This window comes from Peribacillus sp. CSMR9 (assembly GCF_033141925.1).
GTDB classification, from domain to species: domain Bacteria; phylum Bacillota; class Bacilli; order Bacillales; family DSM-1321; genus Peribacillus; species Peribacillus simplex_A.
Genome location: NZ_JAOPHO010000012.1, coordinates 1 through 57,671, shown reverse-complemented (window position 1 = coordinate 57,671; position 57,671 = coordinate 1). Strand labels below are relative to the sequence as shown.

Below are 57,671 nucleotides of genomic sequence, written 5' to 3'. Positions count from 1 at the left end.
GATGTGCTGACAGTCACTGATTTCACTTGGAGTGACAGGCTGACTGACTGTTATATATTCAAGAATGTGATATTGTACCGGCGTGATGGAATCGGATTTGGCGTTTTGGGTCAATTCGTGTGTCACTTGATGTACGGAAGTTGTAAATGTGACCATTTTTTCAAAAAGAGCTTTTTTGTCCATAACTTTCACCTCTTACTGAGAAGATATCAAAAATGTTATCAAAATACAATTATCATTTGACAAAAAAAAAGGCGTTGTTATATTATTGTTATCAAATGATAAGTAAATAGGGGGGGACGTCATGAACATGCTGGTCATTTACACATATCCAAATCATGAAAGTTTAAGCTATGCCTTTTTACAAAAAGTCATCAAGGGAAGTAAGGAGAACACCCACATAAAGGGGCTGCAGGTCTTGGATTTATATGAAGAGGGCTTTAATCCGCTCTTGGAGTTCAATGAGCATAAACGAAGGCGTGATATGCATCGTGATCCTCAGCTTGAAAAATATAGAAATCAAATTACTTGGGCCGATAAGATTGTCTTTGTTTATCCAATCTGGTGGGGGAGGCCTCCCGCAATGCTGATGGGATACATTGATCAATTATTTTCTTCGAATTTCGCCTACAGGGATAAAAAGGGATTGTTCCCAGAAGGCCTTCTTAAAGGAAAGTCGGTCGTATGTGTATCAACGATGAAGGGACCTGCAAAGTATCCGCTTCTCTGGTTGAATGATGCGCATAAAATATTGATGAAAAGAGCGTTATTCAATTTTGTCGGAATCAAAAAAGTGAAGTTTTTCGAATTCGGTAATATGGAAAGCCCAAAGGGGAAACAAACCCAAAAGCTAGAAAAGGTTTATCGGTATTTCAGAAAGGTGGCAAGCTAAGTTATTGCGTGATTGATAGAGGCACTTGATTTGGATATTTTGCGATGAACCTTGATTTAAAGGGCAAGAGTCTTGATTGATTAAGATTAAAACTCCATAAAAACTAGATGATAATTGATTTTGCTTTCTTGATTTCCACTCCAGGCACTCGCTTTCCGCGGGCGGTCCGCCCTCGGCTTCTTGCGCCTGCGGGGTCTCCCTTGGACGCGCTTTTCTAAGCAGAAGTCCCGCACCTTCCGTTCAATTAACTTTGCTTTGAAATATAGATAAAATTTCTGGTTTGAATAAGGTTAGTTTCTCGAAAAGGTAGTTCCTATGCGAAATGCTTCATCTGTTTTTTAAACTTTGGGTTGCCGACATATGTCGGCAACTTTTCTTTTTTTATCGCTTTACATGTAACAGATTACATAGTTTGTTATGTAACCACTTAGCTGTGCAGCTTCGTAATCATTCCCGTTTTGTTTTCACTAACCTCCATTTGTTCTTGATGAAGGTAAGGATCATACAAATCACTATGATCGTCAATGAAGCTAATCCACTTAACCATATGCTTTGGAATTCACTTACATAAGGCTTGATGATGTATGAGGCAACGATGGCCAGGACCGCGCTTATCGGTATGAAATCAGCGACTTTCCCTTTGCTGAATACGATAGCAAGGATTGGAGCCAGCAATGCTGAATATACATTACCTGAATAAAATAAAAGCTCTAAAAGGTTTGGGGAATAGAAGAGCGTAGCTACGAAAACCAATCCTCCAATACAGGTTGCAAGAAGGCAGGCCATCCTTATTTTTTGCTGGTCGCTTTTTTTCGTTTGAAAGGGTACAAGAATATTGGCTACGATCAGGCTTATCAATGAATGCAGGCAGGCACCGAATGTTGAGGTGATTGCACTGAAGGCACAGAGCACAAAAAGGATGAAAAAGAATGGTGTTGTTATCTTGTTTGCCAATCCAGCCAAAATCGAGTGTATGTCAGTGAAACCGCCCGTAAAGATAACCATGATGAACAGAGATGAAAAGGAGAGCGGGAATATAATCCATATAAGGCCAGATAAAGAGAATGTTAAGGGGACTTTTTTCAACTCTATCATAAATAATCGCTGCCATGATGTTAGGTCAAAGAAAAACTGGCCGAACCCAACAAGAAGTCCTGCAAAAAGAAAACTCCATAGATCATACTTATTGATTACGAGCATGTATGGATGGTATAAACGAATCCCATCATAAACAGGCTGAATCCCTTCTTTGACGAAAAAGTATAAAGGAATTAAGATAACGGCGGCAAACATGAAGACGACTTGAAAAGCTGCGAATCCATGAATGAGCTTTAACCCGCCGAAGCCAGCAAAAAGAACACAAAAACCGAAAAAAAAGAACAACCCGACATATAGCGGCGTATCGAAAAGAAACTGGCATAGGGTGGACGCTGCCATTCCCTGGATGAATAAAGTATATAAGCTGGTCATGACCAGGATCACGATCAATATCCAATATCCCAAAGGATGAAGCCTGGTTTTTAAATAGTCCCCGATGGTCAACCCCATTGGAAAATCCTGCCGGACCCTCTTCCCGATGAAGCTGAACATGAACAGGGCGATCGCTCCCATAAGAGCATAGCCGATCCCTCCGAAAACTCCATACTTCACCATCGATTCAGGGGAGGATAATATCGTGGTTCCTGTGACCCAGCGTGCCAGGAGGGAGATGATCCCTAAGCCCATCCCAATTTGAATGGGGCCTTGTACGTATTCTTGAAATGTACGTTGTCGCAATGTTCATTTTCCTTTCTCGCGGAACTCTTTGGGCGTGATTCCCTCTATCTTCCGGAATAAAGTGCTGAAATAATGCTGGCTATTGAAACCTGAGTTCTCAGCGACATCTGATATGCTCCAGCTGGTGTTATTGGTTAAGGCCCTTTTAGCCGCTTTTATTCTATATTGCATTATATATTCCGAAAAGGAAGTGCCGACTTCTTCATGAAATTTCCTGCTTAAATAAGTCGGGTTGGTATGCACTTCACGAGCGATATCCGAAAGGGAGAGTTTTTCAGCATAATTTTCATGTATGAATGAAAGAGAATGGTGAATCAGGGTTGAATAGTTATGGGAAGACTCCCTTTTATCATACCTGGATAGCACTTTCTGCAAATCGCTTTCTATTACAGGCTTCGTTAAATAATCAACCACGCCTATCCTTATGGATTGCTGGGCATAATCGAAACTTTGATGCGCGGTCACCATTATGATTTCCACTTCTTTGTTCAGTGCCCTTAGGTCTTCACCAAATTCAAGACCCGATCGCCCCGGGAGATTAATATCCAGGAAAGCGAGATTAATTTTATAATTTTGGTTGAAGGTCAGTGCCTGACAGGCATCAGCAGCTTTATGAAACTTCCAAAAAGGATAAATGGACTGAATCATATATTCCATTTGTTCAAGGACCAATGGTTCGTCATCAACTAATAACACATTCATTCCGGGGCCGCCTCCTCCATTTTCTTATCATAAACAAGTGGCCATGATACCTCTACCTTTGTTCCCGATTCATTAGAAGATATATTCAATTGTGCACGGTCACTGAAATACAGATATAAACGTTTTTGGATATTATCCAGGCCATGGCCGCCTTCGTCAGTAACGGAAGATGCATTTCCCATTAATCCATTATCCGCCACTTCCAGATACACCATCTGCGAATCCCGATAGAACCGGATATGCAGAAGGGCTTCCCCCACTTTTTTTTCCAATCCGTGTTTAAACGAATTTTCCACTAAGGTCTGGAGAATGAAAGGGGGTACCAGTGCGATTGATAATGGGTTTGGGCACTCCATATCAATCTTAAGGCGATCACCAAAACGTAGGGTCTGGATGTCGAGATAATGCTGGGTATACTGAATTTCCTGGGAAAGGGGGATTAATGGTTCTGAAGCTTTATATTTGAATTTCAAGAATTGTGAAAATGCCTCTAAGGCCCGTATCAATTCAGCCGTCCTGTTCAGGCGGGCCAAGCCCAAAATGACATTTAGTGTATTAAATAAAAAGTGGGGCTGGATTTGCTGGTTCAATTTATTATATTGTGCTTCTTGCAGTGCTTGCTCCAGGCGTATCTCTTTGTTTCTATTTTCAAGAAGGTCGATCCTTTTCTCGAATATGAATAAAAATAAAAGAGCGATAGCTCCCATGATGGGAGCTAAAATGAAGAGCATGATAATTAACGTGAATCCCTCGTAACTAAGCATGGAGAACCTCTGCTGGTTATATTTTTAAATTACTTGAATTATTCTGTTTATTAGTATCATACTAAAGACCCCTCCGGAAATCTACAACTTATGACACAATGTGACAGGCCACTTGATGATTTTGTGCTGAGAGCTTTAGCTCGGGTAACTGTGTTTTACAGATGTCCATCGCAAAAGGGCACCGTGTATGGAAGCGGCAGCCGCTAGGAGGATCGATGGGTGAGGGGACATCACCCGTTAATAGGATTCGTTCTCTTTCATGCACCGGATTCGGTACTGGGATGGCAGATAGCAATGCTCTCGTATATGGATGCTGCGGCTGTTCGAAAATGGACTTTTTATCTGCTATTTCGACTATCTTTCCAAGATACATGACCATTACGCGATCCGAGATATGCCTGACCACTCCCAAATCATGTGAGATGAAAAGAAAGGTAAGATCGAACTGTCGCTGTAAGGATTTTAATAGATTCAGTACTTGTGCTTGAATGGAGACATCAAGTGCAGATACAGCTTCGTCACATATGATCAATTTTGGGTCTACTGCAAGAGCCCGTGCAATGCCGACCCGCTGTCTCTGGCCGCCGCTGAATTCGTGCGGGTATCTTTCCATGGACTCCGGTCTGAGCCCCACATGGCCCAATAATTCTTCAATCCTGCTCTTTCGTTTTTCTTTAGGCACTACATTTTGGATGGCTAAAGCTTCTCCGAGGATTTGCCCTATAGTCTGCCTAGGATTAAGAGAGGCAAATGGATCTTGAAAAATAACTTGCAAGTCCTTCCTGGTGCTCCTCATTTCTTTTTTTCCTAAACTGAGTAAATCCTTGTCCTGAAAGTGAATGCTCCCGCTTGTAGGTTCATCCAATCGAAGGATGGCCCTTCCGGTGGTCGATTTTCCGCAGCCTGATTCGCCCACTATGCTTAAGGTTTCACCCTGATAGATATGGAAGCTAATATCATCAACGGCTTTTACATGATTGACGGTTCTTCCGAAAAATCCACCCTTGATCGGAAAATATTGTTTCAATTGATCTACTTTAAGCAAAACCTTTTTCTCTGCAACTGGTACCCCCGTCATAAAACCCCCACCTCCTCTTTAGTGTTATAGTCCTTCTCCCATTGGGGGGTGAACATCCAGCAGCTGACCTGGGTGCTTGGGCCGGTTGCCTGGAGATCCGGTACGGCTTGTTCACAAATGCTCTTCTTATTTGCACAGCGGGGAGCAAAGCTGCAGCCCTTGGGCATGTTGTAAGGACTTGGAACAGTCCCGGGAATTGTAGTCAGTTCTTCCTGGTCCATATCCAATCGTGGAAGGGATTTTAATAAACCGATGGTGTATGGATGTTTTGGGTTTGTGAATATTTCCTTGGCCAACGTATATTCAACTATTTTTCCTGTGTACATGACGGCAACCCGGTCGCAGGTTTCATATACGACACCCAGATCATGAGTGATCAAAATGACAGCCGTCCCGAAATCCTTTTGCAGTGTCTTGATCAGTTCGAGGATTTGGGCTTGGATCGTCACATCCAGTGCCGTTGTAGGTTCATCCGCTATTAAAACCTCAGGGTGGCAGGCAAGTGCCATCGCAATCATGACCCTTTGCCTCATTCCGCCGCTTAGCTCATGCGGCTCCTGTTTTGCCCTTTTTTCAGGTGAGGGGATCCCGACGAGCCGAAGCATGTCGACGGCTTTGTTCCATGCTTCTTTTTTTCCCAGATTTTGATGGAGCCGGATGGCTTCTGCAATTTGCTCACCCGCTGAATATACGGGATTCAATGAGGTCATCGGCTCTTGGAATATCATCGAAATTTCATTACCGCGTATAGATCGCATCTGTTTTTCAGTCTTCGTAAGCAGATCCTCCCCTTTAAAAAGGATGCTGCCCCCAACAATCTTTCCAGGGGGCGATGGAATAAGCCTTAATAATGATAAGGATGTTATACTTTTACCACTTCCAGACTCCCCGACGATTCCGAGGGTTTCCCCTTTATTGAGGGAGAAACTGATTCCGTTGACTGCTTTACTCGTTCCTTCGTCAGTGAAAAAGTGGGTCTGCAGATTTTTTACCTCCAGTATTTTATCATCAACCTGTTTCATCATCCTACCTCCTTAATTCAAGTCTATTCTTTTGTTAAAGTATCGATAGAGGACATCCACTGCCAAATTCATGAATACGAAGATAACGGAAGCAATAAGGACCCCGCCTTGAACCATTGGTAAATCCCTCGTTCTGATTGCATCAACTATCAATCTCCCAAGACCATTGATGGCAAATACGGACTCTGTCAATACGGTACCGCCGAGTAGTGCACCGAACTGGAGGCCCACGACTGTAATGACGGGGATAAGCGCATTTTTCAGGCCATGTTTATAAATGATGACATATTCTTTTAATCCCTTTGCTCTTGCAGTCCGGATGTAGTCCTGGCGAACGACTTCGAGCATGCTCGACCTGGTCATCCTTGCTACAATGGCCGCTCCGCCGGCCCCAAGGGTTATGGCTGGGAGAATCATGTGCCTAATGGTTCCCCAACCTGAAACCGGAAACCAATGAAGGTTTACGGAAAAGAAGTAGATAAGCATCAGACCTAACCAGAAACTAGGTAATGAGATTCCTAATAAAGCAACGATCATGATGGAAATGTCAGATACCGAGTATTGCTTGGTTGCCGAGATGATTCCTGCCAGCATTCCAAGGACAACGGTTATGAAAATGCTTGCAAGTGCCAGTTCAAGGGTGATTGGCAAGCGGACCATGATTTCGTCCAAAACAGGGCGGCTGCTGCGGAGAGATTCTCCAAAGTCACCTTGTACAGCATGAATGATATAGTCTGCATACTGATAGAGGATTGGACGATCAAGGCCAAGATCATGTCGCAGCGATTCAATCGTTTCTTTAGTAGCCCCTTCACCTGCAAGCAGTGTTGCCGGATCTCCAGGGACCATTTGCATGATGAGGAAAACAACAAGACTCACTCCTAGTAAAACCGGTATGGTTTGAAAGACCCGTCGGATTATAAAAACGAACATTTTCTCTCCTCCTTATTTTTTCATTCTTGGATCTAGGGCATCTCTAAGTCCATCCCCGAAGACGTTGAAACCCAGCACCAGTGTTGATATGGCTATTCCGGGAAACAAGGCGATGTGAGGGGCGCTGAACAAATAATCCCGACCGCTGCTCAGCATGGCTCCCCATTCCGGTGAGGGAGGCTGGGCTCCCAATCCAAGGAATGATAATCCGGCTGCCGACAGAATGGCCGTTGCCAGACGTAATGTAGCTTGAACGATGACGGGTGATAGAATATTCGGAAAAATGTGCTTGCGTATGATCGTGAAGTCAGTGGCTCCCAATGCACGAATGGCATCGATATATTCCAGCTTCCTGACTGACAATGTGGAACCGCGTACAATCCGGGCAAACATCGGTATGGAAAAGACACCGACCGCTACCATTACATTGATTAAACTTGGGCCAAGGGCACTAATGATGGCAAGAGCCAGCAATATTCCCGGGAAAGCCAGCAGAACATCGACAATCCTCATAATGACGGTATCGATCCATTTTCCGTAATAACCTGCTGTTAACCCAAGCAGTATGCCGATGAACGCCCCGAAGAATACAGAGACAAACCCAACCGTTAATGAAAGCCTTGTTCCATATAATAATCTGCTTAAAATATCCCTTCCCTTATCATCCGTACCCATCCAATGTTCGGCTGACGGAGGCTGGAGTTTGTGGACTAAATCAATTTCATAGGGATCCTGTGGTGAAATCAAAGGTGCAAACATGGCCAATAAAATATAAAAAAGTACGATGTACCCGCCTATCAATGCCAATTTATTTCTCTTGAATTTTTTATAAAAAGCTTTCCAGTTTCTTAGTTTTGGAGATTTTCTTTCGTTTACCTTCAATTCGGTATTATTCAAGACGACCTCTGGCTTCATTGGATTTCCTCCTTTTCTTTCATTAAATTTATTCAAAATATGTATTGAAGTAAATATGATGCGGAAAAGCAGTAAAGATAATTAAAAAATGAGTAAAGATTCTGAAAATATAAAATTCTTTTTTTTCTTATAATTTGAAGTAAGCCCGATGTACTCATAGCTGAAAGTTACTTGGAGAAACAAAGGCAGGTTGAAAAGGGAGGAAATAGAATGAGAAAAGGTATGATTGGGGTACTATTCGCATCGTTATTAGGCATCTCATCCATTTTATCTGGGTGTGCAACAGATCAAACCGGCAGCAAGGAACCGGAAGGAAAAGCGAAAGAAGGAGGTACACTAATCGTCGCCCGATTATCTGACGCGACCATCCTGGACCCTCACTTCATAACAGACATTCCATCAGCAAACGTCGTTTATGAAAAGGTTTATCAAACATTGGTCGTTCCTGATAAAAACATGGATCCTAAGCCGCTGCTGGCAAAAGAGTGGAAACAACTGGATGATGTCACTTGGGAATTTAAATTGCAAGAGGGTGTCAAGTTCCATGATGGAGCTCCATTCAATGCCGAAGCGGTGAAAACCAATTTCGACAGGATACTGGATCCGGCAACAGCTTCTCCGCAGGCTGGTAAATTGGAAATGATCAAAGAAATTAAAGTGGTTGACGATACTACCGTACAATTCAAACTGAAATATCCTTATGCTCCACTGTTATCTATTTTAGTTAGTAATGAAGGAAGCATCATCAGCCCTAAAGCCATTAAGGAGCATAGTGATAAACTAGGCCAAAACCCCGTTGGGACAGGGCCCTTCATTTTTAAATCGTGGAAGCCCGGTGAAGAGATCGTACTTTCGAAAAACGAGGACTACTGGGGGGATGAACCTAAGATTGATGGGGTAGTATTCAAGGTTGTACCTGAAGATGCTACGAGGATTGCGATGATTGAAACGGGTGAAGCACATGTGACCGATCAAGTGCCAGTGACCGAGATTGAGAGGATCGAAGCATCGGACACGATGGATTTATATCGCACGGAGGGACTTGCAGTTGAATACCTAAGCTTCAATGTTAAGAAAAAACCTTTCGATGATGTACGTGTCCGTAAAGCGGTCGCACATGCCATCGAGGTCGATTCGATTATCAAAGGGGTTTATAACGACGTCGGTACGAGGGCAAATTCAACAATGAGCCCAAAGGTGTTTGGCTATGATCCGGATATAAAAGGCTACGACTATGATATTAATGAATCGAAGAAGCTCTTGACTGAAGCAGGGGTCAAGGATGGCTTGGAGTTTACACTGACAACGAGTGATCGTAAGGAAAGGATCAACATGGCGGAGGTGATTCAATCCCAGTTAAAAGGAATTGGAATTAAGGTCAAGATTCAGGTCCTTGAGTATGGGGCTTACATTGACGCGACCGCTAAGGGCGAGCACCAAGTATCGATAGGCGGCTGGGGCAATGCTACCGGCGATGGAGATTATAATCAATTCAATCTTTTTGATAGCAAATCCCAAGGTGCTGCGGGAAATAGTTCATTCTATAGCAACCCGGAAGTGGATAAATTGATTGAAAATGCACGTCAAGAATCGGATGGCGATAAACGTAAGGAACTATATTCGAAGGCACAAGAAATTGAAAGGGAAGAAGTTCCATATGTTCCTATTCGCAACTATGAGCACTTGGCCGTATATGGAGGGACGGTTAAAGGGCTTTGGCTGAATCCGGCAAATTATTTAATGCTCGATGATGTAACCGTGAAGTAGGGAATTCAGCAAAAAAGGAAGGCAGCATAAGGATGTTATGCTGCCTTCTCAATTAGGAGGGGAAATATGATTGATTTACTGCTAATCCATGGGACCGTGATAACCATGGATCAAAACAGGAGAATTCTGCCGGATGGCGCCATCGCCATAAATCAAGGAAGGATTTTAGCCGTTGATGCAACCGAGAAACTGCAATTGAAGTATGAGGCTGTAAAGGTCATTGATTGCAGCCATCAGTGTATATTGCCCGGATTAATAGACGTTCATGGTCATGGGGGGCATTCCATGTTCAAAACGATAGCGATGGAGAATATTGATTTTTGGATGCCCATCATGACAAATACGTATAAACATTTTGTAACAGATGACTTTTGGTACTACGAAGGAAAGCTCTCCTCTCTTGAGAGATTAAAGGCGGGTGTGACAACAGGTGTGAGCGTTTTAGGGTCCATGCCGCGATCCGATGAACCGATTTTCGCCATCAATCACGCAAAAGCATACGCCGAAGTGGGGATCAGGGAAGTGGTTTGCACCGGGCCATGCAACCCTCCATGGCCACATTCGTTCAGTCGGTGGATTGACGGAAAGAGAATGGTAAAGGAAGTTTCCTATGAAGAAGTATTGAAGGGGGCAGAAGCTGTAATCGAGGCACTGAACCATGCAAATGAAGACCGCACGAGAGCCTTCATTACACCATTTGTCATCGTTACATCCGTTGATCCTTCCAATCCCACATCTCCTGACAGGCTTTATGGGCTGAATGATCATGATCTTTATCAAGCGAAGAAAATAAGAGAGATTGCCAGGAAATATAACACACGGATACACTCTGATGCCTTTGGCGGGATGATTCATTTAGCGATACAGGATAAGGAACATGCCTTGTTGGGTCCAGATGTTCATTTACAGCACTGTCGCGGCATTTCCTTCGATGAGGCAAGAATATTGGCGGAAACAGGTACAAACGTCAGTGCATCACCTGGATTTGGCCAGGTTCATGCACGTACCCCCATAACCGAATTATTGGAGATGGGGGCAACTGTGGCAATCTCCACGGATGGGACTTCCCCTTCCACAAGTTTCGATATGTTCCAGGCAATGAGGAAAACACAGTTTGTTCACCAGGCAGCCCTTAGGGATTACTATTATTTACCCCCAGGCAAGCTGTTGGAAATGATCACGATAGATGCTGCGAAATGCATTGGCTGGGATGATGAAATAGGCTCCCTGGAGATTGGGAAAAAAGCCGATGTCATTACGGTCAATCTGCATCAGCCACATCTGACCCCTGAATTCATGCATGTTCATCGGCTTGTGTTTCAAGCAGTGGCGAATGATGTGGAGCATGTCATCGTGGATGGGAAATTGATCATGGAAGGGAGGAGTGTACGGACTGTTCATGAAAGTACAGTGCTTGATGAAGCGAATGAGGAGGCCTTTTCAACGATAAAGCGTGCCGGGCTCGAAAAGTATATGCAGCCGACGAAATATTTCTGGGGACACGCCAGGGCATATGTAGATGAAAAGCGATATGACGAACGAGAAGACGCTGCCGGCCATGCGGAAAGGGGAATAAGATGAAAACCAAGCTTAAAGGAAGATATGTAATTGGGTATGATGGGTGCGATCATGTCATTTTGGAAAACGCAGAGATCGTTTATGAAAAAGACACGATACTGTATGTAGGGAAAAATTACAATGAAGAAGTGGACGAGGTAATGGATGCCGGTAATGCGATTATCAGTCCCGGGTTCATAGATTTAAATGCATTAGGGGACATTGACCATGATATTTTACATTTTGAAGCCGGTGCCGACAGACAGAAAAACCTTCTTTGGTCGGAGAATTATATAAAAAGCGGGCATCCCGAATTAATGACCGAGGAAGAAGAATCCTTTAAATCTTTATATGCTTATTCACAACTCATTCTTCATGGTGTGACGACGGCCATGCCTATCACTTCCGTTTTTTATAAAAGCTGGGCCGAAACCTATGAAGAATTGGCAGCTGCGGCAAAACATGCAGCTGAATTGGGGTTAAGGATTTACCTGGGCCCGAGTTTCCAAGCAGGAATGAGAGTCGTCCAGCCTAACGGAAATATAAAACTGCATTGGGATGAAAAAGCCGGTGAAGCGGGATTGCAAAAAGCGGTGGAGTTTGTAGAAAAATTCGATGGAGCCCATGGAGGCATGGTCAGAGGGATGCTCGCTCCAGAACGTATAGAGTCCCAAACGGCAGAGCAATTAAAACAGATCAAATATTACAGCGAAAAATTGGATGTCCCGATTAAGCTCCATGCCGCACAAGGAAGTTTTGAATTCAACACCATCTGGGAGGCCCATCATGTTACACCGATCAGATATTTGTACGACCTTGGTTTTCTCGGTCCAAGAACAGGGATCCCGCATGCCCACTTTGTTTCAGGATACAGTGGAGCGAAATATGGACAGGGTGATGACTTGGCGCTGCTAAGAGAAACGAATACAACGGTGATTCATTGCCCCCTGATTATCGGGAGGCATGGGGAGGCGTTAGAATCATTCGCTAAATATAAAAGGGCTGGGATCAATATAGCCCTTGGAACGGACACCTTCCCTCCGGATATGTTCCAGAACGTAAGGATAGGGAGCATGCTCTCACGGATGGTGGAAGGAGAAACGGACGGCTCTGTCTATGCCGATTTCTTTCGGTCAGCCACACTTGATGCGGCTGCTTTTCTTGGCAGGAACGATCTTGGCCGCATTGCAGCAGGGGCAAAGGCAGATATCATTGCGATTGATTTGGACAGATATCATATGGGCGTAATCGATGATCCCATTCGGACCATGTTCGTAAGTGGGTCTGGGAGGGACGTTAAATTATCCATCATAAATGGAAAAGTAGTCATGAAGGATCAAAAAATCCCCAATCTTGATTTAAAAGAAATCAAATATAAGGGGCAAAAGTATTTTGATAAGATGAGAAAAGGATATCTGGAAAGAGATTATCAGAAGCTTCCCGAGAAAGAATTGTTTAAGCCATCATTTAAGATCGTGGAATCGATAAGCGATGCAAAAGCGAGAAAACAATTTAAGAAAACAAGTAAAGAAAATGAAAAACATAGTAAAGATTTTCAAAATAAATAGTCAGAATATTTCCTATAATTAGATAAGTGTTCAAAAAATGAAATCTGGAGGTCGAAGTCCATGGGATTGAAGCGTGGGGCAGGAAAGCTTTTTCTAGTCATGTTCATGGTTATCATCATTACTGGCTGTTCTTCTAACAATGACGTAAGCACAACGGAAAATGAGCAAAACATTGCATCAAAAGAAGGGGGTACACTGGTCATTGCCCGTTTATCCGACGCTGAGAATTTGGATCAGCAGTTCATGTCCACGATTAATGCCGCGAGTGTCACCCACCATAAAATCTATGAAGGTCTTGTCCAGCGAGATGAGAATAGTGAGATACAGCCTATGCTGGCCGAAAAATGGAAGCAAATAAATGACACGACCTGGGAGTTCAAGCTTAGGCATGATGTCACGTTTCATGATGGCACTCCATTTAATGCAGCTGCAGTAAAAAAGACGTTTGATCGACTATTGGATCCGTTGGTCGCTTCTCCTAGAGCGGTAGTATTCGATATGGTAAAAGAAGTGAAACCGGTTGATGAATATACCGTGCAATTCATTCTGAAGGAACCTTTTTCCCCGCTGCTTTCCATCTTGGCGAATCACGAAGGCGGAATCATCAGTCCAAAAACGATTGAAAAGTACGGAAAAAAAATTATCCAAGAACCGAATGGAACAGGTCCTTTCGTTTTTGATTCATGGTCACCAGGCCAAGAAATTACATTGATGAAAAACAAAAATTATTGGGGAGACAAGCCAAAGGTGGACAAAGTTATCTTCAAGGTCGTCCCTGAAGATTCCACGAGGATATCGATGATAGAAACGGGAGAAGCACATATTGCAGAACCTCTTCCTGTAGCTGTCATGGACCAGGTAGAATCCTCAGCGGCTATGGATGTTTACCGCAATGAAGGGTATGGTACCGAATATATAGGATTTAATGTAAATAAAGAACCGTTTAATGATGTCCGTGTTCGTAAAGCCATAGCCCATGCCATTGAAATGGATTCCATTATTAAGGGTGTCTTTAATAATGTAGGTGTAAAGGCAAATTCCTTAATGGGATCTAAGGTATTCGGGTACGACGCTGATCTGAAAACCTATGATTACAATCTTAAAGAAGCAAAGAAATTGATGGCTGAAGCTGGTTATTCTAAAGGTCTTGATGCGACTATTCTAACAATGGATAGTAAAGAAAGAGTTAATTTGGCAGAAGTACTTCAATCACAGTTAAAAGGTATCGGGATCCATTTGAAGGTTCAGGTCATGGAGTACGGTTCGTTCGTTGAACAAGTAAATAAAGGGCAATCGGAAATGTTCATCATCAGTTGGAGAAACGCGACCGGGGATGCCGATTATAATCAATATAATCTATTTCATACGGAATCACAGGGAGCGGCTGGAAATACCTTCTTTTACAGCAATCCAAAGGTTGATCGTTTAATAGATGCCGCCAGGAAGGAAAAAGAAGAAGGGAAACGCAAAGAACTATACGCAGAGGCACAGGAAATCGAAATGGCTGATACCCCATATATTCCTGTAAGGGTCATTGAAAATGTTGCCGCAGTCTCGAAAGGTGTAAAAGGGTTTTCAATCAGTCCTTCAGGCTATCTGGAAATAAATGAAGTAACGATAAAGTGATGGGGAGATAAGAAGAAAGGGTTCATCCATTAGGGTGAGCCTTTTTTCTTTGGGACAATAAGTAAAAATAACATAAAAAAGAGTAAAAATTCTGAAATTATTAGATGACCTTTAGAATTATAATGAAAGGGACGCATGTTCAATCTGGAATGGAAGGGTGAGTTTAATGTCACAATCGTATTGGCTGACGAATGTACGCTTGGAAAATGGTTTTACTTATGATGAAAATGAAACGATTACCGGTACTGAAACGGGAAATTACCACATTAAGATTGAAAATGGAATAATATCATCCATTTTATTAGCGAAGGAATCGATAACAGATCAGGACCCACAGCATGATGTTCACGGTCTCCTGATGGTCCCTTCATTTAAAGAAATGCATATTCACATTGATAAAACGTACTATGGCGGACCTTGGAAGGCTTGCATGCCTGCCATTAATGGCGTGAAAACCCGGATAGAGGAAGAGCAGGCCTTACTGCCCGAGTTATTGCCTACCGCTAAAGTAAGAGCAGAAAAAATGCTGGATTTATTATTGGACTTCGGATCTACCCATATACGCACCCATTGTAACATTGACCCCGTGATAGGTCTGAAAAATTTAGAGGCCACCATTCAAGCGTTAGAAGGGTATAAGGATAAATTGACGTATGAAATCGTCGCATTCCCACAGCATGGACTATTACGCTCAAATTCCGCAGGATTACTACGGGAGGCCATGAAGTATGGGGCGAATCTTGTAGGAGGCGTGGATCCCGCCACAATTGATGAAAATATAGAGCGGTCCCTTGAAACGATCATGGATATCGCGGTTGAATCGAATTCCGATATCGATGTCCATTTACATGACCCGGATCAGCTTGGACTCTTTACGATGCAACGTCTCGCTTCCATGACGGAAGACGCAGGATGGCAAGGAAGGGTAACGGTTAGCCACGCCAGCGGTTTGGCAGATCTTTCAGTTCCAGAAGCAACGAGTATAGCCGAAAGGTTTTCGGAAACAGGAATATCCATTACATCCACAGTGCCTATCTTCAGGACGATCCCCATCCCCCTGCTCCATGAAAAAGGGGTGAAAGTCGAACTGGGTAATGACAGCATCACTGACCATTGGACACCCTTTGGCATTGGGGACAATCTGGAAAAGGTCGGCCGCCTTGCCGAGAGGTTTCGCATGATTGACGAACGCTCATTAGCTAAAAGCCTGCAATTCATAACGGGAGGGACTACCCCATTAAACCAAGACGGGATCAAGGCATGGCCTAATGTCGGGGATGTGGCGAATATCGTTTTGCTTGAAGCAAGCTGTTCAGCGGAAGCGGTGGCCCGAAGATCAAAGCGTGCCGCTGTCATCTTCAGGGGCAATGTTGTTAGCGGATCTATTTCATCTTTCGAGACGACAGGTGTTTAATCTTCTATTAAAGAGAGTGAAGTTTGATGAATAAAGCATACTGGCTTACAAACGTTACACTTGATAGTGGATTTGTTTTTGAGAATGAAAGAATTGTTCGAACAAAGACAGCTCCATACAACATGTATATAAAAGATGGGATCATAGAGGAATTGCAATTGGCTTCAAGTATGCCTTTGAAAACGGATATGCCCGTTCAAGACGCGAAAAAGCTGCTTGCACTTCCTCCTTTTAAAGAGATGCATAACCATCTGGACAAGACCTATTTAGGACTGCCCTGGAAATCATGCACTCCGGTTCCGAATTTAATGGAACGCTTAAAACTAGAAGCGGAAGAGCTTGCTGAACTTGCTGAAACTGGGCGACTCCGGGCTGAACGGATGCTTGAACTATTGTTAAGAGGCGGTGCGACGCATATAAGGACGCATGTTAACATTGACCCATACATCGGTATGAAAAACTTGGAAGAAATTCAAAAGGGGCTAAGTAGTTTCAAAGGAAAAATGACATATGAGATCGTGGCTTTCCCCCAGCATGGACTGCTAAGGACGAATTCAAAAGGGTTAATGAGACAAGCCATGAAAGAAGGGGCGGCTTTGGTGGGAGGCTTGGATCCTGGTGGAGTGGATAATAATATTGAAGCTTCCCTATATGAAATGGTGGATCTAGCCGTTGAGTTTGATGCAGATATTGATATCCATATACATGATCCAGGTCATCTTGGATTTTATACGATCAAAAAACTGGCTTCTTTAATCGAGGAAGCTGGATGGAAAAATAGAGCGGCTGTCAGTCATGCCTTTGCACTTGGGGATGTCCCTATTGAAGAATCACATGAACTGGCCAGTATTTTATCAAACCTAGGAATAGCCATCATGTCTACTGTTCCGATAAACCGGGTAATTCCCCCCATTGATTTACTTCATGAAAAGGGTGTCCAGGTTGCTCTCGGATGTGATGGTTTTTATGACTCCTGGTCTCCATTCGGTACAGGAGATATGCTGGAAAAGGCAGGAAGATTGGCTGAGAGGTACAACTGGAAGGACGAGTATGGATTGTCTCAATCGCTCCAATTCATTACGGGCGGGATCAAGACACTGGACCCTGAAGGAAATCGTTTATGGCCGAATGTGGGAAATGACGCAAGTATGGTATTTGTGGGTGCATCAAGTGCTGCCGAGGCAGTTGCCAGGAGATCGACGCGCGCTGCAGTCATGGTCAATGGAAATCTTGTTTACGGTGGACTCGACTGCGAATCTGCCTTGAAGGCGAATTGAATGTCTATTTCAAGAAGGGATGAAGGGCATGAATACAATCTATTGGTTAAAGAATGTTCGTTTGGAATGTGGTTACCGGAAAGAGAATGAAAGAGTTACAGGAACGATAACCGGGCTATTTCATCTGTTGGTGAAGGATGGAAAAATCACGAAGATTATCAATGATGGGGAAGCCATACCTAATGATTCACCAGTGGAAGATGCAAAAGGATTGCTGGCATTACCCTCCTTCATTGAAAAGCATGTCCATCTTGATAAAACACTGATGGGGGATGCTTGGAGAGCATGCACTCCTTCTTCGAGTGTCATTGAACGCTTTGAAAATGAGAAAAAGGTTTTGCCTTCCATTGCAACTAGCACATGTAAACGTGCAGAGTCTTTACTGGAAATCCTTTTAGCTTCTGGCTCCACACATGTACGGACTCATGTTGATATCTACCCGGAGGTGAGATTGCAAAACTTAGAGCAAGTACAACAGGCGCTTGCCGGCTATTCTAGTAGACTCAGTTCAGAAATCGTCGCATTTGCCCAGCACGGATTGTTGCGGTCGGGTTCTGCCAAGCTTGTCAGGGAGGCATTGCGAAACGGAGCAGGAATCGTCGGGGCAGTCGATCCAGCATCAGTCGATAACAATATTGAAGCTTCGCTTGTGCAATTGATGGATCTAGCAGTGGAAGCGGACGCTGATGTGGACTTGCATTTACATGATCCCGGGCACCTGGGCACGTTCACCATGAAACGTTTGGCAGCTCTGACCAAGCAAGCAGGCTGGGAAGGCAGGGTAGCATTAAGCCATGCGTTCGGTATAGGGGACGTATCCAAGGAAGAAGCCTATGAGCTGGCTGACATTCTTAGGGATGCGGGGATTTCCATCGTCACCAGCGTCCCCATTAACAGACAGATGCCCCCTGTCGATTTATTACATGAAAGAGGGGTTGAAGTATCAGTAGGTAATGATAATATCTTTGATGTATGGTCACCTCTAGGGAATGGCGACATCTTAGAGAGAGCCGGCAGGCTGGCGGAACGCTTCAAATGGATTGATGAAGTCTCCCTATCTCGAACACTTGGGCATATAACGGGCGGAAAAACTCCATTAGATGAAAATGGTAACCGAATATGGCCGAAAGCTGGGGATGCTGCAAGCTTAGTATTGATTGACGCGAGCTGTTCTGCAGAAGCAGTTGCGAGGCGTTCTGAACGTAAAGCGGTCATTTACAAGGGGAATTTAGTTTCCGGTTCACTGTATAAACAAAAGCAGTCAATAGAGTTGTAAGGCTAACCTAAGGATCTCTGGATACTTCCGGATTTCCTTTTTCGTTTTTGGCGGCTTCCGTGTACTTTTATTTACATATGTTATATGCTGTGGACGTGATTTTTTTTGGCTATATGAATTAGCACTCCCAGTCTTTATCAATATTATATTTTAAAACGCTCTGTTTGCCTGCCTTGCATCCTTTATCCAAGCAAACAAATTAGCAGGGAGCCGCAGTCTTTGTTACTATTATTGGGAACGTTATCATTTCTCATGCATCTGCAAAGGTCATATGACATAAATCATGTGACCAGCAATGCAGCAGCGGACCATCCGGGACCGCGTCTATTAGCATGGTGCTGTCCTTTCGCCATTTTCAAGGGAAGGACAAGTGAAATTTACCATGAGTTTGAAAAGTATCATGTTCAAAGGAGATGGAATCTATGAAAAGTTGGAGATCTTCTGTGACTCTATTTTCTTCTTTTCAATGGTTGTTTTTTATTTTTGCAAATACGGTAGTAGTGCCAATATCGATTGGCGCAGCTTTTGATCTTCCTCCAAATGTTACGGAAATGACCATGAGAAGCTCGCTCATTTTCACCGGGATCGCTTGCGTGATTCAGGGGTGGAAGGGACATAAGTATCCAATTATGGAAGGGCACTCCGGACTACTGTGGGGAGTGATGTTGAATTTAGGGTTATCTGCACCATCCATAGGGCTCGGTTATGCTGAAATAGGAGGGGGAATAGCGACTGGCCTCATTGCAGCTGGTGTAGTGACCATCATTATTTCTGCCTTCAACCTGATTTCTTATGTCCAGAAGATTTTCACTCCCATGGTCATGACCGTTTACTTATTCCTTCTGACGTTCCAGCTCATTTTTGTCTTTTTTAAGGGGATGCTCGGGATCACGGAGGATGGGGGAATTAACATCCCGGTCAGTATCCTGTCATTGGGGATTGTCTTTTTAGTAAGTATATTAAAGATAAAAGGACCAAGGACCATTAGCAATTTCTCCATTTTGATCGGGATAATAGTGGGGTGGATTTTTTACTCGCTGCTATTTCCAGAGGCTGGGGGAGAAATGGGGTCGGCGAGTGCCTCTTTTTCATTTTTCCCATTAGGTGTTCCAAACCTGGAATTCGGGATAATAGCGATTTCTTTTTTTGCAGGATTACTGAATTTGTGTAATACGTTCGCTTCCATTCAAGCTGCATCCGAGTTAATGGGGGATGAAGCTGACCACAAGCAGTATCGAAATTCTTTATTCATGACTGGCGGTTTTACCATTTTCGCTCCTGTGCTTGGCCTTGTTCCGTATACACCTTTTACTTCATCCATTGGATTTTTGCAAAGTACTCAAATCTATGAGCGGAGGCCGTTCTTATTTGGAGGCATGCTGTTGACCATAATCGGACTCATTCCTCCTTTTATCTCTTTCCTGGCCACCATGCCCATAACAGTCGGGAATGCTGTATTGTTCGTCGCTTACCTTCAACTGTTTGGCACGGCTTTCAACAGCGTCAAGGGTCAGCATTTTACTTCAGACACGATATTCAGGCTTGCCGTACCAGTATTGGTCGGAGTGAGTTTGATGAATATCTTGCCTAATGCATTTTCGGGCGTTCCCACGCTTTTACAGCCCTTTTTGACTAATGGGCTCATAATGGGTGTATTGATATCTATCGTGCTGGAGAAATCAGTAAACTGGAAGCGTTATGAACAACTGCAGAATTAAGGTGACTTTCCATTTAAGCATATCCTGACGACCGATCGATATGGCTATACATAAATGATCCTCCATTGAAATAAGGAAGAGGAAAAGGCAAGTGACTTGTAAGAACCTTAATTTAAAGAGGTGTGCATGAAAGCCGGAAGGATGTAACCTTCTGGTTTTCTGTTTTTTTTTATTTGTATTTTAATGGTAATCAGGCATTCGTCGTGAATGGGTATTTGGTGAAAATAGGCTTTTTCTTCAGTAGCAATACCCACTCCCCTTACATATTTTGTTGAAGGGAGTACTTGATGTGGTGTGGGTTCCCAGATTATCTTGAGCCTATTTCCTTTTCTGTAATAAGTATTCCCTCAATGAATATATGGAGGTTATATAAATGTATGAGTTTCAAAATCAACTTCAAATGTTGAATGTAGACGATTTTCAGGTAAGCCAGCCAGTTCTTTGGGATCAATATCAGCAACCAATGGAAGATTCTCGTCAGTTTGGTTTAGGTTTCGGTTTTGGTTGTTTTGGTTGCCTTGGTTGCTTTATTGGGGGCTGTGGGTTCGGTCGTTGCGGGGGTTGTGGGGGTTGTGGGTTCCGTTGCGGAGGTTGTGGTCGCTGCGGCGGTTGCGGCGGTCGTTGCGGACGTTGCGGCGGTTAAGTATCCAGGTTTTCTAAAGGAAGTCCCTGCATGTGCAGGGACTTTTCTTTATAGCATTAGACATAAGGGACAAATTGTTGTACATAGGATTAAAGTGAAGTGCTGTGCTAATAGCAGTACTTAAAATGCATCGGGTTAGGAGGAGCGGAATGGTGAATTTGACCCCTTCTATGCGTTTGAAAGTGAAGAGAGATACGTTTTTTCTTCCGGAACCGAATAGAGGTGTGTATTTCAGGAATAACATAAGTTCGTTCCGTATGGAGGGCGGCTCGATCGTCCAGTGGATTGAAAAGCTATTACCGATGTTCAACGGAAACCATACATTGAGCGAGTTGACGGATGGATTGCCTGGCCCATACCGGAACAGGGTGATGGAAATTGCCGAGGTTTTGTACGGCAATGGGTTTGTACGGGATGTAAGTCAGGACAGTCCCCATCAATTGAGGAATCAAGTACTTGAAAGGTATGCTTCACAAATCGAGTTCCTGGAAAGCTGCGGCGATTCCGGGGCTTACCGTTTTGAAACTTATCGAAAGAAAAAGGCGTTGGCCATAGGCTCTGGCCCATTGTTCCTTTCATTGGTGTCCTCGCTGTTGGAATCCGGATTGCCCGCATTCCAAATCTTCATTACGGACACGGTACCGACCAATAGAAAAAGATTGAATGAAATCGTGGCGCATGCGCGTAAGACGGACGACGAGGTTTCCATAGGGGAGGTCGTGCTTGAAAAGGGAGAAGAGATTGAATGGCAGGAAATCGTGCAGCCTTTTGACACGATTTTATATGTGTCACAAGAGGGTGATATAGAGGAGTTAAGAGGACTTCATTCGGTTTGCAGGCAAGGGAAAAAGATCCTGTTTCCTGCATTGATCATCAATCAAGCTGGCATGGCTGGTCCGCTTGTCCATCCTGATTCCAAGGGGTGTTGGGAGTCAGCGTGGCATCGTTTACATCAAACTGTGCTGGAAAAGAATCAGGCGTCTGCTTCTTTTTCCTCCACAGCCGGAGCGATGTTAGCCAATATAATGGTATTCGAGTGGTTTAAAGAGGCTACAGGTGTTACTACAGCAGAACAAGCCAATCAATTCTATCTGTTGGATATGGAAACATTGGAGGGGAAATGGCATCCATTCATTCCACATCCGGGGGTGACGGGAAAAGGGGCCGCTAAATGGATTGAAGATTTTGATCAGCGGCTCGAACAGAAATCGGAACCGAGTAAGCCGGGGAAGGTGTTTATGTATTTCAGCCGGTTGACATCGGCGGAATCCGGAATCTTTCATAGTTGGGAGGAGGGAGATTTAAAACAGCTGCCGTTGGCTCAATGCCGCGTTCAGGTTGTTGATCCGTTGTCGTCCGGCCCGGCCGAACTTCTGCCAGATATTATCCGTTCAGATCTGACGCATGAGGAAGCGAGGAGGGAAACCGGCCTGGCGGGGGTTGAAGCATATGTATCCCGAACACTCAGCCAGCTCGTACCGACTCTATCTCCGCTTAAAGGAGCAGGCGAAATAAAGGAATCCATCGGTGTCGGAGCAGGGGAAACATTTGCTGAATGTGCTTGCCGTGGGTTGCAAAGCAGTTTGGATACAGAGTTTGGAAATAAGGAGTTCAACCAGGAGAATCTTGTGGCAGTGCAGTTGGCAGAGGTGGATGATGAACGCTGCCGGTATTATTTACAAGCGTTGACCCGGCTGCAAGGAGATCCGATCATCGCGTTGGGTGAGGAAGTGTCTGGTTTCCCTGTAGTTTGGGCAGGAACGAGCGATGGCTGGTCAGGCGCTGTCGGTTTGAATGTAACGATCGCATTACGGAACGCGTTGCAAAAGGCGGTTATGAAAGTCCAAAATCAGACCGTTTGCCTCACAGCTCCAGATTTAGTGGCATCGCCTGTTCTTAAGGAAGAAATGCCCTTGAATCTTGTGATTCCTTCGTGCGGGGTGACGGGGGATTCCGAGATATTAAAGTCCGCCATTCAAGTCTTGAAGAAGAATAAGAAGCGAATCTTCGTTTTCGAATTAGAACTGGAAACTTTCTTGAAGGAAGAAATGGCAGGAGTGTTTGGGGTGCTTTTGCGAGAGGAGGAATCAGGGTGAAAACTGACGTATTGGTTGTCGGGGAAGGAGTGCTGGCCGACTATGTTCATGGGGACCTGTCCGGCCAATATCAGGTGAATCGCCAAACCGATTTCGAGGCAGGAATACCGCAAACGACGGCTATGGTCCTTGTGCTGCAAGATGCCTGGAATCCAGCTGTCCATTTAAAGGCGGAAGAGGTGATAAGGCAAGCGGGCATTCCATGGCTGCGGGGGTTCGTTTCATTTGGAGAGGGAGTGATAGGTCCGTTGGTGCACCCGGATGTTCCTGGCTGCTCACAATGTGCGGACCAAAGGCATCTCATGGCTGGGCGTGATCGAAAAGAAATGTGGGAAATCCGCAAACAGCTGGAGGAAAATGGGGGGATGGATCGTGATGCGGCTGCATCACGCACAGGCCTTTTGCAGATGGCACACCTGATTGGGGCAGAGGTAAGGAAGGCGATGAAAGGAGAACGCGCCTGTTCGGAAGGGCGTGTATCAATCATCAACTTGAAAACGCTGAATGGCTCGTGGCACTCATTTTTACCAGACCCATTGTGTCTGGTTTGCTCAACATTACCTGATGACTCGAAGGAGCGTGCCAGGATTACGTTACAGCCAAGCCCGAAAATCAGTCCCGACAGTTACCGTACCCGTTCAATGGAAGAACTGAATGAAGTTCTGGCCAAGGATTACTTGGACCATCGCACAGGTTTCTTGAATAATAAAATGATCGACCTTGTGCCGCCATTTGCCGATGTAAGTGTTAATTTGCCTTTATTCATAGGAGATGAGGGGGCGGCAGGCCGTACTCTCTCATATGCGGCCAGTGAGATGACGGCCATATTGGAGGGATTGGAAAGGTATTGCGGTATGGAGCCCCGCGGCAAACGGACAGTCATACATGACAGTTACAACAACCTTAAGGAATTTGCGCTCGATCCGATCAGGATAGGGGTACACTCTAAGGAAAATTATGCACAGCGGGATTTCCCGTTTCAACCGTTTAATCCTGACCGCTCGATAGATTGGGTATGGGGCCACTCATTTTTGCAAGAGCGGCCGATCTTGGTCCCGGAATTGCTTTCCTATTACAGCTTGGGCTGCGGTCATGGGTTTGTCTATGAAACTTCCAATGGCTGTGCTTTAGGGGGGAGTTTGGAGGAGGCCATTTTCTACGGCATCATGGAAGTGGTCGAACGTGATTCGTTTCTTCTGACCTGGTATGCGCAGCTGCCTCTCACACGTCTTGACCCTTATTCTGCAAATGATAAAGAACTGGAATTGATGATTGACAGGGCGAGGGCGGCAGCAGGGTATGATATCCATTTGTTTAATTCGACCATGGAACATGGTATCCCGAGCGTATGGGCGTTGGCTAAAAACAGGAAACAAAAAGGATTGAATATCATATGTGCGGCAGGGGCCCATCTGGACCCGATCCGGGCCGTGAAAAGCGCGGTCTTCGAGTTGGCTGGCATGATGCTGACACTTGACGTTAATTTGGAAGAGAATCTGGATGAGGTTGAGAAAATGCTGCATGATTCTTCACTGGTACGGAAAATGGATGATCATGGCATGCTGTACGGTTTGCCGGAAGCGGAAGAGCGACTGCAGTTTCTGCTGGATGATGACCGTCCAATGCGGACGTTTGATGAAGAATTCAAGCAAATGCCAAAGCATGCGGACTTGACCGATGATCTGCAGGACATTCTTCAGGAGTTTCGCCGATTGCAACTCGAGGTGATTGTGGTGGATCAGACGACACCGGAAATTGCACGAAATGGATTACATTGCGTGAAAGTGCTGATACCGGGGATGCTGCCGATGACATTCGGCCATCATCTTACCCGCATAACGGGGCTTGAGAGAATACTGAGGGTTCCGATGGAACTTGGATATGCTGAACGGCGGCTTGAATTCGAACAGCTCAATCCGCATCCGCATCCTTTTCCATAAGCGGTGATTTAGGAGGTTGGAGGATGAGTCTAGAAGCATTTTTGCACAATTTGCATTTTGATATCGAAAAGGCAAGTCCGCCGGATTGGGAAGTGGATTGGGATGATGCACCGCTGACGTATAAGCTTTACCGTGACTTGCCTGTTTTTCCGCTATCACTGGAGGTGCCGCTGACGCTGGAGGGTTGCAGCGGGCCTTCAAAACAGGACCTTAAAGGAATCGGTCATTTCCTCTGGTATGCATATGGCCTGACCCAAGTTAGTCAGGTATCGAGCTCCTCGGAATCTGAGGACCTCATGCAGTCATTCCGGCGTTTTCCGCCATCAGGGGGAGCTTTGTATCCAAGCGAATTGTACGTGTACTTGAAGATGGAGGGATTACCTGCTGGCATATACCATTATGATGTGGCACACCACCGGTTGGTATTGTTGCGGGAAGGGGATTTTGATTCATATTTAACAAAGGCTCTTGGTGAAAAATTTGATATGTCTGCAAGTTTTGGAACGGTTTTTGTATCGACGATGTTTTGGAAAAACTTCTACAAATATAATAATTTTTCATACCGTCTGCAAGGGCTGGATGCAGGCGTGCTTCTTGGACAGTTGCTCGAAGTGGCGAAACGGTTTGGAATCGCCGCTGGGGTGTGCTTCCAATTCCTTGATCGGGCTATCAATCACCTTCTTGGGCTTTCGGATGAGGAAGAGAGCACATATGCGGTGATCCCCTTATCGGCAGACACCAAATTTTGGTGTGCTGATGAAAGTAATGGTAACGGACCTGTCACTTCGACAGAATTATTGCCGGAATTGACGGGCATTCAGCCTGAACACTATGTTCGGTCGCAAAGAATCAGGGAATTTCCGATGCTGACTAAACTGAATGCAGCATCCCTGATCGAATCCACCCAATCATTCAGGCGGATCAGTCCGAAGAATGGGACTAAATCCGAAGGACATATTGTAGCCCTTCCTATCGTGAAGCGGCTGTCCTATGACTTGGCATCAGTTTGCCGGAAGCGGTTTTCACCTGAAATGGACTTCGCACTCGGGAAAGTCAGTCAATGGCAGCTGGCTTCTCTCCTGCAGGAGGCAACCGCTTCGTTCTCCTATCGTAATGACTTGGATGGAAAAAACGGGAACGATGAACATCGCGTTTCATTATATGCTTGTTTGTATAATGTGGAAGACATACAAGATGGTGCATACCATTACGACAGCACGACACATACATTGCAACAGATACAATCGGGAGATCAGCGGCTCCGATTGCAATACGGAATGTCCCTCGATATCATGAATTTTCAGCAAGTGCCAATCTGCATACATGTAGTTGGCGATCGGGACCATTCCAGAATGCAACTTGGATATAGAGGATACCGGATCCAGCAAATGGAGGCGGGGATGCTCGTTCAGAAATTACTAATAGCGTCGTCAGCCCTCGGAATGAACGGGCACCCGCTGCTCGGCTTTGATGTGAATATGTGTGATGAACTTTACAAGATCGGTGGTGGTCCTCAAGGAAAAACGAGCCTGATCCAAATCCCGATCGGCCATCATCGAAATCGTCCCTGGCTGAAGGGAAGTTTGCATAGTTAAAAATGTAACGATAGCCTTCATTCCTTTTAAAGAATGAAGGTCGTTTCTATTCAATGCGGAAAATCCAATTATTAATAAAGGCTCTTTTCGTAAAGATTGTTGTTTTTAAAACGAAACTATTTAAGGTTGATTGGAGCGCAAGTACGAGACTCCTGCGGGAGCACCGCCCGCCCCGCGGAAAGCGAGCATCTGAAGGGGAAATCAACCACACCACATTACTTGGAAAATGGCAACAAAGTATGCGAAAACAGCCTTAATAAAAAACTGGAACTTGAAAAATGGTATAGCTTCCAACCTAAGAGTGCAATAATCCCGGCCGAGGATTATACTGATATAAAAGGTTTTACCATTTAGGGGAATGAATAAGTAGATAAAAAAGCCAATAATTTGGAACTCTTTTAACAAAACCAATTTAAAGGATGTAGCTTATGGAATGGAGAACGGATAGAAAATCCAAGGAGCCTTTATATAAACAAATAGCTGGTTATATTGAGAGTGGTATTGCTGATGGAACATTTTTACTAGATAAGCCGTTACCTTCTGAGCGCTTCTTGGCACATGAACTGGGGGTTAACAGAAGTACAGTTGTAGCAGCTTATGATGAATTGGAAGCAAATGGGTTAGTTGAACGAAAAAAAGGAAGCGGAACGATGATCAGCAAGGATATATGGGGAATCAACAGAAAACGTATGCCTAGTTGGAATAGATATATCGAAGCTGGTTCATTTTTACCCAATTTGCCGGTAACCCAAAGAATACGTAAAGAAACTGAAGGAAATAATCTAATAAACTTAGCTAGTGGGGAGGTATCAGAGGACTTATTTCCGGTCCAATCCTTACGTGAAATCATTTCGAACAGGTCCTTTATTGGAAGTTTAGGTTATGATCACCCCCAGGGCAATGCTGTTTTAAGGGGCACAATTACTAGTCATGTAAAACAGTATAGAAAAATTGATACTCATCCATCTTCCATACTCATTACCTCTGGTGCACAGCAAGCCATACATCTCGTTGTCCAATGCTTGCTAAAGCCAGGCGATGCCGTTGCATTGGAAGATCCATCATACAGTTACAACCTTCCCATTTTTCAATCCGCAGGACTAAGAACTTTTCTTTTACCAGTTGATAAGGATGGCATCAACCCAGAGGATTTACTAGCACTACATAAAAAACATCGAATCAGGATGATATTTTTGAACCCTGTTTTTCAAAACCCAACAGGAACTGTACTTCATATCAACCGACGTAAAAGGATTCTAGAGCTTTCATCCGAATATGGAATACCGGTTGTAGAAGACGATCCTTATAGTTTAACTTCCTTTTCTGGGGAAAAAATCTCTACTCTTAAATCGATGGACAACAACGGAAATGTTTTATATATAAGCTCTTTGTCAAAAATTGTTGCTTCTGGCTTAAGAATTGGCTGGATAATAGGACCGAAACCAGTTATAGAGAGACTGTCTGATGCTAAGCAGCAGGTTGACTTCGGCCATGGCTCCTTTACTCAATGGATAGCAAATGATTTTTTGGATTCAGAGTATTTTCCTGCCCATATTACTTATTTAAGAGAGCAGCTAGAAAAAAGAAGGGATGCAATAGTTTCGAGTCTTAACGAATTCCTGCATAAAGAAGTTGAGTATTTTTCGCCAAATGGTGGAATTCATTTGTGGTGTAAGCTGAAGGTGCCTTTGAACGAAATAAAGTTACTGGAGGAATCTATCAAAAGAGGAGTTATATACGTTCCTGGTTCAACATTAGGTACAAATAAGGAATATGTACGCTTTACTTTTGCAAGGGAAAATGAGGCTTCCATTCATGAAGGCATCAAAAGGTTTGCAGAGGCTGTAAAAAGTTTATAAGGATCTTCTCGGACTGTAGACAAACTCGATTTCAATGAGTTTGTCTACAGTCTTTTTATGGCTTGTACAACTTAGATGTTGATTTCCGCTCCAGGCACTCGCTTTCCGCGGGCGGTCCGGGAGCCTCCTCGACGCTTCGCGCCTGCGGGGTCTCCCCTGGCCACGCTTTCCCGCAGGAGTCTCGCGCCTTTCGTTCCAATCCACTTTGTTTTACCTTTTAGATCGAACCCTTTTGCCTAAAGTCTTGGAATAGAATCATGTTTAGAAAGCATCCTCATCTCTAAAACAATAGTCTTTGCACCTTTCTATGTATATGAACGGAAGAATTCAGCAAGTGGATGGTGGAAATTTCACTTAATTGGATGGTCCTAAAATTGGTTGTTCTTTTATTATAGAGAAGTAGGGTTTTCTAATATATTTACGATGAGCGATCGACCTGCCAATCAGGAACGATTTTTTGTGTAGTTTCACTATGATATACGATGAGAATCGGAATAATTTGAAATGGCTCAAGGAAATGGATAATAATATTGGGAGGCGTTGAATCATGACGATAAGTGTAATATTAGTAGTAGCCATTAGTTTAGTTGCTCTGGTGGGAACCCTTTCGTTAACGGGGAAGAGTGATAGTGATTATTCTGCAGCAACGAGAGGGAATTTGTTGAACCTTAGTTATATATATATTGGTCTTGCCCTAGTATTAACTGTAGGCATCATCTACTTCGTAATAAAATTAGCCTAAGATACCACGTGAATGATTATTATAATAGTATATCAAAATGCATGGAAATGTAGGCTTAATTGTATAAAGGTCATGTTGTGTACGAGTGATTTACAAAACATATCTCTATTTGTGGGAAATTGTGAATTTGTTCACATATGTGGCGGAAATGTGAACGAAAGAATCTGATTAATACGTGAAAAAATCACCTTTGCAAGCTGGGTGAACAAGAAACACGGTAATAGAACGGTCACTTCAAAGAAAAACTGACCGCCTCTTTCAATTAAACTTTAAATTAGGCTCTTTTCGTTAAGATTGTTGTTTTTAAACCGAGACTATTTAAGGTTGATTGGAGTGGAAGTGCGAGACTCCTGCGGGAGCAGCGGGACAGGTGAGACCCCACAGGCGTTTACGCCGAGGAGGCTCACCGCCCGCCCCGCGGAAAGCGAGCATCTGAAGGGGAAATCAACCACACCACATTACTTGGTAAATAGCAGCAAAGTATGCGAAAACAGCCTTAAATTATAACGTAGCGGAGATGATGAAAATGACAGTGCCTGTATTGATTTTGACAATTATCTTAAGTTTGCTTAAATTATTAGTTACCTGCCTTCCAACCGATGCAGTGAATTGGATTCTGAGTAAATTCAAAATACATTCAGAAATTAGTGGCGCGGATGCAATCGTAACCTTTGATGGAAAAAGTTTGGAAGGTGAAGACAAAATTCAAGTAATTAATTATTTTAACGAAGCTAAGTTCTTGAAAAAAAATCATATATTCCCAGGGAACGAGCAATTGTTTTTACATCCAGAGAACAGTGGGATTCCAATAATGATTGATACTAAAAGAGGAAAAAATGATGTTAGATTATTTGTGTACATTTACAATGACCACGTGGATGTAGTCAAACAGTACAAGAATAAAGTAGTTGCGTATAGTCTTCTTTCCGAGAGCCTCCAAGAACGTTCCATGCCAATGCCAGTAATAAAGAATTTAGTTTAAAAGGAACATAAGAAAAGACGTCTTTTAAAGTGGACTGCACCCCAATTGTTAGTAACATCCAAGCAATTGGAGATGCAGTTTTTTTATGATTCGTGTATTGGTAAGTCATGTACTTTTTTAACGGATCGTCCGAAAGTCAGTCGTTCTCGGTCAATACCTTTAAAGTCTTTTCCCTGATGCTTATCCTGTTTTTATAATCTTTAGCAACCAACTCTGTATATATTAAATCAAAAAGTAATAGCAGCGGAAGCAATGGAGAGATGTTTTGCCCCATATGCATGCTGTTCTTGCTCGTGACCAATAGCGAGATATCGCCAAGCTGTGAGAGCTCGGAATTCTTATCTCCAGTAAAGATCAGGATGCGTGAGCCTTGCTTCTTTGCGATTTTAACTGCAGAAATCACTTCTTTCGTTGTTCCGGAAATGGAAATGCCGATGACAACACTATTCTCGTTACTTAAAGCTGCATCCATCATTGACTGATGGGGATCTGTAATAGCTTCAACAGTTAAGCCGATACGGAAAAACTTTGACTTGAACTCCTGGGCCGCTATACCTGAACTCCCTATTCCATAAACATGAATCTTATTTGCCTGTGTAAGGTAAGATACAGCTTTTTGGATATCGTCATATGTGGTTATATGAAAGGTATTATCAATGATACCTAAGTGATCTTGATACAGTTTAGCGAAATAATCCACCTGCTTGATGTTCTTCAAATTTTTCGGTGTATTTCGGAGATCCACGAACCTTTTTAACTCATGCCTGAACTCATTGAACCCGGAAAAGGCTAATTTCTGGCAAAAACGCGTAATGGTTGCAGGTGAAATATGAAGCTTTTTAGCGATTTGACTAATGGTTAACTGACTTACTTCTTCAGGGCGCTGCAGAATGTAATGGGCCAATTCTTCTTCTGTTTTGGTGAATTTGTCCATGCTGCACTCAATGCCATATATGAGGTTTTCTGCGAGATATTCCATTTGATCACCCATTTCAAATTTCTTATAAGTATTCATAGTTTAATGTATCCATAAGGGACGTCAATAACCTGAGGAACCATGAATCGTAAAAAAGACCCAAACTGTTGCCAGTCTGGGTCTTTGCATTACTATGTGCAATGTTCTATTCTTGGATAGCGTCCACGAATCTTTTAGTGATTTGCTGCGGTCTGGTAATGGCACCGCCCACTACTACTGCATGGATATTCATATCCAATACAGAGCGGGCGATTTCTGGTGTTATGACATTTCCTTCCGCGATCACTTTCGCTTTTTTCACTGCTTTTACTATCTCTTTGAGCACAGCATAGTCATCCTGATATATTTTCTGGCCGAACGTTTCGTTTGTATAGCCGTATAAAGTGGGCGCTACAATATCGAATCCTAAATCGTCAGCGAATATGGCTTCCTCTATGGTGGATACATCGGCCATTAGTAAAACATCGGGATATTTTGCTCTTATTTCATCATAAAACTGCTTTAATGTTTTACCGTCCGGTCTTACCCGGGATGTAGCATCCGTCGCAATGATTTCCGCTTTAGTTTCCATCAATGCATCAATTTCGGCCATGGTGGGAGTGATATAGACATCGTTTTGTCCATATACCTGTTTAATGATCCCTATGACTGGAAGGTCCACATTTTTCTTGATTTCCATTATGTCAGCTACAGAGTTTGCGCGAATGCACTTCGCACCGCCTTCTTTGGCAGCAATGGCCATGCGTCCCATAATAAATGAGCTGTGCAGCGGCTCATTCTCCAATGCTTGACATGATACAATTAAGCCTTTGTGAATTTTATCCAGCACCTGTTGCATGTTTAACACGTCCTTATCGTTATCTATGTTCTCAATGACCCAAGTATTCTTCCACTTCATTTTTGATGATCGTCACTTGGGGACCGTAAACTATTTGAATGCCATTTCCTTTTTTTACGACGCCTTTTGAACCGGTTTGTTTAATGACGTCTTCTTTCACCAATGATTCATCCTTTACCGTGACACGCAGACGAGTTGCACAGCAATCGACAATATCGATATTATCCTGTCCGCCTAAACCATTGACGATGGTCTGGGTTCTCTCTGATGCGGTTACTTGTGTAACGGCGGCCTGATCATCATCTTCACGGCCGACCACTTTCAAATTCTTTTTCCTGATCAAGAATTTAAAAGTGAAGTAGTATAGGAAAAACCATGGAATGCCGACGAGCAGTACATAAATCCAGTTTGTTTTACTGATACCCTGGAGTATCCCGAATAAAGTAAAATCAATGAATCCTCCAGAAAAGGTTTGACCGATCGTTATATTGAATATATCTGCCATCATGAAGGCAAGTCCGTCAAACAAGGCATGAAAAACATAAAGGATCGGGGCGACAAATAAGAAACTGAATTCAAGCGGTTCGGTGATGCCTGTTAAGAAAGATGTCAAGGCAGCTGAAAGAAGCAAGCCGGCCACGACTTTCTTATTTTTAGGTTTAGCGCAGTGATAAATGGCCAGTGCCGCGCCGGGTAAACCAAACATCATCGTGATGAACCGTCCGGACATGAACCGGGAAACACCCTCATAGTACTTGACGGTAGTCGGGTCTGCCAATTGCGCAAAGAAGATATTCTGGGTCCCGCTGACAATCTGCCCTTTTATCTCCATCGTTCCGCCTAAAGCTGTTTGCCAGAATGGAAGGTAGAAAATATGGTGCAACCCCAACGGCCCGAGCATCCGTAATATGAATCCGTAAAAGAAAGTCCCGATCGTACCTGTGCTCGTTACCAGCGCACCTAATTGGTTTATGAAAAGTTGGAAATAAGGCCATACGATAAAAAGCACGGCTCCAACCAAGATGGACGCGAAGGAAACGATGATCGGAATGAAACGGGAACCACCGAAAAACCCTAAAACTTGCGGAAGCTGAATTTTATTATATTTATTGTGCAAAAGTGCGGCAACGATACCTACTACGATACCGCCAAACACACCTGTCTCCAGTGTTTGGATCCCGACCACCATTCCCTGTCCGGCACCTGCCAAATTCTCTTTGGCAAGTTCCCCGTTTATTTGAAGCAGTGCATTTATTGAACTGTTCATGACGAAGTAGCCGATCATGGCTGCCAGTGCAGCGGTCCCTTTATCCGAACGTGCCAATCCTACTGCAACACCTACAGCAAAAATGACCGGCAAGTTGCCGAATACGATACTTCCTGCAGAACTCATGATCGTGAAAATGGCCTGCAGCCAAGCAAAGTCTAAAAAAGGATAGGCCTCAACTGTATTTGGATTAGAAAGAGCACCGCCAATTCCCAGCAATAAACCGGCCGCTGGCAAAACGGCAATCGGGAGCATAAAAGATTTACCGAACTGCTGCGCTTTCTCAAAAGCTTTCTTCATAATAATTCCTCCCTCATTTAACGAGCCTTTGATACTCTCTATTTTTAATCGCTCTATACTAGCTATATTAAATCCCTATGAGAGCGTTTTCAATGCGATTCAAGGTTATATCAATTGTTTTCAATCTTGCGCTTAGTTCTCTGAAAAAGTTTTCAAAACAGGAAATCGCTTGGCTATCTGTTGCACTGTAACTGGGAGTGCCGGCTGCCTATGCATTAAGCCGGTTCGATTTCAAAGGAAAAAGCGTGATTCATGCATTTTTCGTTTCTCCCATATTAATACCGGGAATTGTGCTGGGCTTTGCGTTTTTACGTTATATTGTGGGGGGTTATCAGCTTCCGATTTATGGGCTCTGTTTGTAGGACATACTATTATCATGCCGCCGTTCATCATCCGTGTGATTCAAGCGGATCAAATTTTGACTTTTTCATTGAAGAAGCAGGTGAGAGCCTTGGAGCGCACTTTCTTTAAAGTCGTCCTACCGAATCTAAAATCAGGAATTCTGGGCAGTAATGACCGCCTTCTTAGAATCCTTCAATAATGTAGGAATTTCCGTTTATATGACAGGGGCTGGGGTAAGGGCGTTTCTGATTCAGATGCTGATGTATGTAGAAAACTACTTTGATCCTACCAGAACGGCTCATGGGCTTGTCTTATTTCACAAAACGATAAAGGAGGTAATGATGGATGGCTTTGTTCACTTTACAAGATATATCTGTAGCTTATAACAAACAGAATATATTAAAGGATTTCAATCTTGAGATTGAAAAAGGGAAATTAGTATCCCTTCTTGGCCCGAGCGGCTGTGGGAAAACGACGACCCTGCGTTTAATTGCCGGGCTTTTAAAAGCGAACGAAGGGAAGTTTTTATTTAAGGAAAAGGACTATACGAAAGTGCCTGTTAACAAGCGGAATTTTGGCTTTGTGTTCCAAAACTATGCATTATTTCCGCATTTGTCGATATTCGAAAATATTGCATTCGGACTCCGTCTGAGAAAGAATTCCAAAAGTGAAATTGAAAATAAAGTAATGAATGTGCTCGAAATCGTCAATTTAAAAGGATTTGAAAAGAGATATCCCAAAGAGCTTTCAGGAGGGCAAAAGCAGCGGGTTGCGATTGCCAGGGCACTGGTGATTGAACCGGACATCCTATTATTTGACGAGCCATTGAGTAATCTTGATGCAAACTTAAGGGTGAATATGAGAGTCGAGATTCGCCGCATCCAACAAGAGCTGGGGATTACAACGGTATATGTTTCCCATGACCAGGAAGAATGCTTTTCGATATCCGACCAGGTAGCGATCATGAATAAAGGGATCATCGAGCAGCTTAGTGATCCTGCGACCATTTACAAATATCCTGAAACCAAATTTGTAGCAGATTTCATCGGCTTCAAGAACTTCATTGAATTCGATAAGCGTACGAATCATATAGATAAAATTGAACTGAACAAGCAAGGCTACTCATTTGTGCTGCACAAGGATGCAAAGATGACCAATTCAACTGGAAAAATAGGTGCTATCAGGCCGGACGATCTGATGATCAGGGAAAAAGATAATGCTGGAGCGGTTCTGGAAAATAGTTTAACTGGCCGAGTCAAGGTGAGTACGTATCTGGGAAAAAGCTATCAATATGTCATTGAAACCGTGATAGGGGATTTCAATGTGAACAAGGAAATGACGGAATCCTACCGGACGGGTCAGGAAATCATCCTAGAAATTCCGAAAAACCAGATGGTGCTTATTGACTAGCTTAGGAGGGTAGGTTATGCGAATGTTCAAGTATTCGATCACTTCTTAAGTCATGGACTGATCAACGTGAATGAAAGGAAAATGGTCCCTCTCATAATGAGTGATGACGCTTAATCCCGTATTCTTACGAATGCTATTCAAGAGAAATTTGAGCTAATTAAAACGGTCTATTGCAGGAAGCCTTTTCGTCAAATGTCAGCTGCACTTGTAACTAGGGTAGAAGGGGAGAATACGGCCTTTTTTTTATTAGTGTTTTATTTGAACGTAATTACGATTGTTGGAAACATATGATAGGAAAGAGGGGCGACTGAGGATAGAGTGGCAGGTCACAGTTTTGCTTTTCCATCTAATTTTAGACATTTCTTATTGAACTTAATTACAGATATGGGTAAAGAGATATTTGTTGCTATAGCAACCAGTCTGATCCTGTCTGTGAAAGAACCACTCATCCTCCCAAGATGGCAATGGTTCTTATTTTGACGATTAAATAAGTTAGTTGTGACCAACCACTCTTGCTGGTTGTCAGCCTCATGTTAGCTTATTGGGCTGTTTTCAGTTTAAGTTAATATAAGGATAACATACGGATTTTAAAGTAAGTATTCAGACATTGAAAAGGGAGTTACTGAAGTAGCACTGGAAATGCTGCGTTGCGGAAGTTAAAACTTTGGCATTTAGGAATAGAGGGGCAATCGTCAAATCATGGGCTTGACTGCATTTTTGTTTTCCCTTTTTATTTAAAAAAGAAAGAAAGGCAAAAAAATGAATTGACTCTTTTTTACTGATATGGTATGTTAATTCCAATCTAAGAAAAGGTGTGGTGTTTTATGTCGGGAGTAGGTATCAACTAATTTAGTTGAATAAGGTATTTAATCACTGATTGGTCAGTGGATTAAGTATGCCTTTTTCCACAGTGCAATTCTGCATTGTTGGATACCTACCTTAAGACTGCTTCCTTTTCCATAAATCGTGTAACATGTAGGTGTTACGACGAAAAGCATGGTGGGATTTGTCCTATCATGCTTTTTTGTGTACGCGGTTCTATTCGAGCTGCCTAATTTGTTATCGATTGTAGGTCCTTATCTATAGATAAGGCCGATGCCCGCAGGAGCTTTCTACTCAAATGGCTTGTTCATTTGTAAAGGTAGGGGGACTTTTGCGGGCATTTTTTGGATTCTGGGAATTTTAATCACTCACTCATTCAAGGGGGATCATTAGATGAATAAAATGACTTATGAAAAATTACAATATATCCAACTCAAGGAAATGGTGAAAAACCATTGCGTAAGCGGATTGGGAAAAGCGTTATTGGATCAGCTTAAGCCGAGCAGCCATTTGAATGTCGTTAAAAATCGATTAAACGAGACCACGGAGGCAAGGAATTTACTGAATGCGGAAAGTCATATTCCCTTAAAAGGCATTTCACATGTTGGCTACCATATCGACAAATTGGAAAAGGGAATGATATTGGAGCCATCAGAGTTAGTGGCGATAGCAGACTTCTTAAGAGGCTGCAGGAATATCAAGAAATTCATGACCGATAAAGAGTTCTTTGCACCAACACTTCATTCCTACGCCCGCTCGATGACTGAATTCAGGAGCATTGAAGAAGAAATCCAATTCACCATCAAAGGAAATGCTGTTGTTTCCGAAGCAAGCAGGGATCTGAAACGCATCAGGAACCAAATCATCAAGACAGAAAGTAAAATAGAGGAACGGCTGAATAAGTTCTTGAAGAGCGGAGCCAATAAGGAGTTCATTCAGGAATTCTTCATAAGTAAAAAGGATGACCGCTATACCATCCCGATCAAAGCCTCCTATAAAAATCAGGTGGCAGGAACGATCGTGGAAGTATCTGCAAAAGGGGCTACCGTGTTCATTGAACCTGCCTCTGTGACGAAATTGAATGTAGAATTGGCAAGTTTAAAAGCGGAGGAGTCGATGGAAGAGTATCAACTTTTGGCCACATTATCTGGAACGGTTTTCGAGCAATTGAAACCGATCAAGATAAACATCGAGTTAATCAGTCAATATGACATGATCTTCGCAAAAGCCAAGTTCAGTAAAAGCATGGATGCGATCGAACCGAAAATCAATGATCATGGTTATATTAAGTTAAAAGGCTGTAAACATCCCCTTTTGCCACAAAACAGTGTACCTTTGGATTTTGAAATCGGTAATGATTATCGCAGCTTGATCATTACAGGCCCTAATGCAGGTGGAAAGACTGTCGTCCTGAAAACGATTGGCATCCTAACGTTAGCTGTCATGTCAGGACTGCATGTTGCCGGGAAAGAAGGGACGGAGATTGCCGTCTTCGATCAAGTATTTGTCGACATTGGTGATAACCAAAGCATTGAAAATGCACTGAGCACGTTTTCATCGCATATGAAAAACATCTCGGAAATCATGGGGGCATTAACCAATAACTCATTGCTGCTGTTCGATGAAATCGGGAGCGGAACGGAACCGAATGAAGGCGCCGCTTTAGCGATTGCCATCCTTGAGGAATTTTATCAGAGGGGCTGCATAACCGTTGCGACGACCCATTATGGTGAAATCAAGCGCTATTCGGAAATACACAGTGATTTCATGAATGCGGCCATGCAATTCAACAGTGAAACACTTGAGCCAAAATACAAGCTGTTGATTGGTCAATCCGGGGAAAGCAATGCCCTCTGGATAGCAAAAAAAATGAATGTCCGTGAAAAGGTTTTGCAAAGGGCAAAGCTTTATATCGGCAATAAAGACTATGACTTGGAGCGTGTCCAGGAAGGTAAAATCAAGAAAGCGAAGGTATCGGCGGTTCCAAAGGAAGCATTGTATGAATTTGAAGTCGGCGACAAGGTGAAGGTAAGCGAACTGGATGATTATGCGATCGTTTATAAGAAAAAGGACTCATATAATAATGTCGTCGTACTTTTCGAAGATACCTTCATGGAGGTTCATGCCAATAGGCTCGAGCTTGAAATAAAAGCCGCCGATTTATATCCGGAAGGCTATGATCTGAGTTCTTTATTTGTCAGTTATAAAGAAAGGAAATTGAACAGGGACCTTGAAAGGGGATCAAAAAAGGCTTTAAAGAATGTAGCGGCGGATATCCGGAAGAAACTTGGTGAATAGTACGGTCATGTGGCAGTAAAATATCGAAGCAAAGTGCAAAAGAAGCCTCAAATAAAGAGGCTTCTTTGCACATGGTTTGCTTACAGGCACTGTTGTGCCAAAAGTCCATTTTACTGATTTCTTTTACTTCTATCATTATATAGATTAATTAATTCTGCATTTTGCTCATTCATTTTTTTCACATTCTTATTAATCGTTGCCAATTCCCATAGTATAGACAATCCAAAAATTATTATTATTGTTAAGTAATCCATTATTGTCCTCCCATTGATGTTTTGTACCATAAATTAACTGACTCTTTTTTCTTTCATTGGATTCAATTCTTCAACATGGGAAGGCAAGTTTTTTCTTTGATAATAATTGTTTTGAATTAAAGCATATATCACTAAAAAAGTTCCCAGTAATTCGAATGATGTAAGTGATCCCCCTTGGATAAAAACAATGGCTAACGTGGTTATTGGAACTAAATTGATAAATAGAATGCCATTAATGGGCGTTAAAAGTTTAATACCTAAATTCCAGCTTAAAAGTGCAATGGCACCCGGGAAAATAATCATGAAAATCATCTCGCCATAAATGGATTCAATAACCTCTGCTGTGGGGACAGGCAGGCCAATTAAAGTTGCAAGGAATGTTATGATTGCAGATACTGTTGTTCCCAAAATACACGTTAAAGTCGAATAGCGGAGTGTTGACCACCCATTAAATTGGTCGCCGCCCATCGTATATATAACCCATCCTATAACCCCAAAAAGAATGAAAAGAATAGGGATGATGCTATCCTTCAATAAAAATAGGAATGATAAATTGCCATTGGTAATCACAAGAATAGCCCCTATTAAGGCAAGGGACATACTTGCGATGGTATATTTCATAGGTCTGGCATTTTTGAAAACCCACATTATCATAATTGAAATCATAGGCATTAATGATTCCATGATGGAAGCAACGATTACCCCGTTATGGCCCAGTAAGTCTTGACCTGCGAAAATGAGAAAGTTGTATACTGTAAACGCCATCGTTCCAAAAAACAATAAGTTCTTTCCTTTCCCTTCCAAGCGAAAAGACTTCGTTCCCTCTTTAATTAAAAGCAATATCCCTAAAATTATGCTAACAGCTAAATATCGCAGAAAAGAGAAATAAAAAGGATCTATATACATGAGTGCCCTTTCTGCAACCGGAAACATGGCTCCCCAAGAAATGCTGGCTGTCAAACATAAAAGTGCACCGATTAAAACTTGATTCTTTTTCATTTAAAGCTTCCCCTCAAAAAAATAATGATTGATTAAATTCCTATACACACTTTATGATAAAGTCATTATCATGTAAAATGACTTAAAGTGAATGTAACCATCATTATTAATGATATTTAGGAAAGGGGGTCACTTTTATGGAAATTCGGGATTTGCAAATATTCCAGTGCGTCGCTAAATATGGAAGCATAAGTAAGGCTGCTGTTGAGTTGAATTATGTCCAATCCAATGTAACGGCGAGGATTAAGCATTTGGAGCATGAGTTACGGACGCCTTTATTCAATAGGCATAAACGTGGTATGTCTTTAACCGCAGAGGCACGAAAGATGCTGGTGTATGTAAACAAAATTTTGCTTGATATGGAAGAACTCAAACAAGTATTCCTGGATAGTGAAACACCTACGGGGATATTGAACATCGGTACTGTTGAAACGGTCAGCGGCCTTCCTAAGATTCTAGCCTCTTATCATAAACAGTATCCAAATGTCGATTTATCCATAAAGGCTGGGTTAACGGAGGATTTAATTAAAGATGTTATTGAACATAGGCTGGATGGCGCTTTTGTTACAGGACCGATTAAACATCCACTCATTCAGCAATACGATGTGTGTACAGAAAAACTTGTTTTAGTTACAAGGAATGAAACATTAAACCTTGAAGAATTTTTAACAGAACCAATTTTAGTATTCAGTCAGGGTTGTGGATATCGATCTAAACTGGAGCAATGGTTGAAAGAGGAAGAAGTGATGCCTAAAAGGATTATGGAGTTCAATGTATTGGAAACCATCTTAACCAGTGTAACACTCGGCCTTGGCATTACCCTCGTACCACAATCAGCGGTAAATCACCTTGCAGCCAATGAAAACGTGCATGTTCATGCAATTCCAGAAGAGTACGGCAATATTTCGACTGTCTTCATTCATCGTAAAGATGCTTATATGACAAACTCCATGCAAAGCTTCTTACAAACAATCGAAGCCAATCATGAATGTACGGTCAATCCGATATCAAGCCTGAACCATTCCTGAGCCAATATGAATCTTTACATAGAAGAACGCTGAAACTTGGGCCTGTCCCGAACATGCTTTGACAAACTGGCGTCCTTTTTCTGCCGGTCCTTCGATTCCGTGAATCTTTCGAGAAGGCCTTCAATTCCGTTTTCATTAAAAACAAGGCACCCGAACCTGAAAAAGGAAAGTATCAAGAACCCCAACTTTGTTAATGATAGCAAATGAGGAGGTGTGATACGATGGCAAAGGATGTTCTATGTGAAGTGAATAATTGTAAATACTGGGATTCTGGAAACAAATGCAGTGCAGATGCTATTTATGTTGTCAGCCATAAAGGGAATCAAGCATCAAATAGCAAAGAAACGGATTGCAAAACATTTGATCCAGAAATTTAAATCATCGGGGGTAACCATCAAACTTGGTTACCCTCTTCCATTTTATTATTGATAATAAAAATCATTTTCATTCAAGATTATAGAAATTCCGTTATTTTTTCTTCATGAAAAGGATATTTGGGCGATATACATGTGAGTTTGATCGATGATATCGAAAGTTTGGGCGATATAATTGAGGGTTTGAGCAGTTTACTCGAGAGTTAGAGCTATAAACTCGAGTTTGATCGATATAATCGAGAGCTTGATCGATAAATTCGTGAATTTGTGCGATAAATTCGGACATTTTAGCAATTTACTCGTGAGTTTGAGCAGTTTACTCGTGAGTTTGAGCAGTTTACTCGTGAGTTTGAGCAGTTTACTCGTGAATTTAGCAGTTTTACTCGTGAATTTGCAGTTTACTCGGAATTTGCGCTTTTCACGAGAGTTTGGGCGATAAACACGAGAGCTTGATCGATATATTCATGAATTTGTGCGATAAATTCGGACATTTTAGCAAATTACTCGTGAATTTGAGCAGTTTACTCGTGAGTTTTAGCAATTTACTCGTGAGTTTTGCCGTTTTACTCGTGAATTTGAGCAGTTTACTCGTGAATTTAGCAGTTTTACTCGTGAATTTGCAGTTTACTCGGAATTTGCGCTTTACACGTGAGTTTGGGCGATAAACACGAGAGCTTGATCGATAAATTCGTGAATTTGTGCGATAAATTCGGACATTTTAGCAGTTTACTCGTGAGTTTTGCCGTTTTACTCGTGAATTTGCGCTTTACACGAGAATTTTCCTTCGCTGCCGAATCCTCTGGCAAGGCAAATCCGCTATACCCCCCAAGAGCGCCTATCTCCAAAACATTTTTAGCCCTTAAAATGGATATAAGCATGGTAAGGAGTTTTCCAGATGTGGAGATACCGATATGGACGGCATTCCGTTTTCTTGTATGGACGTAATGACTACATCAAAACACTGAATCGATATAATTGTAATTTGTTTCATTCATTTCAATTCCTTTCCCGCCATTATTGAATTAAAAGGTTGCCTTTGCTTCACTTTCTTGTATTTCAAATAATTGAATGAATTCGTTGATTAACACATCAATGGCTTTTAATTCACCGACTAAGATTTGATTAATGGATTGAAATTCTGGTTATCTAACTGTTCCTTAATGGTTGAACGTCAAAGATTCATCATTTCTAAAGAAAGCAATTGCCGCCCTCGGCGAAAGGTTTTCGGGCCAGGGCCTTTTCCACTGTAATGCTCACCATGGTGATGTCCATCTTTCTTAAAATCCCTGAATTTCTCATTTCGAAAACCCCTCCTTTGTATACAAATTGTCAACTGTCAAAAATCCCCCAATTTTTTTCGATAAATTAATTAAAATGCAATTTCAAAAAGTTTGTCTAAATTGTGAATTCGTTATTTAGAGAGCAAAAAAAGTACTTACATCCAAAGAATTTTTTTTGTTATAGTAACAAATAGACCGGTTGGTATGGTGGGGGTGTGCTACGGAAATGGATACTAAATCGTTGATAATCGACCATGCAACGATTCTTTTCCAACAAAAAGGATATAAAGGTGTTGGACTAAGTGAAATCTTAAAAGTATGTCATGTTACGAAAGGTTCGCTATATCACCATTTTCCTAATGGAAAAGAGGAATTATTAATCGCTTGCCTTCATTCCTTGAATGAAGTAATTACGATGGATATCGTGGAGATTTTTGAACGATATCCGACAACATTAGAAGCGACAAATTCAATGATTGAAAAGCTAATCGTCAATTTAGAAAGAGAAGGGACGATTACGGGTTACACATTTAGCAGCATGGTAAGTGAAATGGCCACATTAAGTGATCCTGTTCGAAAGGCTTGCGCCGAACTTTATGCGAAAATTCAAGGGATTTATTTTAAAAAGCTAATGGAAGATGGATATTCAAAAGAGTTAGCTTCCAATATCGCATTGATGATGACAGCCTCCATCGAAGGGGCAATGATGCTTTGTTTGGCCGAAACATCAGCAAAGCCGCTAAAAGTAATTTCGCAATTGTTATCCAATATATTGAAGGAGTTTTAACAAGTGGATAATAAAAATATTAAAACAGGACCGATAATGGCTGCACTCTTGGTAGCAGGCTTTGTTGGGCTATTTAGTGAAACCGCATTGAACATCGCCTTAGGTGAATTGAGCCACATTTTTGGTGTGGATGCGACGACAATTCAGTGGCTTGCAACTGGGTACTTTTTAACGCTTGGTATTTTAGTGCCGGTAACAGGAATTTTAATGCAAAAATTCACAACACGCCAAATGTTCATGGCGTCTTTATTTTTTTCAATCATCGGAACGGTCATCGCTGCAGCAGCACCGGCTTTTAGCGTGTTATTGACGGCCCGTGTCATTCAGGCAGCTGGACTGGCGATCATTTTGCCATTGACGCAAAATGTCATTTTCACGATTTTCCCACCGAATAAACGCGGCGGGGCAATGGGTGTGATGGGCTTAGTCATCTTGGTGGGTCCGGCATTCGGTCCTACATTGGCAGGGATGATTTTAGATACGCTATCATGGCCTTGGATATTCTGGTTTACGATTCCGTTCTTGTTATTCTCCCTGATCTTCGGCTATATCTATATTCCGAATGTCAATGAAACTCGGCAAGTATCAATCGATATCGTGTCAGTTGTGTTATCGACGATTGGCTTTGGTGGAGTTGTATACGGTGTAAGTGTAGGCGGGGATCATGGTTGGACGAGCCTGACGGTAATTGGCACGATTATCATTGGATTGATCGCCCTAATTCTCTTTGCAATCCGTCAAACGAAGATGGAAAACCCGATGTTGAATTTAAAAGCATTCAAGTACCCACTATTTGTACTGGGTCTTGCGATGAACATGATTACATTCCTTAACATGTTATCGATGCTGGTTGTGTTGCCAATGTATATGCAAATGGCGTTATTGGTGTCTGCGTTCGCTACTGGGCTGATCATGCTGCCAGGAAGTCTATTAAACTGCGTTTTTGCCCCGATCATCGGTCGGCTTTTCGATAAATATGGACCTCGTGCCGTAATTACACCAGGAACGATTCTGGTTGTCATCGGCTACTGGCTATATGCAATGTATGGAACAGACACAGCACTATGGATCATGGTTGTTACGCATATCGTGATGATGCTTGGCATTGGCATGGTACTCGCTTCAGTACAAACGAATACATTGAATGCATTGCCAAAACAATTCTATCCGGATGGCATCGCGATCACGCAAACATCTCAACAAGTATCAGGAGCAATTGGCATAGCGGTCATGGTTTCACTATTCTCTGCGAAGCAAAATGGCTACTTGACTGATGTGGCAAATGATTTACCGGCAGCTGCTGCCTCAGGTTCATCGCTTGTATTTAAAATTAGTTTGATTTTCGCGATCGTGAATGTGGTGCTTTCATTGTTCATGAAAAAACCGAAGTAACAAAGATAGAAAAACAGATCACCATTCAAGCAGGTGATCTGTTTTATTTTTGAACTTTTTTAAGTAGATCTAAAAGCTGTTGTTTTTCCGTCTCATTCAAGTTGGCAAACTGTGATGCCTGAAAATGCTCTTGTTTTGGAACAACTTCATGAAAAAACTCTTTTCCTTCCTAAGTCAACGAAAGGTATTTTGTTTTCCATTCCTGTTCCCGTTTAATCAATCCCAATTCTTCCATTTTCCTTAATAGTTGAGTGATATTGCCTTTCGTCACAAAAAGCTTGTTTGCAAGTTCTTGCTGAGACAATCGTTCATGGGAACCCACTTGAACCAAGATATCGAATTGGGCTGCCGATAGATTCCATTTCTTTAAATGTTGATTGGATTCCCGAATACTTTGGTTATATATTCGTGTTATTCGGAACCATAACATTAAACCCAGTCGTTCCTCGTTGTTAGATGTGGAGGGATTCGTTGTGTTTTCTTTCATGAATGTCACCTCATTCTTCTTTGTCACAATCAGTCTATGAATAAACTAATTTGATGTCAAATGCAAAAACTTCCACCTTTGATTCCTATATTATGTAGTCGTTAGTTTGGCAAAGATGATAAAAAACAGTGTTAATTCGGCTATTATCACGATATTTGGTACCGGGACAATCAAATTAAAAATAAAAAAGACGGCTAAAATCCCTAAAAATAACGCTAAATGATATATTTGCAAGCGCTGGTGCTTATGTCGATATTGGTGGAAAACAAAAGTGGTTGATATGAAATAGAGCAATACGGAACCAAAAACAAAATATAAGATAAATGAATAATGGACTTCCTGTAAAAACAATAATCTGATGGCCGCTGCAATCATGCTTATAGACATTAAAATAAACAGATGACCGTAAATGATGAGCTGGCCGGAAGATTGTACAGACTTGTCGACTTTCTTCTCCATGTTATCGAAATATTGCCACCACATAGATATTATCAGGACAAATGAAATGATAGAAAAGGCTATCGAATCCCAATTTCCTTGTTTAGGTTGGATTACCGCAAGAGTGCTCACAAGAGCTTCCCCAAAGAGAATGATGGTAAATAGACCGAATCGCTCTAACAAGTGGGCCGTATTTGTAGGAACCTTTTCTAAACACTTCCTTCCAAGGATCGGGATAATGATATCGATCAGGATGCCCAAATATAACACAGCATATCGAAGCCAGGAATCAAAAAGGACGGAAAATAATGAAATGACGATTCCAATCCAAAAATACCTTCCCAAAAAGAGTGCTGCATTTTTTCGAAATCCCTCTTCTATCCGCTGTACAACAAGATATTGGATAGCCGTCATGGCTCTTAAGCCAATATAACCAGTTAAAAAAGAAAGATAATAAGGATCAAAATCAACTGATAAGCTTGAGGTCATAATTAGGACAAAAAACATTTGCAATATCAAAAATAGCCGTTGATGAAATAAATCCTTTCCAAACCGGTTAATAAATATGGTTTGCCCTACCCAAGCCCACCAGATAGGAATAAAAATCAACACGAACTTCAATAAATACACTGGATGGATATATCCATCTTCAACCTGCAGTAAAACATGAGTTGCGCCCGCAACGGCCGCCACAAATAACAAATCATAAAAGAGCTCTAACCATGTAACTTTCTTTTCATCCATTTCTGCACTCCTCCCAATTCCTTATAGTTTATAGTATGTTGTAAACATTCAGAAAATGGAAGGGGTTCAATATAACCAAAACCATTTACATTATCTTGGAGCGTGGAATTTAGAATTCATGATCAATTATGGGAAGTTCTTTTTACCAAACTATAAACTTATTGAAACCAACGAAGGGGTTGGGGGAATTTCCCTACATACGAACTTTCTTCGCTCATGCAAGAATTGGAAGAACTCTTTCCTAACGCGCCAAAAATAGCTCGGCGTGGACAAATTAACGCATGGGATAATGAAGATTTTGTTAAAGCAATCGAAGAAACTGGAAAAAAACAACTTATCATTGCTGGCGTGGTTACTGATGTCTGCGTTGCTTTCCCAGCACTTTCCGCTTTGAACGCAGGTTATGAAGTATTCGCTGTCACTGATGCTTCTGGAACAGTCAGCAAACAGGTAGCTGATGCTGCTTTAGCGCGTATGGCCCATGGCGGTGTGCAGCTTATGAATTGGTTTAGCGCAGCATGTGAATTACAGCGTGATTGGCGCAACGATGTCGAAGGTTTTGGTGCATCGCTTTCCAGCCAGCTTCCTGGTTATCAAAATATAATCGGAAGCTATAGGGGAGCACAGCGCGATCAGCAAGCAGATTTAAAGATAACACACTGGGAGGGGACATTTGTCCCCTCTTATTTTTTATGAACATCTGCATTTGTTTTCACCCTAGCTTCACCCCGAACTCCTTTTATTGCTCGGTCTCATGACCTCACTGGCCTCCACACTAAAAAACATAAGTTCTTTATCATGCATTCTAATATGTATGAAAAAGCCTACATAGTATCTTTTTCTACATATAGACTGCATTGAAAATGGATTACTGAACGAATATTGCCTTAAGCAAGGATGCAGTATTGTGCACAAATGTTTAAAGAGTATATTATTGTGCAGTACCTATGACAACATTCGGACTTAGAAATGCTACATTTTTAATAAGAAGTGAGATATCGTAGAAGCAGGGAGAGGGATTGAGAATGTTTTTAGATGAAAGAAGCGCCAATTTACTAAAACTATTACAGCATTCGCCCATTTCAAAAATGAAAGAACTTGAAGCCCAAACAGGTCTGACGAGAAGGCAAATACAATATGGTCTGAGCAAAGCGAATGACTGGCTCCATTTTCATGGATATCAACCGATTCAATATAATCGTGAAATGGGCTACTCCTTTTCTGAAACAATCAGGGATGAAGAATTGAATGTAAAACTGACAAAACGCAATTATATATTTTCAGAGACAGATAGGGAAAAAGTCTTTTACCTCATGATCTTGTTAAGCCAAGAAGAATTGTCCGTCTATCATTTCCAGACGGTCACCGGGCTTTCAAGAAATACGGTGTTGAAGGATTTGAAAAGACTTAAAGAGAAAAACAAGGACATATCGCTCAAAATCCAGTATTCCAAACAAGATGGCTACGTGGTGATTGGGGAAAGCCGAGTAAAGAGATATATCATTGAACGTCTCGTGCATGGTGTACTGAATAGTCCCAATAGTGAATTAATAATGGAGTGCATATGGGGAAATCATGAAAAGCAAATCGGCTCGATCCGGTTACAGCTTGAAAGGATCGAACGTAATTTAGGCATCACCTTTACGGATGAACGGCTTCATGAACTGAGCTATTTATTTTTATGTACAGATCGGCTCATAGAAAAAGGGGAAGAGTTACAGGCCGACCAGAGCTGGGCTCCGTTTGTTGCGACAGAAGAATATAAAATGGTTGAGGAAATGACGAGAACGAATGCCTTTCAATCAGTATGGAGCGAAACGGAAAACTTATACGCAACCTTACATTTATTGAGCATGAACCGAACGAAGGATATTTCCCCGCTTAAGGATGATGAAGTCATTCAACACCTTTTGCAGGAAATCGTGGAAGAGTTCGAGAGGCTGGCATTTGTTCACCTGAAAGATAAAGAACAGCTATGCCAACAATTATACGTACATTTTAAACCGGCATATCATCGCCTGCGGTATGGTCTCCCGCAACTTAACCCGATGACGGGACGGGTGCAGAAGGTCTATCCTGAACTGCATCATTTGACAAAAAAATCTCTGTGGGTGTTGGAGAAAGAGATTGGCTGTCCGGTATCCGAAGAGGAAGTCGCATACTTCACGATCTATTTTGGCGGATGGCTGCGCAGGCAAGGGACGACATTGGATGATCGAAAACGGGCGATTGTAGTATGCCCGAATGGTATTGGCATCAGCAATATCCTCATTTATACATTGAGGGAATTATTTCCGGATATTTTGTTCCTGGATGTTCTTTCCGTTAGAAATGCGGCTGAATCCCCACTTTCGTACGATCTTGTTTTTTCAACGGTGCATATGAGAACAAAAGCGGCATTATTCGTTGTACCGCCCATTTTGGAAATGCAGGACAAACATAAATTGCGCCAGCAAGTCATGCAGGAATTGTATGGATATACGACGGAAAGTGTAGATGTTTCAGCATTAGTAAAAGTCATTTCCAAGTATGCAACCATCCATGAACAGGATCAGCTTGAAAAGGCTTTGAAGTCGAATGTGTATACCCATCAAAAAATAACCCAATTTTCTTTAAAGGAGGCAGAGAAGCCTGTGTTAGAAGAACTGCTCAATTTGCAAACGATTCAATTACAGCAGCATGTTTCCGATTGGAAAGAAGGCATTCAAGTCGCGGCCAAGCCTCTCGTGGACTTAGGAACAGTCGAAGAACGATATGTGGATGCCATGATCGAAGCGATAGAAACGAATGGACCATATGTAGTGATAACGCCTGGAGTCGCGATTCCCCATGCACGTCCAGAGCAGGGGGTCAGGTCTTTATCCATGAGTTTGCTGAAATTGGATGAAGCCGTGGACTTTGCGCCGGATAAACCAGTTCGCCTGATTATCATTTTGGCGGCCGTAGATAACGATTCGCATCTGCGGGCATTGATCCAGCTCACTCAATTATTGAATGAACGAGCCAATATAGAAGAAATCCTACGCACTTCAGATAAATCGGTCCTTATGGAGTACGTTCATAAATATTCGAAGGAGGAAGCGGAATGAAAATCATGGTAGTATGCGGGAACGGATTGGGAAGCAGCTTCATCATGGAGATGAATGTGAAGAAAGCGTTGAAGGAAATGGGTAAGACGGCCGAGGTGGATCATACAGATCTTGCATCTGCAAAAACGGTTCAGGCGGATATTTTCCTGGGAGCGGCGGATATTGTCGGTCAGCTGGATGATGGAACCCGGACGATCGTCACACTGGAGAACATGATGAGCATCCCTGAAATCAAATCTAAATTGGAAATGCATGTAGGATAAAAAAGGAGAGATTGATATGAAGAAAATCATGGTAGTATGCGGAAACGGATTGGGAAGCAGCTTCATCATGGAGATGAATGTGAAGAAAGCGTTGACGGAAATGGGTAAGACAGCCGAGGTGGATCATACGGATCTTACCTCCGCAAAAACAGTTCAGGCGGATATTTTCCTGGGAGCGGCGGATATTGTCGGTCAGCTGGATGATGGAACCCGGACGATCGTCACGCTGGAAAACATGATGAGCATTCCCGAAATCACATCGAAATTAGCTTCACATCTATAACAAGAAACAAATAGAAGAGGGGGAGAGAGGCAATGCTGGAACTTATCATGAATGACATCTTGGGTACACCTTCCATACTTGTGGGGCTGTTTGCCCTCATTGGACTGCTGTTACAGCGGAAATCCAGTGCGGATGTTGTATCTGGAACGCTAAAAACCGTCATGGGCTTCATTATTATTGGAGCGGGAGCGGCAGTGCTCATTGGCGCCCTTGATATATTCAGTAAAATGTTCGATCATGCATTCAATGTACAAGGGGTCATACCGAATAACGAAGCCATTGTCGCAGCTGCCCAAAGTGATTTTGGGACTTCGACTGCACTTATCATGGTTTTTGGTATGGTTGTCAATGTTTTACTGGCTCGTTTCACGCCATTTAAATATATATTCTTAACGGGACACCATACCTTATTCATGGCTTGTTTACTTGCAGTCACCCTATCGGTCGGCGGACTTAACGGTTTTCCGCTCATCTTGGTCGGTTCCATTCTATTAGGGGTATGCATGGTGATGTTCCCTGCCCTCCTTCAGCCATATGTACGGAAGATTACCGGAAGCGATGATTTTGCCATCGGCCATTTTGGGACAATCGGATATTTTGTATCCGCGACTGTTGGAAAATGGTTTGGAAATAAGGAAAAAACGACAGAGCAAATCAAGGTTCCTAAATCTTTAGGATTCCTGAGGGATACATCAGTCGCTGTATCGCTTACGATGACGATGTTCTTCGTGATCGTCGCATTGTTTGCCGGACAGAACTATATTGAAAGGGAATTATCCGGCGGTTCGAACTTCATCGTATTTTCTTTCATCCAGGCGATAACATTTGCTGCAGGAGTCTACATCATCCTTGCAGGGGTACGGATGTTAATTGCTGAAATCGTCCCTGCCTTCAAAGGGATTGCCGATAAAGTCGCTCCTGATACGAAGCCTGCGCTAGATTGTCCGACCATCTTTCCATTCGCTCCAAATGCAGTGATCATCGGGTTCCTATTCAGTTTCTTGGCTGGACTATTATCCATGTTCCTCCTTCCGGTACTTGGATTGAAAGTCATCGTTCCGGGGCTCGTACCGCATTTCTTCACCGGAGCTGCAGCAGGTGTATTTGGAAATGCCACAGGCGGCAGACGCGGAGCGATGCTCGGGTCCTTTGCCAACGGACTCATCATTAGTTTCCTGCCGGCGATACTCCTTGTTTTCTTGGGGGATGTAGGGTTTGAAGGTACCACATTTGGTGATTCGGACTTCGGTGTGGTCGGTCTCCTAATTCTAAGCGTCATGAAACTTTTAGGATTATCCTAAACTGTTATACTGATAAGGTAAAGTAACAAAAATAAATGAATGAAAACAACAGCCTAAGATCTTTATAGATAATGGGCTGTTGGCATTTACATTATCATTCGGATTTTTGAGGTGATTTGCATGACCAACAAAGCAATTGTGCTCGATTTGGATGGCACGACATTGAACGAAAGAAATACTGTGAGTGAAACGCTGGAACAGTACATAGGGGAACTTAGGGAAAGCGGAAAGCTGATTTTCATTGCAACAGGAAGAACGCTGGAAGAAGCGAGGGACGTATTGCCGTCCGGCATGGAAGTCGATGGAATGGTGACTGCCAATGGAATGTCCGTCTTCATCGGAAAGAAACAGATCGTCGAAAATGCCCTGCCGCCGGAACTTGTGGAAGAATTGGTCGCCAAAGCAGGAGCGGGCGAGATTTTTTACGAAGTACATCCTAATGAAGGAACACGGATGGCATTACTTAAAGATAAAGGCTATATGGTTAAACAAGGTTTGGTGCCAAAGCCCGAGACAGTCGATGAAAATGAATGGCTATCAAGGCAAGATGCAGTGGAAGACAAAATAAGATGGTCAGAACAACTGGATATAAGCAGCGTAGCCAAAATCTACTTTTTCAGCAATGAAATGGATACCATCCGAAAATGGAAAGCGGATTTGGGAGAAATCAAGCAGTACAATGCCTTCACAACAGCTTCCTCCACTCATCACAATGTAGAAGTGACCGTGGAAGGCGTCTCAAAAGCAACAGGCGTTCAACTATTACTGAAGCATTTCCAGCTAGGACCGGAAAATATCCTGGCAGTGGGCGATGGCGAAAATGACCTCCCGCTATTTAAACTCGCTGGGCATTCCGTTGCCATGAAAAATGCCACAGACCTGGTCAAAGAACAAGCCGATGAAGTGACGGAGCATTCATATAGAGAAGATGGACTGTATCGCTTTTTGAAGGGTATGTTTCAATGACCAATAAAAAAAGGAAAATTTATAACTTTCTTTAGAAATCAGAGGTGCAAGTTCAGGCTAATTCTAGTTTAGAACCTATTGAAAATATGAAAAAACCACCTAAAGAGGTGGTTTTTTAGCTTAACTAGAAAATTGGTTATGTCATGTCAAAAAGCAAAAAGAACTCTTGGAAAACACAAAGATAATCGATGATTATCTAAGATGTATAACAAAGCTGTCATGAAAACCTAACATGAATAACGTATACAACGTATTTTTCCTTCATGTCGCATGATAAAATAGGACAAAAGGTAAAAAGAACTGAGCAGAAAATTTAAATTTACGATAGCATGACTTACGTTAAACTAGGATATTTACAAAGAACATGATTATATTACTGATGATAAAGGAAGTAGAATACAGGATGTATAAAATCGGACTAGTCGGACTAAAAACTTCTGTAGAACAGATTTTAGACTTGGCAGAAGAATATAAACATGAATTGGAATTCATCTCTTTGCCCTATGTAAAGACTGAAGAGGTAGAGAATATTGTAAAAGAACATCATTCTCACGTACATGCATGGCTTTTTTCCGGTCCACTTCCCTATGAAATTGCGAAAAAAACACTAGGCACAGATAAAATAATGGTCCATGTTCCTGCTACGGAATCAGGTTTTTATAAATCTTTTTTAGAGTTGATTTACGAACAAGGGAAAATTATTGAGAGGCTTAGTATCGATACTATGTCTTCAAACAATATTAGTGAAGAAGCTTTGTCACAGTTGAATATTAAAACCCCAAAGATCTATACGAAAGTGTTTGAGTCAGATGTCGACACTAATGAATTGTTTCATTTTCACTTGGATTTATGGAATAAGGGAAGGACAGAAGGCGCTTTATCTTGTTTTCCGTCCGTGTGTGAAGCTTTAAGGGAGTATGGAATTCCAGCTTACCGGATGTCGATGAGTAAGATGGAAATCCGGCAAACGCTTCGGATTCTTTCTGAAAAAGTAAAGACTTCCTACTTTAAAGATACACAAATTGGTGTTGAAATCATTGAAGTTGAATATTTTAACAGAGTGGCAGAGGAAATGAAAACTCCTTATCATTTACAGTACTTGGAGCTTCGGCTAAAAGAAATGTTAATTCAACTTGGTGAAAAAATAAATGGTTCCTTTTCAGAGAAAGGGAATGGAAGATACATGATTTTTAGTTCTCGCGGCGCAATTGAACGGGAAATTATTACGCTTGAAGATACCATTCAAAAATTGGCTTTTGAAGCAGATACAACCGTTGCCGTTGGAATTGGCTTCGGCGAAACTGCCTATTCGGCGGAAATCAATGCTTTTCGGGCTATTCAACATTCAAAAGAGATGAAGAAGCGTGAAATTGTAATTATTCAAGATGATGGAAAGATTATTGAATCACCAGGCAAAAAGAAAGAATTACAATATGCTACCCGGTCCCACAATGAACTCCTTATCGAAAAGTTAAAAAAGGGGAATATCAGTGTAAAAACATATAAGAAGATATCAGCCCTTGTACAAAGAATGGGCTGGGGTAATTTTACAACAAAGGAATTAGCGAAACATCTTGAGATGACAGAACGTAATGTGCGGCGTATTATTGCGGATATGTGCGAAGTTGATTTGGCACAATGCGTTGGTGAAGAGGCTCACGCCACACGTGGAAGGCCGAGTAAAATTTATCGATTATTATAAGCACCCAAAATTGGGTGCTTCAGTTTGAAGACAAAAGGGGTTCGGAATTAAAACATTTCGAACCCCTTTTTGAAATTCCCTTTGAATTTTACTCCATATTAAGGATTGGGTCTCTACGAACCCACTATGTTAGGCCATTTTTTAACCTTGCTATGTCCAATTGGCCATCTTCTTTACATTCATGGCAGCGAAAGTGAGCATCGACAATTTTTTAAGTTCCCCTTAAAGTAATCCAACCATGCCATGCTTTTCTTTTGTATCTGCGAAAACACGCTCAATCGTTTCTTTACGTTTCGCATAGATAGATTTTACATCTTGATGATGACGCAGATGATCTGCTTCTTCCATAAAATCTTGCCAAATATGACGTGTCGCTACTTTTTGATGGTCTTTATTTTTCGGTACACTTTGATAAAAATGGACATGTCACATAGATGTGCTTTGGTGAAAAAAACTGTAGGCAAAAAAGAGGTTCTATCTAAATTTTATAACAAAGTTGATTGGAGCGGAAGGTGCGAGACTCCTGCGGGAAAAGCGCGTCTAGTGGAGACCCCGCAGGCACAAGCCGTATACAGTCTGAAGCACCCAAAAATTAGGTGCTTTTTTATTTTGATGTAAAATTACTAAATGGAGAACTTCCACTATTAAATCTAGTAATCAAATAAAACAGTTTAGAATTTTCAAAAAACATTGAAATAAAGAACACGGGATATTATACTCTATTTAAGGAATTTATTCCTTAAACTAACCTAAAATAAAGATTACCATGTAAATTGAATGAAAAGGGGATGTATTGGGTGTCTCAAACGATAATGATTCATGATTTAATCGAGGCTGTTAAAGATGAAGTGATTGGATGGCGAAGATATTTACATATGTATCCGGAGCTGTCTTTTGAAGAAGTAAAAACAGCACAATTTGTTTATGAAACGCTACAAACTTTTGGTGATCTGGAAATTTCACGTCCGACAAAGACGAGTATTATGGCTCGTTTGATTGGCCAGCAGCCTGGGAAGGTTATTGCACTGCGGGCAGATATGGATGCGCTTCCAATTGAAGAAGAGAATGATTTTGACTTTGTGTCACAGAATTCAGGCGCGATGCATGCATGCGGACATGACGGGCATACGGCGATGCTGCTTGGTGCGGCGAAGGTTCTTACACAGTTAAAGGATCATATTAAAGGGGAGGTGCGCTTTTTATTTCAACACGCTGAGGAATTGCCGCCCGGTGGAGCCCAAGAGATGGTGAAAGCCGGTGTGCTTGATGGAGTGGATATGATCATTGGCACCCATCTCTTGTCGACTCTTCCTTTAGGAAAAATTGGTTTGGGTTACGGTCCGGTGATGGCTGGAGCTGATACTTTTAACATTACCGTGGTCGGTAAAGGGGGGCACGCCTCACAGCCTGAACTTACCGTCGATCCCATTGCAATTGGAACTCAGGTTGTATCAAATCTCCAACACATTGTTTCGAGATATCGAGATGCCCAGGAAGCTCTTGTGATTTCAGTGACTCAGTTCCATGCGGGAAGTGCGATTAATGTTATTCCAAGTAAGGTAAGCATTGGCGGTTCCGTTCGAAGCTTTAATCCGGAGTTAAGGGAAAAAATACCGAATTTTATCGAACGAATTATAAAAGGAATTACTGAAGCGCATGGAGCTACTTACGAATTCGATTATCAGTTCGGTTATGCTCCGACCATTAATGATGAAGAAGTTACCCGATTGATGGACGAAACCGTCTGTGAAGTATTTGGTGAAGAAAGCCGAGAGATTTTAAAGCCGATTATGGGAAGTGAGGACTTCTCTGCTTTTCAAAAAGTAGTTCCGGGATCTTATATTGTAATAGGGGCCCGTAATGAAGAAAAAGGCATTATATATCCTCATCATCATCCGAAATTCACGATCGATGAACAGGCTTTACAAAATGGGGTGAAGTTATTTGTTCACGCGACTTTTAAAATGTTAAATCTAACTTACTAGGGGGCTAAGAGTATGAAAAAAATATATTGGCTCGGAATAATCCCGTTTCTTGGCATTATTGTAGGTGCTTTGTTTACAAATAAAGTGACTCCCTATGTTCTGGGAATGCCATTTTTTCACTTTTGGATTGTACTCTGGTCTGTGCTAACCACATGTATTATGGGGATTATCTATCTACTGGATCCAGCTAATCAGAAGGGAGATTCAAGATGAATATTGCCGTGTTATTCATCCTGTTTTTTTTCGTCATTTCCGTAGTGATTGGTATCCAGGCTAAAAAAGGGAAGGAAATGAACTTAGAACAATGGTCAGTCGGGGGACGCGGAATGGGAGCCCTTTTGATTTTCCTCTTGTCCGCAGGTGAAATGTATACGACCTTCACCTTTTTAGGTGCAAGTGGATCGGCTTATGGGGAAGGCGGTTCCATCTTTAGTATCGTATCATACGGCTGTCTGGCAACAGTCATCTCCTACTGGACATTTCCTGCTATCTGGAGGTATGCAAAGAAACACCAATTAGTTTCCCAATCAGATTTTTTTGTGAAAAAATATCAAAGTCCTTATCTTGGTGTGCTTGTTGCTGTAATTGGTGTTATAGCTTGTACTTGCTACTTAGTTCTGCAATTGAAGGGGTTAGGATATATCGTTTCTGCAACATCCTATGGGGCCATTTCTTCTACAGCTGCCATTTGGGTTGGAGCAATTGGTGTAACCATTTTCGTAATGGTTTCCGGTATTCACGGTTCTGCCAGGACAGCTATTTTGAAGGATATTCTGATTCTTGGCATTGTCGTATTTTTAGGGGTTTATTTCCCTCTTCATTATTATGACGGTCTTCAACCCATGTTTGAGGCCATTGAAAATGCAAAGCCGAACTATACCATACTTCCGGATCAAGGAATGGGCGTTTCGTGGTATATATCGACCGTTATACTAAGCTCCATTGGATTTTATATGTGGCCGCACGGGTTTTCTCCTATTTATGCTGCCTCTAGCGAAAAAGCTTTACGAAAAAATGCAATCCTAATGCCAATGTACCAATTGATTTTGTTGTTTGCCTTTTTTGTCGGATTTGCAGCTATCTTGCAGACGCCTGGATTAAAAGGCAGCGAAGCCGATCTTATCTTGCTGCAGCTTTCTAAACAGGATTTTGATCCATGGTTTGTGGGCTTAATAGGTGGCACTGGCGTGTTAGCCGCTTTAGTACCAAGTTCCATGCTGTTGATGTCAATATCAACATTGCTTGCAAAAAATGTATATAAGGTATTCACTCCATCGGCAACTGAAAATCAGATTGCAAAATTGGTAAAATACTTGGTTCCCCTTATTTCTCTCGTAGGGATTTACTTGACCTTTAAAGGTGGAAATTCCCTCTTTAGTCTTGCTTTAATCGCCTATAATTTTATCACACAACTAGCTCCTGCCTTTTTCGCAAGCTTGATGAGAAAGAATTTTATAACCAAACATGGAGCATTTGCCGGGATTATAACAGGAGGCGTGCTAGTCTCAATTATGGAACTAGGGAACATAAAAATTGGTCATCTATTTCCTTATCTTCCTCAAGCAATTAAAGACTTGAATGTAGGAATTATCGCTCTATTTGTTAATATCGTAGTTTTAGTGGTTGTCAGTGTGATGACAAAAAACATTACTAATACTCATAAAGATAATGATGTTTTGGAGACAACAACAGTAGAGAACAAGCTTCTAATACAAAAAGAATCAAATAGCTAACACAACATGAATATTTGCTGCTCCAAGTAATTCATTCCGATAAGATTATATTAATAAGAATGCCCTCCAGTTAAATGATCTGGAGGGTATTTTTGTGCGCCCGGCATGGGTGCAATCTATAGGGTGAAAGTCCCGAACCATGAAGGCAGTAGTAGTGGTTAGCTTAATGCA

Annotated in this window: 45 protein-coding genes and 6 pseudogenes (1 of these 51 running past the window's edge); 33 read left to right on the top strand and 18 right to left on the bottom strand. The window is 42.3% G+C overall.

Annotated features, from left to right (window positions below):
• Positions 1–183: the beginning of a MarR family winged helix-turn-helix transcriptional regulator gene (locus tag N9I19_RS08825; RefSeq protein WP_089364216.1), read on the bottom strand. It extends 246 nt beyond the left edge of the window; only the first 183 of its 429 coding nucleotides appear in the window; it begins with the start codon at positions 181–183; the stop codon falls past the left edge of the window.
• A 121-nt stretch (positions 184–304) separates the two neighbouring features.
• Here N9I19_RS08825 and N9I19_RS08820 point away from each other — a divergent pair, with 121 nt between their 5' ends.
• Positions 305–892 carry an NAD(P)H-dependent oxidoreductase gene (locus N9I19_RS08820; RefSeq protein WP_061464905.1) on the top strand — a complete coding sequence of 196 codons (588 nt, stop codon included), beginning with the start codon at positions 305–307 and terminating at the stop codon, positions 890–892.
• Positions 893–1,339: 447 nt separating this feature from the next.
• On the opposite strand, the gene N9I19_RS08815 is transcribed toward N9I19_RS08820, so the two are convergent.
• From N9I19_RS08815 to nikC, 7 genes are all read right to left on the bottom strand, one after another.
• Positions 1,340–2,668, bottom strand: coding sequence for an SLC5/6 family protein (locus N9I19_RS08815; protein ID WP_317777551.1), 1,329 nt, complete (start codon positions 2,666–2,668; stop codon positions 1,340–1,342).
• Between the two features lie 3 nt (positions 2,669–2,671).
• Positions 2,672–3,370, bottom strand: a complete 699-nt coding sequence (locus N9I19_RS08810; protein ID WP_061464903.1) for an AraC family transcriptional regulator — start codon at positions 3,368–3,370, stop codon at positions 2,672–2,674.
• Positions 3,367–4,134 carry a sensor histidine kinase gene (locus N9I19_RS08805; RefSeq protein WP_061464901.1) on the bottom strand — a complete coding sequence of 256 codons (768 nt, stop codon included), beginning with the start codon at positions 4,132–4,134 and terminating at the stop codon, positions 3,367–3,369. The genes N9I19_RS08810 and N9I19_RS08805 overlap by 4 nt, the downstream gene beginning before the upstream one ends.
• A gap of 88 nt (positions 4,135–4,222) precedes the next feature.
• Complete coding sequence (locus N9I19_RS08800) at positions 4,223–5,212, bottom strand: ABC transporter ATP-binding protein (RefSeq protein ID WP_317777550.1); 990 nt, start codon at positions 5,210–5,212, stop codon at positions 4,223–4,225.
• Positions 5,209–6,234: an ABC transporter ATP-binding protein gene (locus N9I19_RS08795; protein WP_411730420.1), complete on the bottom strand. Its 1,026-nt coding sequence runs from the start codon at positions 6,232–6,234 to the stop codon at positions 5,209–5,211. The genes N9I19_RS08800 and N9I19_RS08795 overlap by 4 nt, the downstream gene beginning before the upstream one ends.
• A gap of 12 nt (positions 6,235–6,246) precedes the next feature.
• Complete coding sequence (gene nikB, locus N9I19_RS08790; protein WP_061464897.1) at positions 6,247–7,167, bottom strand: nickel ABC transporter permease; 921 nt, start codon at positions 7,165–7,167, stop codon at positions 6,247–6,249.
• A gap of 12 nt (positions 7,168–7,179) precedes the next feature.
• Positions 7,180–8,082, bottom strand: coding sequence for a nickel transporter permease (nikC, locus tag N9I19_RS08785; RefSeq protein WP_089364221.1), 903 nt, complete (start codon positions 8,080–8,082; stop codon positions 7,180–7,182).
• A 210-nt stretch (positions 8,083–8,292) separates the two neighbouring features.
• Between nikC and N9I19_RS08780 the strand changes: the two genes are divergently transcribed.
• From N9I19_RS08780 to N9I19_RS08710, 15 genes are all read left to right on the top strand, one after another.
• Positions 8,293–9,849 carry a glutathione ABC transporter substrate-binding protein gene (locus tag N9I19_RS08780; RefSeq protein WP_289319660.1) on the top strand — a complete coding sequence of 519 codons (1,557 nt, stop codon included), beginning with the start codon at positions 8,293–8,295 and terminating at the stop codon, positions 9,847–9,849.
• A gap of 66 nt (positions 9,850–9,915) precedes the next feature.
• The gene (locus tag N9I19_RS08775; RefSeq protein WP_317777547.1) at positions 9,916–11,430 is read left to right on the top strand and encodes an amidohydrolase family protein; all 1,515 of its coding nucleotides are present in this window, start codon (positions 9,916–9,918) and stop codon (positions 11,428–11,430) included.
• Positions 11,427–12,974 carry an amidohydrolase family protein gene (locus tag N9I19_RS08770; protein ID WP_317777546.1) on the top strand — a complete coding sequence of 516 codons (1,548 nt, stop codon included), beginning with the start codon at positions 11,427–11,429 and terminating at the stop codon, positions 12,972–12,974. The genes N9I19_RS08775 and N9I19_RS08770 overlap by 4 nt, the downstream gene beginning before the upstream one ends.
• 60 nt (positions 12,975–13,034) lie before the next feature.
• Entirely contained in the window at positions 13,035–14,600 is a 1,566-nt protein-coding gene (locus N9I19_RS08765) for a glutathione ABC transporter substrate-binding protein (protein WP_317777545.1), read from the top strand.
• 166 nt (positions 14,601–14,766) lie between these two features.
• Complete coding sequence (locus N9I19_RS08760; RefSeq protein WP_317777544.1) at positions 14,767–16,014, top strand: amidohydrolase family protein; 1,248 nt, start codon at positions 14,767–14,769, stop codon at positions 16,012–16,014.
• Between the two features lie 26 nt (positions 16,015–16,040).
• Positions 16,041–17,291 carry an amidohydrolase gene (locus N9I19_RS08755; protein WP_317777543.1) on the top strand — a complete coding sequence of 417 codons (1,251 nt, stop codon included), beginning with the start codon at positions 16,041–16,043 and terminating at the stop codon, positions 17,289–17,291.
• Positions 17,292–17,319: 28 nt separating this feature from the next.
• Positions 17,320–18,567 (top strand): amidohydrolase, encoded by a 1,248-nt coding sequence (locus tag N9I19_RS08750; RefSeq protein WP_317777542.1) that lies wholly within the window; start codon positions 17,320–17,322, stop codon positions 18,565–18,567.
• A gap of 422 nt (positions 18,568–18,989) precedes the next feature.
• Positions 18,990–20,285, top strand: a complete 1,296-nt coding sequence (locus N9I19_RS08745; RefSeq protein ID WP_317777541.1) for a uracil/xanthine transporter — start codon at positions 18,990–18,992, stop codon at positions 20,283–20,285.
• Between the two features lie 500 nt (positions 20,286–20,785).
• Positions 20,786–21,052, top strand: coding sequence for a hypothetical protein (locus N9I19_RS08740; protein WP_317777540.1), 267 nt, complete (start codon positions 20,786–20,788; stop codon positions 21,050–21,052).
• A 25-nt stretch (positions 21,053–21,077) separates the two neighbouring features.
• Positions 21,078–23,024 (top strand): putative thiazole-containing bacteriocin maturation protein, encoded by a 1,947-nt coding sequence (locus N9I19_RS08735; RefSeq protein WP_317777539.1) that lies wholly within the window; start codon positions 21,078–21,080, stop codon positions 23,022–23,024.
• Entirely contained in the window at positions 23,021–24,964 is a 1,944-nt protein-coding gene (locus tag N9I19_RS08730; RefSeq protein ID WP_317777538.1) for a TOMM precursor leader peptide-binding protein, read from the top strand. Before N9I19_RS08735 ends, N9I19_RS08730 begins: the two co-directional genes overlap by 4 nt.
• A gap of 23 nt (positions 24,965–24,987) precedes the next feature.
• A complete protein-coding gene (locus N9I19_RS08725; RefSeq protein ID WP_317777537.1) occupies positions 24,988–26,559 on the top strand; it encodes a SagB family peptide dehydrogenase in 1,572 nt (523 codons plus the stop codon).
• Between the two features lie 428 nt (positions 26,560–26,987).
• Positions 26,988–28,418, top strand: a complete 1,431-nt coding sequence (pdxR, locus tag N9I19_RS08720; RefSeq protein WP_317777536.1) for a MocR-like pyridoxine biosynthesis transcription factor PdxR — start codon at positions 26,988–26,990, stop codon at positions 28,416–28,418.
• A 547-nt stretch (positions 28,419–28,965) separates the two neighbouring features.
• Positions 28,966–29,160 (top strand): hypothetical protein, encoded by a 195-nt coding sequence (locus tag N9I19_RS08715; protein ID WP_061464872.1) that lies wholly within the window; start codon positions 28,966–28,968, stop codon positions 29,158–29,160.
• A gap of 526 nt (positions 29,161–29,686) precedes the next feature.
• The gene (locus N9I19_RS08710; RefSeq protein WP_317777535.1) at positions 29,687–30,142 is read left to right on the top strand and encodes a YfmQ family protein; all 456 of its coding nucleotides are present in this window, start codon (positions 29,687–29,689) and stop codon (positions 30,140–30,142) included.
• A gap of 136 nt (positions 30,143–30,278) precedes the next feature.
• Here N9I19_RS08710 and N9I19_RS08705 read toward each other — a convergent pair whose 3' ends face one another.
• The 3 genes from N9I19_RS08705 to N9I19_RS08695 form a co-directional block, all read right to left on the bottom strand.
• The gene (locus N9I19_RS08705) at positions 30,279–31,157 is read right to left on the bottom strand and encodes a MurR/RpiR family transcriptional regulator (RefSeq protein WP_230301036.1); all 879 of its coding nucleotides are present in this window, start codon (positions 31,155–31,157) and stop codon (positions 30,279–30,281) included.
• 106 nt (positions 31,158–31,263) lie between these two features.
• Positions 31,264–31,956 (bottom strand): N-acetylmannosamine-6-phosphate 2-epimerase, encoded by a 693-nt coding sequence (locus tag N9I19_RS08700; RefSeq protein WP_230301075.1) that lies wholly within the window; start codon positions 31,954–31,956, stop codon positions 31,264–31,266.
• A 31-nt stretch (positions 31,957–31,987) separates the two neighbouring features.
• Positions 31,988–33,523, bottom strand: a complete 1,536-nt coding sequence (locus N9I19_RS08695; RefSeq protein ID WP_317777534.1) for a maltose/glucose-specific PTS transporter subunit IIC — start codon at positions 33,521–33,523, stop codon at positions 31,988–31,990.
• A gap of 191 nt (positions 33,524–33,714) precedes the next feature.
• On the opposite strand from N9I19_RS08695, the pseudogene N9I19_RS08690 reads away from it, so the two are divergent.
• The 3 genes and pseudogenes from N9I19_RS08690 to N9I19_RS08680 all read left to right on the top strand — a co-directional run.
• A pseudogene (locus N9I19_RS08690) lies at positions 33,715–34,195 on the top strand (ABC transporter permease); the annotation flags it as partial.
• A gap of 15 nt (positions 34,196–34,210) precedes the next feature.
• The gene (locus N9I19_RS08685; protein ID WP_317777533.1) at positions 34,211–35,275 is read left to right on the top strand and encodes an ABC transporter ATP-binding protein; all 1,065 of its coding nucleotides are present in this window, start codon (positions 34,211–34,213) and stop codon (positions 35,273–35,275) included.
• Between the two features lie 1,215 nt (positions 35,276–36,490).
• The gene (locus tag N9I19_RS08680; RefSeq protein ID WP_317777532.1) at positions 36,491–38,395 is read left to right on the top strand and encodes an endonuclease MutS2; all 1,905 of its coding nucleotides are present in this window, start codon (positions 36,491–36,493) and stop codon (positions 38,393–38,395) included.
• Between the two features lie 110 nt (positions 38,396–38,505).
• Here the strand turns inward: N9I19_RS08680 and N9I19_RS08675 are convergent, their stop codons facing one another.
• Positions 38,506–38,649, bottom strand: coding sequence for a hypothetical protein (locus N9I19_RS08675; protein WP_317777531.1), 144 nt, complete (start codon positions 38,647–38,649; stop codon positions 38,506–38,508).
• A 33-nt stretch (positions 38,650–38,682) separates the two neighbouring features.
• Positions 38,683–39,648: a DMT family transporter gene (locus tag N9I19_RS08670; protein ID WP_317777530.1), complete on the bottom strand. Its 966-nt coding sequence runs from the start codon at positions 39,646–39,648 to the stop codon at positions 38,683–38,685.
• A gap of 137 nt (positions 39,649–39,785) precedes the next feature.
• On the opposite strand from N9I19_RS08670, the gene N9I19_RS08665 reads away from it, so the two are divergent.
• Together N9I19_RS08665 and N9I19_RS08660 are read left to right on the top strand one after the other, a co-directional pair.
• Positions 39,786–40,676: a LysR family transcriptional regulator gene (locus tag N9I19_RS08665; protein WP_089363029.1), complete on the top strand. Its 891-nt coding sequence runs from the start codon at positions 39,786–39,788 to the stop codon at positions 40,674–40,676.
• Positions 40,677–40,897: 221 nt separating this feature from the next.
• Complete coding sequence (locus N9I19_RS08660; protein ID WP_065310844.1) at positions 40,898–41,053, top strand: DUF1540 domain-containing protein; 156 nt, start codon at positions 40,898–40,900, stop codon at positions 41,051–41,053.
• 774 nt (positions 41,054–41,827) lie between these two features.
• On the opposite strand, the pseudogene N9I19_RS08655 reads toward N9I19_RS08660, so the two are convergent.
• Together N9I19_RS08655 and N9I19_RS08650 are read right to left on the bottom strand one after the other, a co-directional pair.
• Positions 41,828–42,041, bottom strand: a pseudogene (locus N9I19_RS08655) (O-methyltransferase); the annotation flags it as partial.
• Between the two features lie 31 nt (positions 42,042–42,072).
• Positions 42,073–42,371: pseudogene (locus N9I19_RS08650) on the bottom strand (hypothetical protein).
• A gap of 185 nt (positions 42,372–42,556) precedes the next feature.
• Here N9I19_RS08650 and N9I19_RS08645 point away from each other — a divergent pair.
• A complete protein-coding gene (locus N9I19_RS08645) occupies positions 42,557–43,117 on the top strand; it encodes a TetR/AcrR family transcriptional regulator (RefSeq protein ID WP_317777529.1) in 561 nt (186 codons plus the stop codon).
• A gap of 36 nt (positions 43,118–43,153) precedes the next feature.
• Complete coding sequence (locus N9I19_RS08640; RefSeq protein WP_317777567.1) at positions 43,154–44,509, top strand: DHA2 family efflux MFS transporter permease subunit; 1,356 nt, start codon at positions 43,154–43,156, stop codon at positions 44,507–44,509.
• Positions 44,510–44,552: 43 nt separating this feature from the next.
• Here the strand turns inward: N9I19_RS08640 and N9I19_RS08635 are convergent.
• Together N9I19_RS08635 and N9I19_RS08630 are read right to left on the bottom strand one after the other, a co-directional pair.
• Positions 44,553–44,996: pseudogene (locus tag N9I19_RS08635) on the bottom strand (MarR family winged helix-turn-helix transcriptional regulator).
• Positions 44,997–45,086: 90 nt separating this feature from the next.
• On the bottom strand, positions 45,087–46,178 hold the full coding sequence (locus tag N9I19_RS08630) for a low temperature requirement protein A (protein ID WP_317777528.1): 1,092 nt from the start codon (positions 46,176–46,178) through the stop codon (positions 45,087–45,089).
• 213 nt (positions 46,179–46,391) lie between these two features.
• Here N9I19_RS08630 and N9I19_RS08625 point away from each other — a divergent pair.
• From N9I19_RS08625 to N9I19_RS08595, 7 genes and pseudogenes are all read left to right on the top strand, one after another.
• Positions 46,392–46,874 (top strand): annotated as a pseudogene (locus N9I19_RS08625) (isochorismatase family protein); the annotation flags it as partial.
• 329 nt (positions 46,875–47,203) lie between these two features.
• Positions 47,204–49,267, top strand: a complete 2,064-nt coding sequence (locus N9I19_RS08620; RefSeq protein WP_317777527.1) for a BglG family transcription antiterminator — start codon at positions 47,204–47,206, stop codon at positions 49,265–49,267.
• On the top strand, positions 49,264–49,530 hold the full coding sequence (locus N9I19_RS08615) for a PTS sugar transporter subunit IIB (protein ID WP_317777526.1): 267 nt from the start codon (positions 49,264–49,266) through the stop codon (positions 49,528–49,530). The genes N9I19_RS08620 and N9I19_RS08615 overlap by 4 nt, the downstream gene beginning before the upstream one ends.
• 16 nt (positions 49,531–49,546) lie before the next feature.
• A complete protein-coding gene (locus N9I19_RS08610; RefSeq protein WP_053347686.1) occupies positions 49,547–49,813 on the top strand; it encodes a PTS sugar transporter subunit IIB in 267 nt (88 codons plus the stop codon).
• A gap of 32 nt (positions 49,814–49,845) precedes the next feature.
• On the top strand, positions 49,846–51,114 hold the full coding sequence (ulaA, locus tag N9I19_RS08605; RefSeq protein WP_284469731.1) for a PTS ascorbate transporter subunit IIC: 1,269 nt from the start codon (positions 49,846–49,848) through the stop codon (positions 51,112–51,114).
• Positions 51,115–51,234: 120 nt separating this feature from the next.
• Positions 51,235–52,080 carry an HAD family hydrolase gene (locus N9I19_RS08600; protein WP_317777525.1) on the top strand — a complete coding sequence of 282 codons (846 nt, stop codon included), beginning with the start codon at positions 51,235–51,237 and terminating at the stop codon, positions 52,078–52,080.
• A gap of 403 nt (positions 52,081–52,483) precedes the next feature.
• Positions 52,484–53,782 (top strand): helix-turn-helix domain-containing protein, encoded by a 1,299-nt coding sequence (locus N9I19_RS08595; RefSeq protein ID WP_125160504.1) that lies wholly within the window; start codon positions 52,484–52,486, stop codon positions 53,780–53,782.
• 150 nt (positions 53,783–53,932) lie between these two features.
• Here N9I19_RS08595 and N9I19_RS08590 read toward each other — a convergent pair.
• Positions 53,933–54,212, bottom strand: a pseudogene (locus N9I19_RS08590) (transposase); the annotation flags it as partial.
• A gap of 382 nt (positions 54,213–54,594) precedes the next feature.
• On the opposite strand from N9I19_RS08590, the gene N9I19_RS08585 reads away from it, so the two are divergent.
• From N9I19_RS08585 to N9I19_RS08575, 3 genes are read left to right on the top strand one after another with little or no spacing between them, the layout of a single operon-like run.
• A complete protein-coding gene (locus N9I19_RS08585; protein ID WP_317777566.1) occupies positions 54,595–55,767 on the top strand; it encodes a M20 family metallopeptidase in 1,173 nt (390 codons plus the stop codon).
• 12 nt (positions 55,768–55,779) lie between these two features.
• Positions 55,780–55,980, top strand: coding sequence for a DUF3311 domain-containing protein (locus N9I19_RS08580; protein ID WP_061464834.1), 201 nt, complete (start codon positions 55,780–55,782; stop codon positions 55,978–55,980).
• Positions 55,977–57,500 carry a sodium:solute symporter family protein gene (locus tag N9I19_RS08575; RefSeq protein WP_317777524.1) on the top strand — a complete coding sequence of 508 codons (1,524 nt, stop codon included), beginning with the start codon at positions 55,977–55,979 and terminating at the stop codon, positions 57,498–57,500. The genes N9I19_RS08580 and N9I19_RS08575 overlap by 4 nt, the downstream gene beginning before the upstream one ends.
• The last annotated feature ends 171 nt before the right edge of the window (positions 57,501–57,671 follow it).

What these genes read in the sequence shown, in the direction of transcription:
- N9I19_RS08820 (WP_061464905.1), top strand. Translation starts at nt 305, where the DNA reads ATGAACATGCTGGTCATTTACACATATCCAAATCATGAAAGTTTAAGC.
- N9I19_RS08810 (WP_061464903.1), bottom strand. Translation starts at nt 3,370, where the DNA reads ATGAATGTGTTATTAGTTGATGACGAACCATTGGTCCTTGAACAAATG.
- N9I19_RS08805 (WP_061464901.1), bottom strand. Translation starts at nt 4,134, where the DNA reads ATGCTTAGTTACGAGGGATTCACGTTAATTATCATGCTCTTCATTTTA.
- N9I19_RS08800 (WP_317777550.1), bottom strand. Translation starts at nt 5,212, where the DNA reads ATGACGGGGGTACCAGTTGCAGAGAAAAAGGTTTTGCTTAAAGTAGAT.
- N9I19_RS08795 (WP_411730420.1), bottom strand. Translation starts at nt 6,234, where the DNA reads ATGAAACAGGTTGATGATAAAATACTGGAGGTAAAAAATCTGCAGACC.
- nikB (WP_061464897.1), bottom strand. Translation starts at nt 7,167, where the DNA reads ATGTTCGTTTTTATAATCCGACGGGTCTTTCAAACCATACCGGTTTTA.
- nikC (WP_089364221.1), bottom strand. Translation starts at nt 8,082, where the DNA reads ATGAAGCCAGAGGTCGTCTTGAATAATACCGAATTGAAGGTAAACGAA.
- N9I19_RS08780 (WP_289319660.1), top strand. Translation starts at nt 8,293, where the DNA reads ATGAGAAAAGGTATGATTGGGGTACTATTCGCATCGTTATTAGGCATC.
- N9I19_RS08775 (WP_317777547.1), top strand. Translation starts at nt 9,916, where the DNA reads ATGATTGATTTACTGCTAATCCATGGGACCGTGATAACCATGGATCAA.
- N9I19_RS08770 (WP_317777546.1), top strand. Translation starts at nt 11,427, where the DNA reads ATGAAAACCAAGCTTAAAGGAAGATATGTAATTGGGTATGATGGGTGC.
- N9I19_RS08765 (WP_317777545.1), top strand. Translation starts at nt 13,035, where the DNA reads ATGGGATTGAAGCGTGGGGCAGGAAAGCTTTTTCTAGTCATGTTCATG.
- N9I19_RS08760 (WP_317777544.1), top strand. Translation starts at nt 14,767, where the DNA reads ATGTCACAATCGTATTGGCTGACGAATGTACGCTTGGAAAATGGTTTT.
- N9I19_RS08755 (WP_317777543.1), top strand. Translation starts at nt 16,041, where the DNA reads ATGAATAAAGCATACTGGCTTACAAACGTTACACTTGATAGTGGATTT.
- N9I19_RS08750 (WP_317777542.1), top strand. Translation starts at nt 17,320, where the DNA reads ATGAATACAATCTATTGGTTAAAGAATGTTCGTTTGGAATGTGGTTAC.
- N9I19_RS08745 (WP_317777541.1), top strand. Translation starts at nt 18,990, where the DNA reads ATGAAAAGTTGGAGATCTTCTGTGACTCTATTTTCTTCTTTTCAATGG.
- N9I19_RS08735 (WP_317777539.1), top strand. Translation starts at nt 21,078, where the DNA reads ATGGTGAATTTGACCCCTTCTATGCGTTTGAAAGTGAAGAGAGATACG.
- N9I19_RS08725 (WP_317777537.1), top strand. Translation starts at nt 24,988, where the DNA reads ATGAGTCTAGAAGCATTTTTGCACAATTTGCATTTTGATATCGAAAAG.
- pdxR (WP_317777536.1), top strand. Translation starts at nt 26,988, where the DNA reads ATGGAATGGAGAACGGATAGAAAATCCAAGGAGCCTTTATATAAACAA.
- N9I19_RS08715 (WP_061464872.1), top strand. Translation starts at nt 28,966, where the DNA reads ATGACGATAAGTGTAATATTAGTAGTAGCCATTAGTTTAGTTGCTCTG.
- N9I19_RS08710 (WP_317777535.1), top strand. Translation starts at nt 29,687, where the DNA reads ATGACAGTGCCTGTATTGATTTTGACAATTATCTTAAGTTTGCTTAAA.
- N9I19_RS08705 (WP_230301036.1), bottom strand. Translation starts at nt 31,157, where the DNA reads ATGAATACTTATAAGAAATTTGAAATGGGTGATCAAATGGAATATCTC.
- N9I19_RS08700 (WP_230301075.1), bottom strand. Translation starts at nt 31,956, where the DNA reads ATGCAACAGGTGCTGGATAAAATTCACAAAGGCTTAATTGTATCATGT.
- N9I19_RS08695 (WP_317777534.1), bottom strand. Translation starts at nt 33,523, where the DNA reads ATGAAGAAAGCTTTTGAGAAAGCGCAGCAGTTCGGTAAATCTTTTATG.
- N9I19_RS08685 (WP_317777533.1), top strand. Translation starts at nt 34,211, where the DNA reads ATGGCTTTGTTCACTTTACAAGATATATCTGTAGCTTATAACAAACAG.
- N9I19_RS08680 (WP_317777532.1), top strand. Translation starts at nt 36,491, where the DNA reads ATGAATAAAATGACTTATGAAAAATTACAATATATCCAACTCAAGGAA.
- N9I19_RS08675 (WP_317777531.1), bottom strand. Translation starts at nt 38,649, where the DNA reads ATGGATTACTTAACAATAATAATAATTTTTGGATTGTCTATACTATGG.
- N9I19_RS08670 (WP_317777530.1), bottom strand. Translation starts at nt 39,648, where the DNA reads ATGAAAAAGAATCAAGTTTTAATCGGTGCACTTTTATGTTTGACAGCC.
- N9I19_RS08665 (WP_089363029.1), top strand. Translation starts at nt 39,786, where the DNA reads ATGGAAATTCGGGATTTGCAAATATTCCAGTGCGTCGCTAAATATGGA.
- N9I19_RS08660 (WP_065310844.1), top strand. Translation starts at nt 40,898, where the DNA reads ATGGCAAAGGATGTTCTATGTGAAGTGAATAATTGTAAATACTGGGAT.
- N9I19_RS08645 (WP_317777529.1), top strand. Translation starts at nt 42,557, where the DNA reads ATGGATACTAAATCGTTGATAATCGACCATGCAACGATTCTTTTCCAA.
- N9I19_RS08640 (WP_317777567.1), top strand. Translation starts at nt 43,154, where the DNA reads ATGGCTGCACTCTTGGTAGCAGGCTTTGTTGGGCTATTTAGTGAAACC.
- N9I19_RS08630 (WP_317777528.1), bottom strand. Translation starts at nt 46,178, where the DNA reads ATGGATGAAAAGAAAGTTACATGGTTAGAGCTCTTTTATGATTTGTTA.
- N9I19_RS08620 (WP_317777527.1), top strand. Translation starts at nt 47,204, where the DNA reads ATGTTTTTAGATGAAAGAAGCGCCAATTTACTAAAACTATTACAGCAT.
- N9I19_RS08615 (WP_317777526.1), top strand. Translation starts at nt 49,264, where the DNA reads ATGAAAATCATGGTAGTATGCGGGAACGGATTGGGAAGCAGCTTCATC.
- N9I19_RS08610 (WP_053347686.1), top strand. Translation starts at nt 49,547, where the DNA reads ATGAAGAAAATCATGGTAGTATGCGGAAACGGATTGGGAAGCAGCTTC.
- ulaA (WP_284469731.1), top strand. Translation starts at nt 49,846, where the DNA reads ATGCTGGAACTTATCATGAATGACATCTTGGGTACACCTTCCATACTT.
- N9I19_RS08600 (WP_317777525.1), top strand. Translation starts at nt 51,235, where the DNA reads ATGACCAACAAAGCAATTGTGCTCGATTTGGATGGCACGACATTGAAC.
- N9I19_RS08595 (WP_125160504.1), top strand. Translation starts at nt 52,484, where the DNA reads ATGTATAAAATCGGACTAGTCGGACTAAAAACTTCTGTAGAACAGATT.
- N9I19_RS08585 (WP_317777566.1), top strand. Translation starts at nt 54,595, where the DNA reads ATGATTCATGATTTAATCGAGGCTGTTAAAGATGAAGTGATTGGATGG.
- N9I19_RS08580 (WP_061464834.1), top strand. Translation starts at nt 55,780, where the DNA reads ATGAAAAAAATATATTGGCTCGGAATAATCCCGTTTCTTGGCATTATT.
- N9I19_RS08575 (WP_317777524.1), top strand. Translation starts at nt 55,977, where the DNA reads ATGAATATTGCCGTGTTATTCATCCTGTTTTTTTTCGTCATTTCCGTA.